The organism is Streptomyces sp. col6, assembly GCF_008042035.1.
Taxonomy (GTDB): domain Bacteria; phylum Actinomycetota; class Actinomycetes; order Streptomycetales; family Streptomycetaceae; genus Streptomyces.
Window position 1 is genome coordinate 56,091 of the sequence record NZ_RDBL01000027.1, and the last position, 57,357, is coordinate 113,447.

Genomic DNA, 57,357 nt, shown 5'->3' on the forward strand with positions numbered 1-57,357 from the left:
AGCTTGGCCATGTCCGGCTTCGAGGGCGGGGTAGACGTTGAGGGAGGTGTCGGCGCCGACGACCTGCAGGAGGCGCTGGACGGTGTAGGGGTGGTTGGCGAATTTGAGTTCGCCCTGATCGTGCGGGGTGAGGACCAGGCGCAGGAACTACGAGTCGGTGACCTCGATGCCGCTCGCGTCGAGTATCGGCGCGCCGTGCCGGGCGAGCGCGGTGTCGGCCTGAGCCTGAAGCGGGGGCAGCACGTCGATGTCGACGTCTCCGCGCGGGGCCAGTACTGGCACGCCCTTGTCAGCTCATGGGTTTCGTGGTTCGTCGTGTGAAGGATCCTCGCATCCTCGGCCTATGCGGTACGCCCGTCCAGCGCCAGACCTCTTCAGGGCAGTGATGGTGCGTCAGAAGGGTTGTCCCGCCCGGGTGGGCCACCGCGCAGCACCCCGAAAGGGTACTTTGCGTGACAAAGACACTGATTGCCATAACTCTGTGTATATGGTTCGTGGTGGAATTGTCACCCCCACCTTGGAGTTGTCGTGGCACGGATCCGTACCCGTCTCGCCCTGCTCGGCTCTGCCGCTGCCCTCACCGCTGGCGCCGCTCTTCCCTCCCAGTCCGCGTTCGCGGTCGGCGAGTACCAGTGGGTCGCCCTCGGCGATTCCTACACCGCCGGCGTCATCCGGGCCGCGGGTGACACCTTCGAAGTTCCGCGCGACGGCTGTGAGCGCACCGACCGGTCCTACCCGCAGGTCATCGACCGCGACCTCGGCGGCCTGTTCGACCTCAGCAACGTCAGCTGCGGCGCCGCCACCATCGACAACGTCACCGACACAGCCCAGGAACCGATCGGCCGTCACTTCCCGCCGCTCTCCGAGGACCCCGACTACCCCTTCCCGGCCGTGCCCCCGCAGTCCCAGGCCGTGGATGCTGGGGCCGACGTCATCACTGTCGGCGTGGGCGGCAACACCCTCGGTTTCGCCGACCTCCTCACCCAGTGCATGCAGCTGGGCGGCGAGAGCGGCAGCGAAGGCACCCCCTGCAAGGACGCCCTCGCCGTCGGCATCCCGACCCGGCTGACGAAGGTCCGCCAGGACTACGACCGGATGCTCACCGTGCTCCACGAGCGCGCCCCCAAGGCGAAGATCCTCGCCGTCGGCTACCCCGCCGTCATCCCCGACGACGCATCCAAGTGCACCTACGGCGACCTGACGCAGTTCGCCACGATCACCCACGGCGACCTGGCCTGGCTGCGCAAGAGCGTCCTGGAACCCCTCAACCAGACCATCAACGACTCGACCGGCACCCAGGACACCGCCGGCTTCGTCGATCTCTACACCTCGTCCCGGAACCACAGCGTCTGCGACGCCACCAAGTGGGTCGAGGGCATCGTCAGCCTCCCCGACCAGATCTCCCTCGTCCACCCCAACGCCCTCGGCCACCGCAACACCGCCGACCACGTCGAAGAAGCGATGCTCAACGCCATCAGCTGAGCTGACCGGTACCTCTGAGCGCGACTCCGCGGGGGCCGGCCTGCGTCACATCCGGCGGCCGGTCCCGCGTTTGGGTCCTCACCTTCCTCGAGCACCCTCTCGCGGAAACTGGGGAGGTTGCCACGTTCGCTGCGCTGTCCGAGGGCCAGTCCTAGGACACCAACGCCATCGGCCGCCAGATACGCCCCGGCGCACGACCCGCACGCACACCCCGCGTGCACCCCGCACCTCTCGCACTCGTCTGTACGCGGACAGCCACGGTACGTAACGTGTCCCCCGTTCCTGTCAGGGCAAGTCAACTCACCACTTAACGGCCCCCGTTCGCGACGCGGCGGGCCTCCGGTGCGTCAGGGGGAAGCGATGTCCAGAGGTCAGCGACGCGAGCACGTCGGGGCAGCCGACATCAGCCGCATCAGAGCGGTCCCGTCCGTGGGGCGCTGGAAGCGTCGTACGACCGGCGCGCTGTCGTCACTGGCACTGGCCACCGTCGCGGTGGTAGCGGTGCCGTCGGGACCGGCTGCGGCCGTCCCGTCCGGACCGTACCTCTACATCGCCGGTTACAGCAGCGGCACCGTGTCGGTGGTCGACCCGGCGACCGACACGGTGGCCGCGACCATCGCCGTCGGCGGCGCTCCCCGCTCCGTGGCGCTCGCGCCGGACGGCACCCGCGCGTACGTCTCCGACTACAGCAGGAACAACAGCAAGGTGTCGGTCATCGACACCACCACCGACACCGTGACCGCCACCGTCGCCACCGGCAAGAACCAGGAACAGTTGGGCGTGACCCCGGACGGCTCCCGGGTCTACGTCGCCAACGCCGGCAGCGCGAGTGTGTCGGTGATCGACACGGCCACCGACACGGTGTCGTCCACCGTTCCGGTCAGCGGAAGTCCTCGCGGACTCGCGGTGTCGCCCGACGGCTCGCGCGTGTACGTCACCAACTCCGGCAGCACTGTGTCGGTGATCGACACCGCGACTGACACGATCTCGGCCACCATCGGACTGGGCAACAGCAGCGGACTCGCGGTCGCCTTCGCGCCGGACGGAGCGCACGCCTACGTCTCCAGCGCCGGCGACAACAGGCTGTACGTGATCGACACGGCCACCGAAGCGGTGACCGCCTCCGTCGGTGTCGGCCTGAGCCCGCACGGGGTGCTCGTAACGCCCGACGGCTCCCGCGTGTACGTCGCCAACTACTTCAGCAACGACGTCTCCGTGATCGACACCGCGACCAACGAGGTGACCGCCACGATCGCCGTCGGCCAGTATCCATGGGAGGTGGCGCTCCAGCAGGGCGGCGACCAACTCTACGTCTCCAACAGCGGCAGCAGCGACGTGTCGGTGGTCGCGCTCGCCAGCAATACGGTGACCTCCGCTTTCGGCGGCGTCGGCAGCACGCCCCTCGGCATCACGTCGGGCGTGGTACGCCCCGCGAAGGCGGACCTCGCCGTGGCGCTGAAGGCCAAGGCCAACGCTCTGCTCCCGGGCGCCATCGGCTACACGCTGACCGTGCACAACACCGGTCCGAACAAGGCGACATCGGCGAAGGTCACCGCGACACTACCCGCAGGAGCCTCCGCGACCGGACTCTCACCCGGCTGCACCGCCACGGGCAACACGGTCGTCTGCGCGTTCGCGAACATTCCCGCGAGTACGTCCGTCACAGCCGGCTTCAAGCTTCCGCTGTCGCTGCTCAACCTTGGACAGATCACGGTCCAGGCGGCACGCACGGCCTCGTCCCCGACCGATCCTGGCTCCTCCAACGACACGTCGTCGGCGTCCTGCACGGTGATTTCCATCCTGCTCGCCACCTGCTGACGTCCCTACGGATCGGATGTTCGAGCAGGTTAGAAGGCGTGGGCTCGATGACCAGCTGGCGGGCGGGGCATGCAGCCCGCTCACGAGTCGGCCGTCGTTGGGTGGCTGCCGCCCGCCCGCTGGCCCTGCCGGGGGCGGGTCCCAGCTTTCGGCGCTGCTCGGCAACCTCGCCTATCACCCGGACGACCGCGCAGGGGCCCGCACCCATCTCACGCTGGCCGGCGCCCTCGGCGAGTCCACCCGCGAACCGGCGCTCACCGCCTGGGCCAGCGGAGCACTGGCCATGGTCGCCACCGCTCGCCAGGACTGGGAGCACGCACGACGACACACCGAGTGCGGCCTCCACCACGCGCCCGAAGGCCTGCGGCGCGCCCAGCTCCTGGGGTGGGTCTGCTGCCGGTCCCCGCTGCCACGGGCCGGACCGCAGAGGCAGACGGCGTCCTCGATGAGAGCGACGCGATCATGCGCACGGCCGTCGAGCTGCCCGGACGTTGTGGATACGACCGAGCCGAACACCGTTCTCACGTCGTGGAGGTTCATCTGACCCTCGAACGCTTCGACCGGGCTGCGGCCGCCGCCCTCGAATCCATCGACGCCGCGCCTGCCGAAGCTCCGGGGTGGGTGGCCGCCACCCTCGTCCTTGCGCTCGCGGAGGCCCGTGACACTCCGGACCAGGCGGCCACCCGCGCGCTGGGCGTGCTCGACCTGATCCCGCCACCGCGGCTCCGCGCAACAGCCCGCGACCGCCTGACGCGACTGGGACGGCTGCTTGATGCCTCGGTATTCAACTCGGCGACCGAACTGACCGAGCGCCTGCGCACCATTCCAGCCTCGATCCGCACAGATGGAACTGCGGCCTAACGAGCTCGTGCATGGTTGGTGGTAGCGTGTCGAGACCTTGATCGTTGTACATGATCGGTGTGGTGGGGAATCGGACGCGTGCGGCAATCATGGGTAGCCAGCGGATGACCGGGCTGACGCCCGACGTGATCGCAGAACTCGTCACCGACGTCGGCCCGTTGTGACACGAGCGGCACCAGGCCGCGCTGCTGTCACGCCCTCGCCGCACCTCGCGCGTCCAGGTCCATCCCCAGGCCCGCTTGCCGGGTCCGCACGCTGTGTTCAGGAGCCGACGGGCGGGGCCGCTGCTCCTGTCGGTGTTGCGAGTTCCTTTTCGATGTGGGGGAGTCGTTCGATGTTGCGTCGCTGGGTGAGGAGAGCGGGTATCAGCAGCGCGGAGGCCACCAACAGCACGATCCCGAGGGCGAATTCCCCGAGCACCAAGGACACGACGCCGCCGGCGGCGAAAGCGGCCATCATGGCTGGCAACACCCAGCGCTTGCCCTTCGTCAGTGCACGCTGCTGTTTCCGCACGAGCGCGGCCATGGCCTTTCGGGCCTGCGGATCGCGGGGAATGTGCCCCTGGCGCAGCCACCGACCGACGATCGGCACCTGCCACGGGCTCAGTCCGGTCTCTTCGGCAATCTGTCGACGCACACGCCTGCCGTTCCACCACGAGGCGATCACCGCACCGAGGCCGCCACCGATTCCCCCGTTGTTCGGATGCCCGAGTGTGACGCTCAGTGCGACGTTCAGGGCGATGGCCACCCCAGAAGCGACGAGCACGATGAGCCCCACCTGCACCCAGGGCCGGTCGTTCCAGCGGCGCTCGGCCTCCCAGTCGACCGGTTCATCCGGCTTACTGTCCACCGCACTTCTCAGCTCTTCGGTCATCATCACCCCTGGGCACACTGCACGACGGACCGGTACTGGCCGATCCCTATTGCAGACGCCTGCCCGACGGGTGCCTTCACATGTATGAACGCTTTCTTCCGCATGTGAATATGAATAACCTCGGCGGCAGTTAGGCCTCTCGTTCGAAGCATGCGGGGCTCGCGGGCTCTACGCCGGACCTAGTGGCGTTGTCGTCGGTCGCCGACGCTCCGCATCGGCTCCCTCCTCCGCCATGCGAGGCACGCACCGGGGCCCGCTCCCTGATCCGGCCCGATCCAAACGAAAAGCCCTAGTCATGAAGGCCCCCGCCTGTGGTCGGCCGACTGAACCTGGGAACGTCTGCTCAAGCAGATCCAGGCGGCAGTTGGCTCCGCAGGCGAGATCGACCAGGACATCTCGGTCGACTCCACGATCATCCGCGCGCATCAGCAATCGGCCGGAGCCCGCACCTACTCGCGTGCTGCGCCGAGATCAAAAAGAGCCGCAAGGATGGAGCATCCGGACGTCAGCCCTGGAGGACGCGGTGGATCCCACGGTTTCCAGCAACGCATCGAAGACCTGCTGTACGAACGGATCGGGCACGGCGGCGAACACTTCTGCCACCCCCCTCACGACGGATTGTGGCCGGCTTCCCTGGCCTAGTTGTAGGAGGCCAGGACGTTGCTGACACCTTGGCACAGTCGCGACGCTGGCGGCCCTCCCTCTGCGGCGCTAAGAGGGCCATGGTAGTTGTAGTGGGCGTTCCAGATCGCGAGTCCTTCGCGGCGCTGGCCTTCGGACGTCCAGGTCCGGGCGTACAGGAATTCCTCGGAGAGGATCCGGCTGTACCTCTATTGCTTCCCGTTGTGCCGGGGCGTGTAGGGAGTGATCCTCTGATGCCGTGCCGCGCAGGGCGCGTGCGAAGGCTTCAGCGCGGTAGCACGCGCCGTTGTAGGTGACGATCCGTTCGATGTGAGTGATGCCGTGCGCGGCGAACCAGGCGCGGGCCCGGTGCATGAACGCGATGGCGGTAGCCGCCTTCTATAGGGCAGGGCCTCTGTGTAGGAGACCCGGGAGCATCCGTCGATGGCCGAATGCAGGCAGACGTAGCCACCGCGCTTGGTCTTTCGCTTGGAGCGTTCGGCATTCTTGGTTTGGTCGCTGCCTCGACCGTGAGCTCGCCATCCGCCGCCGTCCGGGATTCTGCCGACCTCCTTGACCTCGATGTGGACCATGTGACCTGGCCTTCGAGCAACGATCTTCCGCGGCTCCCGGTGGCTCTCCCTATTGGGGCCGATGAACCGTCGCCGGTTCAGGCCGAGTTCGGCGAGATGCCGTGTGACAGTGCGCCGCGAGATCTCGACTCCTTCGATTGCGAGTTCGTGAGTGATGCGTGTGGAGGACCACTTGTGCGAACGCCTCATGATCTCGATCCGGTTGATCACCTCGGCTGGAGTCGCGGTCGGCCAGCGATGGGGCGCTGAGGAGCGGTCTGACAGGCCGAGTTCGCCGTAGCGGTTAACCCACTTCGACCCGCAGGCCCGGAAGATTCCCATTTCTGCGGCGACGTGCACGATCGGACGGTTCTGGCAGCGTTCGATGAGGCGCCGGCGTCCTTCGAGACTCAAAGGGGCGTCTGCAAGGGTCATCTCGGCCCCGCCTCCGTCGTGCGGGGGAGCGTGCAGAGCGCGGCAATGCTGCAGACGATGCCCATGGCCACGAGCACAATCCAGCCGAACGCCGGATACAGGGCTGAGGCGAGTGCGCTGCCGGCGGCGCCGGCGACGACGTTGGCCGACATGTAGGCGGTGGTCACACGAGCGGTGTGATCGGGGCGTGCGGCCAGAAGAGTGGACTGGTTGGTGATGTGCTGGGCCTGCATGCCGGCGTCGAGCAACGCGATCCCGGCGACGACCACGGACAGGCCGAGGAGGTGGCCCTGGCCTGCGGCGAGCAGGAGGAGCCAGGCTGCGCCTGTGGCGGCCCAGCCGAGACGGGAGACGGTCGGGCCATGTCCTTGGTCGAACCAGGTTCCGGCATTCTTCGCGGTGAGCGCTCCGACGAGGCCGACGACCCCGAACAAGCCGATCGTCACGGGCGAGTAGTGATACGGCGCCGCGGACAGCAGCAAAGTCAGGCCGGTCCACAGCACGTTGAACGAGACGAACCCGAGCGCGCCGATCGCCATCCGGCGCTGCACCAACCGGTCGTGTAAGGCAATGGAGGTCACGGACACCAGGAGGTGCCGATACCGGGGAGGTCGGCCCTGGGCCCGCAAGGCCGGGAACCTACCCAGCAGCACTGCGGCCACGAGCGCGAGGCCCGCGCCGGTGAGGTAAGTCATGCGCCAGGAGGCCATGCTGCTGATGAACCCGCTGATGCTCCGCGAGAACAGGATTCCCAGCAGCACCCCGGCCATGACCGTCCCCGTGGACCGTCCGCGCTCCGCGGGATCTGAGATGGCGGCAGCGTACGGGACGATGACCATGGCGGCCGCACCGCCCAGTCCGATGAACAGACTTGAGGCTGCGGCGAAAGACAGACGATGCGCCGACGCCATCAGCACCATCGCGGCGGCTTGCACCATCAGCAGGACCTGGGTGAGGCGGCGGCGCTCGACCTTGTCCGCCAGCGGTACCAGGAGCAACTGGGCCAACCCGTTGCCGACCAGGGTGGCCACGGCCACTGATCCCGCACAACTGGCCGAAACAGACAGTGACTGGCCGAGCGAGGCCAGGATCGGCTGGCTGTAATACAGATTTGCGACGGTACTGCCGGCAACGACTGCCAGCAGCCCCGATCGCATGCGTGTTGACTGAACGGAGAGCATGCGGTCAGCCTTCGCTGCCACCCCCGCCGGTGTGGAGGCCAGGCTGTTCCTGGCCATGACATGGCCACCCACGGCCTACCGGGGCTGTGCCAAGGTGATCGCATGAGCGTCAGCAACCCACGAGCCGAACTGGGAGCGTTTCTACGACACCGTCGAGGGCTGGTGACACCCCAGACGGTCGGCCTGCCAGCCACGACCGGACGGCGGGTGCCGGGGCTCCGACGTGAAGAGCTCGCCATCGTGTCCGGCGTCAGCCCCGACCATTACCAGCGCATCGAACAGGGCCGCGTCAATCCCTCGGCCCAGGTGCTGGACGCCATCGCGACCGCCCTCGGCCTCGACGACACCGAACGTGCCCACCTGCACGCCCTCGCCGCTGACCATCGTGGACCATCCGCCCCACGTCACGAACGCAAGCACCACAACCTGCGCAAGGCCGACCTCAGTGCCCTCATCGCCAACTTCAACGGCCCGGCCTTCGCTCTCAACCACTGCCGTGACGTCCTCGCCTGGAACGCTCTCGGCGCCGAGCTGATCACGGACTTCGGCGCACTTGCAGTCCAGGACAGGAACATGGTCTGGCTGATGCTCACCGACCCCGCCTTGCAAGACCTGTACCCCGACTGGGAGACCGGTGCTCGGGCCCAGGTCGCCATGCTGCGGCGCGCAAGTGCCCTCAACCCCGGCGACTCCCGCATTCAGCAACTCGTCGGACGCCTCAGTACGCACTCTGACCGGTTCGTTCAGTGGTGGGCGCTACGCGAGGTGCGTGAGAAGACAGCTGGGACCAAGACGCTCAATCACCCCCGCCTCGGCCGACTGAGCCTGGCATTCCAGGTCCTCCATCCGAGCGCGGCCCTTGATGTCGAGCTCTTCACCTACTACCCCACTGACGACACGACGGCCGACGCCCTTCGAGCGCTCTCCGCGACGTGAACAACGCTGAGGGTCAATACACCTAGTCCTCGCTGCCGTCGACCCCTATGTGGATCGCGACGTCCTCGCCCGGCAGGTCGCCCGTGAGAAAGCCCAGCGCCGCACCTTGGGCCGCCTTCCCGGACGGCTGGGGACCGCCGGGCTCGGTAGGCCTCCGTCCCGTGGTCGGGACGAGCACAGACCCGACCACGGGGTAGCGGGCCAGGTGCGGATCCAGTGTGCCGGTGATCATCCGGGTGAGCCGGCCGAGGAAGGAGGTGCGGGTCGCCCTGACGCCCCCCGCCGCAGCTCTGTGCTCGGCCGAGCCTTCGGTGCAGGAGGGCGGGTAGGGCGTGGGCGTCGCGCATGTGACACTCCCGAGTGGGCGTCGTGCCCCTCGGCTGTTCGATGGCAGCCGTCGCTTTGACGAGTTTTGCGGAAGAAGAGCGGATTCGATGGAAATGCATAGACCCAGTGCCGTCGAGCGCGCTTTGCGTGAGGCCGCGCCCCATGAAGTTTTCGACGTGTTCCGTTCCGCGGTCATGCGCCGCCATGCTGCGCTCGCGGTCGATCTTCTGTTGGTCGACTACGCCATGACGCGACTGCAGCCTGTCGGGGTGCTGCCCCACACCCGGCCGCCGGTTTCGGTGTACGACAGCGCTCCGGGTCGTGCGTTCGGTGCTCAGGAAGCGCAGCGTGCGTATGACCGCTCGGCGTCCGAGGTGACGGTATACCTGCCGGTCAGCGTCCGGGGGGACCGGCTGGGCGTTCTCGCCGTTACCTTGCCGGAGGGCGAGAGGGCCGAGCCCTCCGTGGTGGAGGACCTGCAGGCCTGCGCCGACGCGCTGGCGCACGAAGTGGTGGTCGCCGGGCGTGACACGGACCTCTTCCTGCAGGCGCGCAGGGCGGAGCGGCTGACGCTTGCTGCCGAGATGCAGTGGCAGTTGCTGCCAGGGCGCTCTTGTTCGCGGCCGGAGTACAGTCTGGGCGCCCAGCTGGAGCCCGCTTACGCCATTTTCGGTGACTGCTTCGACTGGTCGGCCTCGGCCGATGACCTTTATGTAACCGTCAGTAACGGCATGGGTCAGGGCATCGACGCCGCACTGCTGACGAACCTTGCCGTCAACGCCCTGCGCAATGCCCGCCGCGCCGGGCTGAGCCTGAGTGATCAGGCGTGTCTGGCCGATCAGGCGGTGTACGCGCAGTACCGGGGGAGCCGGTACCTCTCGACGCTGCTGTTCCGTTTCCACGTCCCTACGGGACGTGTGGAGATGATCGATGCCGGCTCCCCGAAGGTCTGGCGCGTGCGCCGGGGGGTCATCGAGACGGTCGAGATGGAGGCGCAGATGCCCCTGGGTATGTTCGAGGACACCGAGTACGCGTCCCAGTACTTCGAGGTCGAGCCGGGAGACCGTCTGCTCTTCATCAGTGACGGTGTTTATGATGCTTTGTCCCCGAATGGTGAGAAGTACCGCCTGCGTGCGTTGGCCACCTCGATCAACAGCACTCGTCTGCTTCCCGCTTCGCAGGTGCCGAGGGTGATGCTGCAGGAGTTGCTGGGGCATCGCGGTGCGGGTCCGGCAGAGGACGATTCCCTGGTGCTGTGTCTGGACTGGCTGGGCCGTGCGGACAGAGGCGACCGCTGAATCTGGACACAACGGACATGTGGTCCGAATGTGAAGGAGCGGCGCTGCCGGTGTGAGAGGTGTCTCCCCAGGGGGTGGGCGGGTTGCGGTGCGGAGGCATCGGGAGGGATGGTTGCCTCCAGGCAATCGTCTAGTTGATGAGGTGAGGGATTCGCTCAGCGAGTCCTAGGTTTTTGGTTTCCACTCAAGCACAGCCCGCGTTGCACGCGAATGGGAATAGTGATCCCCAGTGGGGCCAGGCTCCGTATCCGGTGCTCGTGGCTGACAGCCACGGCGCCGTGGTGCGGTGCAATGACGCCGCACGTCTACTCCTGCCCGCCGCCTTGCCCGGGACACCACTGACGGACGTGGTCCCGGCCTGGCTCAGGGCCGCACACGCCACGCTGAGCTCTCCCGGTCGGCGCCCGGCCCAGGACGCCGCGGAGCCGCTGCGCGGACACATCGCCGGGCGGCAGTTCGAGGCCCACCCCAGTACGCAGAGCGAGGGCCGGGTGGCGTGGTGGCTGGTGGACGACACCGATCACCAATTGGTCCGGGATGCTCTGCGCATGGAACGGCAACGGACCGCGTTCCTCGCGAAGGCCTCCAGCACTCTGCTCGCCTCCCTCAACCTGGGACGGTGCATGGATGTGACGGCGCTCCTGGCCGCTGAGAATCTCGCGGACGCGGCGCTGGTTGTCGCACCGGATCACGGGCACCGCCTGCCGCTGGTGACCTGCCTGCGCGGCAGTGACCCGGTCCAGTCCACCGTGAAGGTGAATCCCGACGACGTGCCGGGTCTGGGCGAGGCGATGCGCGGGTTCCCGCCGGTTCCCTCGCGATGGATCGACCCGTCCACAGCCCCCGGCTGGATGCTGCCCCAGGAACTTGGGGCGGTCGGCTCGATAGTGATCACCCCGCTGCCCGGACAGGGAGTTCCCGCCGGGGCGCTCATTCTGCTGCGGAAGACGGGAACCGCGGCCTTCAGCGACGAGGAGGAAATCCTCGCCAGGGTGTTCGCCGCCCGAGCCGGGGCCGCGATGTCCGCCGCCCGGCTGTACGCGGAGCAGACCGCGATCACCGATGTGCTGATGCGTGAGCTCATGCCACCGGTCCTGCACCAGATCTCCGGGGTGGACTTCGCCGGCCGCTACCGGCCTTCCGGAGATCATGAGCGCATCGGGGGCGACTTCTACGACGTGCATCCGGCGGCCGTCGAGGGCGAAGCCTCGCTGGTCTCTCTCGGAGACGTGTGCGGCAAGGGCCTGGAAGCCGCTGTGCTGACAGGCAAGATCCGTAACACTCTGCACGCTCTGCTGCCCCTGGCCGACGACCACCAGCGCATGCTCGGCCTGTTGAACACCGCATTGCTCAGCTCCCATCACACCCGTTTCGCCACCCTGATCCTGGCCTCCGCCGTACGACGCGGAAACAGGGTGGACCTCGATCTCACCAGCAGCGGTCACCCCTGCCCACTGATCATCCGTGCGGACGGCACCGTGGAGGAGGCCGACACCCACGGAACCCTGATCGGCGCCATTCCGGACGTCTCCGCCACCACAGCCGCCGTCTCGCTCGCGCCCGGCGAGTCGTGTGTCCTCTACACCGACGGCATCACCGAAGCCAAGGGCGGGCCGATGGGCGGCGACATGTTCGGTGAGAAGCGCCTCAAGCGCGCCCTGTCCGAGTGCGCGGGCATGCCCGCCGAGGGGATCGCCGAGCACGTACAGATGCTTGCCGCCCAGTGGCTCGGCGCCCGCCCGCACGACGACATGGCCGTCGTCGTGATCGCCGCCCCCCACACGCATCACCTGAGCGCGGTGGATGGCCACACCCGGGGCAGGTTCACCGCATGAATACCAGTTCCCTGCCCCGCCCGGCCGGCGCCGGACACCTCAAGGAGCTTGCGGAGCGGCTGTGGGAAGCCGTCGCAGCCCTGGACGAGCACGCGGCCACCGAACTCGTCGTGCGGACGCTGGATGAGGGGATCTCCGCCGAGAGCGTCCTGCTCGACGTGATCGCCGTGGTGCAAGGCCGCGTCGGCGAGGAATGGGCGGGCAACCGGCTCAGCGTCGCCCAGGAGCACGCGGCGACCGCCATCAACGACCGTGCGGTCACCGCGGTCGGCCTGCATCCCAGCGCGCGCACGGCCGTCACCAGGGGGCGCATCACCGTGGCCTGCGTCGACGGAGAATGGCACGCTCTCCCCGCACGCCTGCTCGCCGAGGTCCTGAAACTCCGCGGATGGCGGGTGGACTACCTCGGCGCCCAGGTCCCCACACCGCACCTCATCTCCCATCTCCACAACACCCGGGCAGACGCGGTCGCCCTGTCCAGTTCCATCGCCACCAGGCTGCCGACCGCGCACGCGGTGATCACCGCCTGCCAGGCCGTCGGCGTCCCGGTCATCGTCGGCGGTGCCGCCTTCGGTCCGGAAGGCCGGTACGCAAGGCTGCTGGGCGCCGACGCCTGGGCGCCGGACGCCCGCGCCGCCGCCGAGCGCCTCATCAGCAGCCCGCTGCCGCTGCCGCTGCCCGATCACCAGCAGTTCGACGACCTGCCGCACCTGGCCGACCAGGAATACACCATGGTCACCCGCACCGGCGCCACGCTCGTCCAGACCGTCTTCGCCGCGCTGCAGGACTCCTTCCCCGCCATGCGTGACTACGACGATGCCCAGCGTGAACGAACCGCGGAAGACCTCGCGCACATCGTGGAGTTCCTCTCCACCGCCCTCTATCTCGACGACGACGAACTCTTCACCTGGTTCACCACCTGGACCGCACGGATCCTCCAGGCGCGCGGCGTACCCGCCCACAGTCTGCTCCCGGCTCTGGACCTCCTGGCCCGCGAACTCAAGGACTTCCCACGAGCTGTCCGTATGCTTGCCGCCGCCAACCACATCCTGACCGCCCACATACCCACCGCCGCCGGAAACGCCGTATGACCACACACCCCGATCACCTGCAGTTGACCACTACCGACTCCCGGGACAGCATCCTCGTGGAGATCCACGGAGACCTCGACTACGCCAGCGCCGATCGCCTGGTCGCCGAGATCACCAGCCGCCTGTCGAAGCGAACCGCCCCGTCCGAGCTGCGCCTGCGCTGTGCGCACCTCGGCACGGTCGACTCCATGGGCCTTTCGGCCCTGCTGATGATCCGCCGCCTCACCACCGCGGCAGGGGTGCGTCTCCACCTGGATGACAGACCTGCCAAGCTGGAGCGGCTCCTGAACCTCACCGGAATCCGCGACCACCTCACAGGACCATGTGGCGAGGGTGCCGCGAATCCCTCGGCGACACAGGACAACGCCGTATCGTCCGGCCCCATCGCACCAGACTCGAACACCTGAACCGCTCTCGACCGTTCACTGGACACCAGCACCCACCGACGGGGAACCCGTGACCGCACCAGACGCCACCCCCAGCAACACCTGGCACGAGGCAACTCGGTCCGCCAGCGCCGTGACCGAACTCCTCGACGTGATGTGGGAGCACGCCAGACACTCCGCCAACGGCACCACAGCCCCCAGCTCCACCTCACAGCTGCGCCTGATGTACGTCCTCGACCGCGAGAGCGGCATACGAATGCGCACCGTCTGCGAACGCCTGGCCTCAGCCCCTCCGACGGTGACCCGCATGTGCGACCGGCTTCAGGCCATCGGCTTCCTTGAACGACGGCCCTGCCCGGACAGTGGCCGCGAGATCACCCTGCAGCTCACCCATACGGGAAAAGAGCACCTTCAACGTATCCGTGAACGGCGCGACACCATGCTCCACCAGGCCATCAACAGGATTCCCCCCGCCGAACGCGCCGCCCTCGCCATTGGACTCGCGGCGCTACAGGCGCAACTGGACACCGCATCGGGCGAAAGACCACCTGTACCAGTAAGCCACTCTGCGGCCTGAACGCCGGCATCACACCTCCACCGCGAAGGTCCCCGGAGTGTGGCATCCGCCCACCACCGGGGCAGGTGAGGTCGTCCGGGACCGTTCGGCTCCCTGACCGGCCGGCAGGACTTCGTCCCCGACACGCACTCGTCCTCGCCGGACAGCGCGAAGCCCTCGTTGTTGTAATTCGGCATGCCGGACGGGCGGTTGTACACGTCCGTCGGCGCGAACGTGCCCGCCGCGTTGACCGTTAACGTCTGGTGCCGGCCGTCGCAGACCGCCCAGAGGCGGGGGGCCTGGGGCTCGATCACACCGGACATGCAAATGGTTGGGGTTCCCGCCTGGCCTCTACAACTGCTAGTGACCTGAGTCGTAGGTTCGTCGGTGGTTGTTCATGAGTCGTTCGGGTCCGAAGATTCCGCCGTTGTCGGTGACTGATGCCCAGCGGGCCGTGCTGGAGGGTTGGGTGCGTCGTCGCGCAACGGCCCAGGCTCTGGCTCAGCGATCGAGGATCGTGCTGGAGTGCGCCGAGGGGCGCTCGATCCTGGAGGTGTCCCGTCGGCTGAGTGTGCCGCGGACACGGTCCGCACCTGGCGGAGGCGGCCGCTGTCGGCGAGGCATGTTTCCGTAGTACCGATGGCCGCCGTCCCGCTACAGGGCGCAAACAGGCGTGAGCAAGGGCGTGTTGGGATCAGACAGGAGCGAACAGACCGAAGCGGACCCTCGAAAGCCGTCATCCGCATCACCTGTCACAAGAGACGTCTGCTGGCTCAGTCAGCCTCAAGCGGCCCGTCGCCCGAACCGCAATGAAGCACCAAAGTCGGAACAAAACGCTCTTTAACTGATTGTTTCAGAATGAGTTGAGCTCCGGGCTTTGCGCTCGACGATCCTGGTCGGCAGAGCGGAGGGGCTCTCCTTTCAGGTGACAACCAGCCGCTGCCTACCGTCGATGAGTTCGCGCACGGCGTCCAGGTGGCCGGCGTGGGTGGCGGTCTCAGTGATCACGTGCAGGATGACCTCGCGGAGGTTGTCGTACCGCCAGCTGCCGAAGAAGTCTGGCCACCAGCCCGGGGCCGCGTCCAGGTCGGCGCCGGCCAGGAAGGCGTCCGCGAGCTCGCCTTCCTGGCGGTAGAGGGCGAAGACCTCCTCGGCTGTCATCTCCGAGGTGGGCTGCCACGCGTTCTCGCCGGATCCGAGGATCTCCTCGATCGCCGCTCGTTCTCCCGCCGCAACCGCGCGGAACCAGAACTTCTCGTCGTCCAGGGCAAGGTGGTGCACCAGCCCCAGGCACGTCCAGCCGGACGGTAGCACCGGGCGCCGCAGCGCTTCCTCGTCCAGGCCCTCCAGGATATCCAGGACGTGCTTGCGCTTGCTGTTCAGGACGCCGAGCAACGTGGTCAGTTCAGTGTCAGTCATGGGCCGAACCGTATCGGGCCCCACTGACACCCGACTCGCTGGTCGTTTCAGGATGCCGTTCTGAGTCGTCGCAGGCAGATGATGACGCAGGCCGGTCCGAGGAGGCTCTGGTGGAGGTCGGCGCGCCGTTCGTAGCGGGTGCGGAGCCGCTTGAACTGGTGCAGCCAGGCGAATGCGCGCTCTACCACCCAGCGCACCCCGCCCAGCCCGGAGCCGTGTGCGACGCCGCGGCGGGCAATCATCGGTTTCACCGAGTGGGCCGGGCGGCTCGGCGGGCCGTCGGACCGAAGCGTGACAGCAGATCCCGAAGAAGTTCATCAGGTTGCGATGAACAACATCTTCAGCAACGACGGCAAACCGGCGGCCCGAGAAGCTGACCGTGAGCTCGCCGACGGTCGGTGGTGGACACCGAACTTGCGAAGGAGCGCGGTGGCGGGCGGCGTGCGCTTGGAGGTTCGAGAGCGTCGGCTACAGATACCCGAGTGAACGCGCAGCCTTGCCGAGCGCGCGGGCGGTCTTATCCCTTCGGCGCGGGCAGCATCGATCTCGTGTGATGAGACGGGGCCTGATCTCCTCGTACTGACCTGGCTCCGGCACTGGTTGCTTCCATCCCGGAGCGTCGCTCCGGCTGACCATTGCCGATCTGATGGTTGGAAAAGGATCACCGATATGGAATCGAGAGATTGCACTCGAGGGTCGGCTTCCCAGGAACACGAGTGGCCCTGCCCCGAGCCGATAAGAGGGCCGGGGCTGCCAGACCAGGTTTCAGGAGGAGGGGGCGGGTGGGGTGAGAAGGGCCTGAGAGGTTTCGGTCCGGGCGTACAGGACGGTGCGGCCGGTGCGGTGGGCGGTAACGAGGCCGGCGTCGCGCAGGGCAGCGAGGTTCTGGGAGACGCCGGCCATGGAGGCGCCGGTGCGAGCAGCCAGTTCGGTGGTGGTAGCCGGTGCGTCCAGAGCGGCCAGGAGGAGGGTGCGGGTGCGGCCCAGTACGGCCGCCAGGGCTGCGGTGCCGGTGACGGGCCGGGGTTCCCACAAGGTGCCGGTGCCGCGGGCACGGTAAGCGAGCTGGGGTGGTTCCGAAGGTGCGAGGAGGGTCGACAGGCCAGGCCCCTTGAAGGCGCACGGAATCAGCAGCAGTCCGCTGCCTGCGGCCGTCCTTGTGAAGGTGCGCGGTCGGCGGTCGAGTAGGCGCAGCGCATTGTCGTGCCATTTGGCCAAAGGATGGAGGTCGTTAAAGAGGTGTTCGGCTCCGTGCTCGGCGGCCTGCCAGGCCCGGTGGCGGACATCGGCGTCGAGCAGCGCCCGGATGCGAGCCCAGTACGGTGCGAGAGCCAGCTCCCAGTACGCCTCGATCTCCTCCACCAGCCGCTCCAGCCCGTGGCGCGGATCGGTGTGGAACGCACGGAGGTGGCCGGTGAGGCCACCCTCGTGGTGACGCAGAGGCTCCAGGTCCTTTCGCACCCGCTCGGGCGTGGTCGCCGCGACGGCCGCGAGTTCCTCGGTGAGCGTCGGAGCCGGACCGGGCGGCGTGGGGTTCAGGAAGTCTGGGACGTACCGGGCGGCGGTCGGGAACAGATCCGACAGCCATCCGCGGTCGAGTCCGGCGGCGGCGACCCGAGGGCGTACCTGATCCAGCCAGGGACGGTGCAGCGGGTCGGCGACGCCGGAGCGTAGGAGGCGAAAGCTCGTCCCGACCTGCCACATCGGCGAGACGCAGAACCGCATCCGTGCCAGGTCGTCGGTTGAGAACGACAGTTCCGCCACGTGTCCGTCCGTCCGTCGGTCGTCCGGTTCGAGGATTCAGGTATACCCGAATCAGTGGCATCGAGCCTACCGCCCGAAGATCCTTCCCCCATGAATGACTGGGAGAGCGACACCGCCGCCGCGGCGGGTACGCGGATACTGGGCGACGTCGCTGTCCCCCGGGTCGGCTTCGGCGCGATGCGGCTGCCGCAGGCCGACAAGGTTCTCATACCCGACGCCGGCGGCGTGCCCCACATCGGCACCGCCGTCTTCTTTTTCTCCCCGCTGCGCTCCGCGAACGAACTGATCAAGCGGGCCTTGAGCCCTTACCCGAGCGACCACGTCATCGCGACCAAGGTCGGGCAGCCCCGCGACCTGTCCGGAGCTTGGCTCCCGCACGCCGGGCGTCGAGAACTACGGGGGGCTGGTCGAGGAGAACCTGCGCCAGCTGGGCCGCGGCCACCTGGACCCGGTGAACCGACCGGAACCGAACGCGAGGAGGTGCGAAAAGTGGCCCGATCGCACGGCGTGACTCCCGCACAGGTCCGCACTGCCTGGACACTCCACCAAGGACCACACGTCCTGGCCATCCCGGGCACCGGCGATCCCGCCCATCTGCAGGTCGCCGCCGGCCCCCTGCGCCTCACCAGCACCGAACTCGCCCGCCTCGACGCAGCCCATCACAGCTCAGCCTCAGCGGCGGCCTGGCGGATCCGTCCGAACCCCGGTGGGACCCGCGAGACCGGTTCCGACGACGGCCGCCGCGTCATGAGGAGCAGATGAAATTTCCCGGTAGGTGCCTACATGCATCGAGAACCGATCTGGTGACAGCCGGTCAGTTCGATTTCTAACGGTGCAAGTTCACGTAGCAGACGAAAGTGCGTCATGAGTGGGGGCGGAACAAACATGCAAGGAAGACGTCACAGACGGCAGCGTTGGCTGAGGGCGGTGCTTGTAGGGGCGCTCGCGGTAGGGGTGCTTCCGGGCCTCTCGATGACGGCAGCCGCTCCGGCGGCCGCCGCGTCCAGTGCGACATCAACCGATGCCGGTGCTACATCGGCCGCAGTGGCCTCGGAGACCGAGGCGCTGGCGCAGGCGAAGGACTCGGGTAAGCCGGTCGAGGTGCTTGCCCAGCGGGGGGAGGCGCGGGAGGTCTTCGCGACGGCGGACGGGAATCTGGAGGCGCGGGAGTACCTGCGTCCGGTCTGGACCCGGGCGGGCAAGGACTGGAAGCACATCGACACCACGCTGACGCGACGGGAAGACGGCACGGTCGCCCCTGCCGCCACTACGGTGAAGCTGGCGTTCTCCGGCGGCGGTGCCAAGGAGCCGCTGGTGCGTATGGAGCGAGCGGGCCGTGCGGCGAGCCTGACGTGGCCGGCGTCGCTGCCGGCTCCGGTCCTGGACGGCGCGGTGGCGACGTACCCTTCGGTGCTGCCGGGCGTGGATCTGCGGATGACGGCGCAGGAGGACGGCTTCTCGCAGCTTTTGATAGTCAAGACGGCCGAGGCGGCGCAGAGCGAGGGACTGGCTGAACTGCGGCTCAAGCTCGGTACCGAGGGCCTGGATGTGAAGGAGACCAGTCAGGGCGGCCTGCAGGCGGTCGACCAGGGCACCGGCGGCACGGTCTTCGAGGCGCCGCGGCCGATGATGTGGGACTCGAGCGCAGGCGGGACCCGGGCGGCGAAGACGCTGAGCGCCGCGGTCGATGGTGGCAGCACCGGGGAGCGGGGCGAGCCGGGGTCCGGCGAGTCTGGCCGGCTGGCGCCGATCGGGGTGGATGTGACCAGCGACGATGAGCTGGTCTTGACCCCGGATGCCGATGTGCTCAAGGGGGCGGACACCACTTATCCGGTGTTCATTGACCCGCAGTGGTCCTCGCCGCGCGCGTCGGCGTGGACGATGGCGTCGAAGTACTGGGCGTCGTCGCCGCAGTGGAAGTTCAACGGCGACTCGGACGCAGGCATGGGTTACTGCAACTGGTCGTACTGTCAGCCCAACGACACCAAGCGGCTCTTCTACCGCATCCCGGTGTCAACGTTCGCGGGCAAGTCGATCCTGTCGGCCGAGTTCGTGGTGCACAACACCTGGTCGGCGTCGTGCTCGGCGCGTTCGGTGGAGCTGTGGGAGACGAAGGGCATCTCGTCCTCGACGACGTGGAACTCGCAGAACGCGTCCGGGTTCTGGGTCAAGCAGCTGGCCTCGGACTCCTTCGCGTACGGCTACAGCGGCTGCTCGGCCAAGGACGCCGAGTTCAGCGTGAAGTCGGCCGTCCAGTCGGCGGCGAACGCACACGACTCCACGATGACGTTCGGCCTGCGGGCGGGCAGCGAGAGCGACGGCTATGCATGGAAGCGGTTCTCGGACAAGGCCTTTCTGCGGGTCAAGTACAACCGCCCGCCCTCGCAGCTGAAGTCCTCGCAACTGACGATGGAGTACGGAGGCACCTGCAAGCCCGCCTCGAAGCCCGCACGGGTGCGTACCCTTGGCAAGATCACCGCGAACAGTGTGACGGACCCGGACGGCGACAGCGTCGCGGTGCAGTTCAAGGCGGGCTGGGACGGCGGCTCGTGGAGCCCGGCCAGGACCACTGCCAAGAAGTCAGGCTCCGACTTCACGATCAGCCTGCCCTCGACAATCCCGACCAACAGAACAGTCAACTGGTACGCCCGCGTCTACGACGGCGCGCAGTACTCACCCTGGTCGAATGCCGGCGATCCGCAGGCCTGCTACTTCGTCTATGACACCTCGGTGCCCAAGGCGCCTGCCGTGGCCTCGAGCCAGTACCCGGCCCCCGACCCGAACGACCCCGACGACCCCTGGTACGACGGGATCGGCAAGTACGGCTCGTTCACGATCGACTCGGCCAGTACGGACGTGACGTCGTACTGGTACGGCATCAACACAGACCCGTCCTCCAAGAACAAGATCACGACCTCGGGCGGGGCCGCCGAGATCGTGAAAATGCTTCCCTCCAAGCCGGGTGTGAACTTCGTGACGGCCCAGGCCTTCGACTCGGCCGGCAATGGCAGCGAGATCCGCACCTATCAGTTCCGGGTGAAAGCAGGCCAGCCCGAGCGGGCGACCTGGCAGCTGGACGAAGCCGCAGGAGCGAGCGAGGCCACCGGCTCCACCCCAGCGCGCACCCTCGCGGTCCACGGTGGGGTGACGCCCGGGGCAGCCGGGGTCAAGGGCACAGCGGTGCACTTCGACGGTACCAGCGGCTACGCCTCCACCGATCTCTCGCCAGTCAACACCGCCAGCGCCTTCGCCGTCTCCGCCTGGGTCAGGCTCGACAAGATCCCGGACACCGGCGTCGACGTTGCCGTGGTGCCGGGCAACCACGCCCCGGGTATGGAGCTGTACTACTCCAAGACCTACGGCTGGGCATTCAACCAGTACAAGTCGGACGATGAGAGCGGCGGTCTGGTGCGCGCCTCTCAGGGTGGCACCAGCCAGGTCAAGGCCGGAGTCTGGACCCACCTGGTGGGCTCCTACGACCACCCCAGCAACCTGCTGCAACTCTTCGTCAACGGCCAGTTGGTCGACTCCGTGCCCTACAGCACCCCGTGGGAAGCGCGGCGCGGCCTGCAGGTCGGCGCCAAGAACTTCACCGGGACGCCGATGTTCGGCTTCCCCGGCACGATCGATGAGCTGCAGTTCTTCGACAGAATGCTGTCACCCACCGAAGTCAACGTGCTGTACAACAAGCAGAACGTCGGCGACCCGGGCCGCACGGCCACCGCCATCTTCCCCCTCGACGAAGCGCCCGACGCGACCGAGCTGACCGGGCACGGCGGGGTGCTGCCCGCCAAGTACCACGGCGCGGTCACCACTGGCGTTGAGGGCATTGCGGGCAAGGCCGCCCACTTCGACGGTTCCACCGGCTACGGGCGGATCGGCGAGGTACGAAGCCCGCCCATCAACACCGAGGCCAGCTTCACCGTCTCGGCCTGGGCCAAACTCGACAAGAAGAGAACGGACGGGAAGGCCGCGATGATCGTGGCGCAGGCAGGCCAGGTCGCTCCCGGCTTTGAGCTGTACTACTCGTCCTACTACGACCGGTGGGCGTTCAACCAGTACTCGGCCGACAGCGCGGACGCCAAGCCCATCCGTGCGATGCAGCCCGACGGCACCACCGCCCGGGTGGGGGAGTGGGTGCACCTGGTCGGTGTGCACGACACCGTGGCCAACACGCTCACGCTCTACGTGAATGGAGTGAAGGCCGGTTCCACCACACTGGTCGACGCCTTCTACGCCAACCAGTCCATGTACATCGGGGCCGGCAACTACAGCGGAGCGATGGATGCCCACTTCGCCGGCACCATCGACGACGTCCGGGTGATGGACCGGCCGGTCTCCGCCGAGGAGGTGGCGCAGATGTTCCGCCAGCGTCCCCTGGTCAAGGCCCGCTGGAACTTCGAGACCGTCACCACCGGATCGCCGGCCACCAGCCCGGACTCCTCCGACAACGCCAACACGATGACCCTGGGCGGCCAGGCCCGGCAGGGCATGGGCTGGATCGACTTCAACGGCCTGCAGCTGGACGGCGTCGACGACTACGCCACCGCCACTACCCAGCCGCTGGACACCTCCTCCAGCTTCACCGTCACCGCATGGGCTCAGGCCGCCGCGCTGCCCACCCAGAACGCCAGCGTGGTCTCCGCCGCAGGCACCCACACCAGCGCCTTCGACCTGCACTTCACCCCGGATGCCGCGAACGCGGACGGGATGGGCAGCTACAGCGCGGACATCCGCACCGACGACACGGCAGGCGCCAGCACCGACAGCGTCGCGAACACCGAGTTCTACGACGCACGGGACTGGAACTATTTGGCCCTGGTCTACGACGGCTTTGCCAAGGAAGCCCGGCTGTACGTCAACGGTGTACTGCAGGAGACCGCCTGCACCGACGCCGACGGCAACGGCGAAGCAGACGAAACCTCCTGCCAGGACCTGATCGCCTGGGCCGACAACGTCCTGACGTTCAAGGCCGGCGGCACCCTGCAGGTCGGCCGCGCCAAGACGGCGGACGCCTTTGGACAGTATTTCCCCGGCGTCATCGACGACGTCTGGGCCTTCCAAGGCGCGCTGGACGACAGCCAGGTCCAGCAGCTGGCCGGTTCATTCTGGGACATCCCCACCGACGTCCCCAGCGGCAACCAAGGCTGATTTCCCAATGTCGGGTGGGCGGACCTGTCAGTGGTCCGCCCACCCGACACACGCAGGCGCCTCTGCGAGATTTCCACCCAATCCTCCGCGCCGGCCCTCCTGAGTGGTCAGGTGCCTGAAAGTGATGGACACGTCACGTATGAAAGCCAGCCCCGGAGCAAGACTGCTCCGCAGAACCTCACTCGTCCTGTCCACGGTCCTCATAGGCAGTCTGCTGCAGGGTGTGGCAACCCCCGTCGCCGCTGCGGCCCCGGGCCTGCCCGGTCTGCCCGCCTCGGAGAAGCCCGTAGCAGGCACCAAGGACACGAAGGTGAAACCGCGGGCGCAGCACAACGGGTCCCGCGTCCCGGCCGTCACCCCGCACAGCACGCTGCCGAAGGCGACTGAGGTCACCACGTCGCTTCCGGCCCAGGGCGCGAAGGGGGCGAAGCGGTTCGCCTCACCGAAGGGGCAACCCATCGGGGTCGCGCGCGCCACGCGAGGCGCGGCCGGCAAGAACACGGCGAAAGGCAGCGCGGCGAGCGAATCCCCGGCATTGGACGGCGTCACCTCCCGCGTATTTGACGCCAAGCGCGCCAAGCGCGCGGGAGTGAAGGGACTGCTCTTCACCCTCGCCCCCAAGGCGGTGGACTCGTCTGCAACAGGCAAGGCTCCGGTCGACGTCTCAGTCGACTACTCGTCCTTCGCGCAGTCTTTCGGGGGCTCCTACGCGTCCCGCATGCAGCTGGTACAACTGCCGGCCTGCGCGCTGACGACTCCCGACCAGGACAAGTGCCGCAAGGCGCAGCCGATCACGGCCGTCAACAACACGGACCAGCAGACGCTGACCGCCGGCGCCGTGTCACTGCAGGCCGGCGCACCGACGGTTCTGGCGGCCACAGCGGCGCCGGAGGGGGACAAGGGCGACTACAAGGCCACCTCCCTCTCGCCCTCCTCCACGTGGACCACGAACCTCAACTCCGGCGACTTCACCTGGTCCTACGACTTCCAGACCCCCGAGGTGCCCGGCGGTCTGAAGCCGAGCGTCGGCCTCTCCTACTCGTCGGGTGCCATCGACGGGCGCACCGGAGGGACGAACAACCAGGGCTCGTGGGTCGGCGACGGCTTCGACCTGTGGCCCGGTTCCATCGAGCGCCGCTATAAGCCGTGCGCGGACGACGGCGTGAAGAACGCCGACGGCAACAAGCCCGGCGACCTGTGCTGGGCCTATGACAACGCCTACATCTCGTTCAACGGTGCAAGCGGCGAACTCGTCCAGACCGGCATCGACACCTTCAAGCTCAAGAACGACGACGGCACGAAGATCGCCCGCGGCTACAACACCGAACTCGCCAACGGTGACAACGACGGCGAGTACTGGCGCGTAACCACCCCGGACGGTACGCGCTACTACTTCGGCTACAACCGGCCCAGCGGCTGGAAAGAAGGCAACGAGTCCACGGACTCGGTCTGGACAGCACCGGTCTACGGGAACGACAGCGGTGAAAAGTGCCACGGCGCAACATTCGCTGAATCCTGGTGTCAGCAAGGTTGGCGATGGAACCTCGATGTCGTCGTCGACACACACGGCAACGCCATCACTTTCCACTATGGCAAGGAGAACAACTCCTACGGCCGCAACCTCAAGGCCGACGACGACACGTCGTATGTCCGTGGCGGGTACCTCGACAAGATCAACTACGGCTTGAGGACCAGCGACTACTACGCCAAACCGCTGGCCCAGGTCGCCTTCAGCAACAAGGAACGCTGCCTGCCGCAGACCGGTGTGACCTGCGCCCCGGACACAATCGACTCCAAGTCCGCCTACTGGTACGACACGCCCTGGGACCTCAACTGCAAGGCCGGCACCAGCTGCGACAACGGCCGGCTCTCCCCGTCCTTCTGGACCCGCAAGCGGCTCACCGGCATCACCACCCAGGTCCTCAACACTGCCGGCACCTACGACAAGGTCGACTCCTGGAAGCTCGACCACCGCTGGGGCACCGCGGACACCGACTACCAGCTCCTGCTGGACAGCATCCAGCACACCGGGGAATCGACAAGCCCGTCCATCACGCTCCCCAAAACCACCTTGGACTACACACAGCTGCAGAACCGGCTCGACAAGACCGGCGACGGCTACGCTCCGTTCATCAAGGCCCGGCTCTCGAGCGTGGCCGACGAGTCGGGCGGGCAGGTCGAAGCCAATTTCTCCGCCCCCGTATGCAACTGGAGCGAGCTGCCGACTCCGGAGACGAACACCACGCGGTGCTTCCCTCAGTACATCGGCGGTGACAGCACTGCTGACGCGGACCTTCAGTGGTTCAACAAGTACGTCGCCCAGTCAGTGACCAAGACGGACCGCACAGGGAAGTCGCCGGACCAGGTCACCCTGTACGACTACATCGGTGATGCCGCCTGGCATTACGACGATGACGACGGCCTGACCAAGGAGAAGGACAAGACCTGGTCCCAGTGGCGTGGCTACCAGCACGTCAGGGTCAGGACCGGGGGCCAGGGCGGCGCCACTGAGATGAAGACACAGCAGGACAGCTACTTCCTGCGTGGCATGAACGGCGACCGCCTGAACGCAGCCGGAGGCACCAAACCCGTCTCCGTGACGTTGGACGAGGACGAGGGGGAACCCATCACCGATGCCGACGCCGTCCCCGGCTTCGGCTACAAGACGGTGACCTTCGACAAGCCCGGGTCCGAAGGCAAGGCTCTCAGTAAAACCATCAGCCGACCCTGGTACTCCCAGACCGGAAAGAAGGTCCGGGACTGGGGCACCGTCACCTCCAACTTCACCGGAACCTCCAGCAGCAAGACCTGGACCTCGCTGGACGGCGGTGCAGGCACCAAGTGGCGCACCACCGCCACGGCCACCAAGCACGACACCATCGCCGGCCGAATCATCGAAGCCAACGACTACGGCGACGACACCACCTCCACGGACAACACATGCACGCGCACCACCTACGCCGGGGATGCGAACACGGCAATCCTCAGCATGCCGGCGCGCGTGGAGACAGTCGCAAAGGCCTGTGACGCGGCCGTCGACAAGACGAAGGACGTCATCAGCGACGTCCGCTCCGTCTATGACGGCGGTGCCTACGGCGCCGCGGCCACGAAGGGCGATGTCACCGCCACGGCCACACTGAAGAGCCACGACGGCACGAAGGCCACCTACCTCGAAGCCGGAGCCACCTTCGACAGTTACGGCAGGCAGCTGACCGCCACCGACCTGACCGCCAACGTCACGGTCACAAATGACGGCACCCCTGTCCGCAGCACACGCACCGACGGCCGAACCACCACGACCGCGTACATGCCGTCCACCGGGTTCGCCACCCAGACGAAGGTGACCACCCCGCCTGCCAAGGCGTCCGACGCCACGACGTCACAGGTCACCACCACGGACCTCGACCCGGCACGAGGGATCGTCGCCAAGCAGACCGACACGAACAACAACGTCACCGAGTACGCGCACGACGCGCTGGGACGCACCACCAAGATCTGGGCCCCCGACCGCCACAACACACAGACGCCTACCCAGGAATACGTCTACACGATCGATGAGAACAAGCCGGTCGTGATCGCGACGAAGTCGCTCAACAACACCGGCGGACAGATCACGTCCTACCAGCTGCTCGACGGATTCCTGCGAGAGCGCCAGACCCAGGCCCCCGGGCCCGACGACGGCAGCATCATCAGCGACACCTTCTACGACGAACGCGGCCTCGCCGCCAAAACCTTCGCCCCCTACTACGTCACGGACGCACCGAGCACCCAGCTCTTCAAGCCGGAAAACGCACTGTCCGTCGAGACCCAGACGCGCGTCACCTTCGACGGCATGAACCGCGCCGTACAAACACAGCAGATGGCCGGCAACGGCGACGGCGGCCAGATCCTCAGCACCACCAAGACCATCTACGGCGGCGACCGCACCACGACCATCCCCCCGGTCGGCGGCACAGCCACCACGGTGCTGAGCGACGCCCGCGGCAACACCACGGAACTGCGCCAGCTGCACAGCCGATCCGCTGACGCCGCCTACGACACCACCACCTATCACTACACACCGCGCAACGAACTCGACAAGGTCACCGACCCCGCCGGAAACCACTGGACGTACACCTACGACCAGCTCGGCCGGAAGATCTCGACAACCGACCCCGACCAGGGCACCACGGACACCACCTACGACGACCGCGGCCAGAGGACCTTCGTCAAGGGCTCGCGCACCGACGTTCCCGGACTGGCATACCTCTACGACGACCTCGGCCGCCAGACCGAGGTACGCGAGAAGTCCGCCACCGGAACCCTGCGCACCAAGCAGGTCTACGACACGATCACAGGTGCCAAGGGGCAGCTCGCCGAATCCACCCGGTACGTGAACGGACAGGCGTACACCTCCAAGGTCACCGCCTACGACAGGCTCTACCGCCCCATCCGGACCGCCGTCGTCATCCCCGCCGCCGAAGGCGCCCTCCAGGGCACCTACCAGACCGGAACCACTTTCCACACCTCCGGCCTCACCGAAACCGAGAGCTACTCCGCAGCCGGCTCCCTGCCAGGCGGCTCCGCCAACTACACCTACGACAACGCAACGCTCCGCCCCGCCACGGTCTACGGCGAAGGCATGACCTCCAGCGTCAGCTACAGCCTCACCGGCAAGCCGCTCCAGTACCAGATGAGCCTGACCGACGGCGGCAAGACCACGCAGGTCACCAACACCTACGAGTGGGGCACCCAGCGCCTGGCCACCACTCGCGTCGACCGCCAGGACCAGCCCGGAGTCGACCGCTACGCCACCTACCACTACGACGAGGCCAGCAACGTCCGCTCGATCTCGGACACGTCCCGGACCGGCACGGACAACCAGTGCTTCACCTACGACTACCTCGGCAGACTCACCGAAGCCTGGGCCCAGCCGACGACAACCTGCGCAGCGGCAGCGGCGGCGTCCCAGGTCGGAGGCCCGGCCCCGTACTGGCGGTCCTTCACCTACGACAAGTCCGGCAACCGCGCCACGCAGACCCGGCACGACGTCACGGGTGACACGGCCAAGGACCTCAAGGACACCTACTCCTACCCGACGCCAGGCACGGCCCAGGCGCACAGCCTGAGTTCCCGGACGACCACCGGGTCCGCCGTCTCCACCACCGACACCTACACCTACGACTCCAGCGGAAACACGATCACCCGCCCTGGCCAGTCGCTCACCTGGGACGCCGAGGGACACCTGGCAAGCGTCACCAAGAGCGGCAAGACCACCAGCTACCTCTACGACGCCTCGGGTAACCGGCTCATAGGCCGAACCCCGACCGAGACCACCCTGTACCTGGGGAACACCGAGGTCACCCTTCCCGCCGGCGCAACCAAGGCAAAGGCCACCCGTTACTTCGACCTCGGCGGCGGCCAGATGGCCATCCGCAGCGACGACGGCACCTTCGCCTTCACCATCGCCGACCAGCACGGCACCGGCGAACTCTCCATCCAGGCCGCCAACCTCGCCACCACACAGCGCCGAACCCTCCCCTTCGGCGGAGAACGCGGCGAATCCCCGACAACCTGGTCCGGCACCAAGGGATTCGTCGGCGGCACCGACGACACCAAGACCACCGGCCTCACCCACCTCGGCGCCCGCGAATACGACGCCGACCTCGGCCGCTTCATCTCCGTCGACCCGGTCCTCGACCTCACCGACTCCCAGCAGATGAACGGCTACACATACAGCAACAACAGCCCCACCACGTACTCCGACCCCAGCGGCCTGATGCGAATCCTTCCCTACGAAGGCAGTATGAACAGCGGGGGCGGGACCTCCCCTAAGGGAGAAACCTCTGGGGGTAGCGGTGGGTCAGACGGTGGTAGTTCCCTGGATGTGAGTGGTACCACTAGCAGTGAATCCGGGGGCTGTGATAAGGCGTGCCAAGATGCACTTTCGGGTCTAGCGAAACTAATGAAAAAAGAACAAGGGTCTCTCTATAGGAGTCTCGCGAAAGAGCTGCGAAGTTATGTCTTGACAGTGGCTGGTAACTCAAAGTGCGTCGAGGGTGCGAGGGTGTCCTCTGGAGTCGCTGCTGGCTGTGCAGACGTTGCGAAAATCGGTTCGACCGAGACCTGGAACGACTTGCTCAACGAGTGGCTTAACGGGAAGGGGGGAGTTCGTACTTTTGGTGCGGGGAGTCTCCTTACCCAGCGTTTGGCCGTAAATAAGTACTCAACGGAATTGCTCGCCGAGCTTCAGAAGGAGATTTCCGGTGCCGGTTATGACGTCAACCTTTCTGATCCGAACACCAAGCTGGGCAATGTATCGAAGCGCACGGATCCAAAGTTGAATTTTTTCCGAGATGTGGCAGGAATGCTCACAGATGGGAAACGTGGCTCCGGGACACCAGAGGCTTTCTTTGGGTCTTATGACCAGCTTCACCAGGTAATCAATGTAGATAAGCGAAATAAGAGCTTCACGGTTGCCTTCGCTGCGTACAATGGAACAGGCATGGGTTCTTTGACACACTTCTGGCCTGATGTTGCGCAGGGTCGTCAGATGGGTACGCTGCATCAAACATATTACTGGACTGTTACGGTGACCCAGTAAGATGATGGTGAAGCGTATCGCGTTTCTTCGAGCCTTCCGCATGAGCGCCATGCTGGTGCTCCTGTTGGGATTCCTGGCTTCCATCTCTTCTGTCTTCCCTCAAGAAGTCGGAATGTCTGAGCTGTCTCGTGACTTTCGCGACGGGCGAGCGACGTCGATGCATGTGATCTATGTGTCCCCCAAAGAAGTGACGGCACGATGGTCCACAGGACTGCTGGGCGAAAAGGAACTCAGTCACCGGTTCGACGGGCTGGGTGATGAGCAGGATTTCGTGGACTTGGTACGGTCGTCCCTCGACAGCACTGGGAAACGTATCTCCTTCGACTCGTCCGATCCACTGTCCCACCTCGGCGGTCTCTCCATGTTCATTCCCGTGCTCTACTGGCGGTTGATCGAACCGATGTGGCTCAAGTGGGCGGTCCTGGCAACGTTTCTTGCTGTGATCACGGACATTTGCGTGCGGCGTTCCCTACGAGCTGTAAGCGCTGGCCACTGGCTTGGTGTGGGTGTGCTTCTCGGCGTGGGGGTACTGGCCTACCTGTGGTCTGAGCCGTCCTCGCTGTTGCGGAGGGATGGGGTGTATGTGGGCCGCATCTCCGGCGGGGGCGTCATTGGGCGAACACTCGGCTGGTCCGGGGGCTTCGCACTCCTGGCGCTCGCCGCGCTGGCGCTGCGTTGACCTCGATTCGGCAGTGGTGATCGCTGCCAGTTGAGTCGGCGAACTGGTGACGGTACCCGCGCTTCCCTCCAACCAGATTGAAGGGAGGCGCGGACCGTGAGCCCGCGGGATTCCCCGGCCACGGGGCCGGGGAATCCCGCATGGCACCTTCCTACTGGTGAGTCGCAGTGTCGATGAACGCCACGACCAGCCTCAGAGTGCGGAGCCCATATGTGCTTGGTCAAGGTCCGCGGCCAGTAGGTTCGTACGGCCAAGGGCGGACCGAGCCACAGGGGTGTGCAATGAGTGGCAGTCAGGTGATGATCAAGATCGCGAATGACGAGGCATTGGAGCTGTTGCACTGGCTGGAGAAGCTGCAGATGACGACGGATCATCAAACGAGTCGTATCAACCGGCGTGGGTGCCAGCGACACTGCATTAAGGAACGAAGCGGAGGGCGGATTCCCGTAGCCGGCCCTGCCAAGCCTAAGAGCTGTCCCGTAACTGGCGGTGTCCCGTTCTCAGTGAGATCCAGTCGATGCCGTGGAGAACGAGCAGCGCTGAGCGACGAAACCAGTTCGACGTAGGTCAGTGCGGTGCATGATCATGCGTGCATGCCCCTGACAGAGACACTCGCCCGAGTCGATGCAGACCTGGTCGCCGGCCGGGTTCCCGTCGCGCGCCAGCGCCTGCGTGGTCTCATCTCGTCCTTCCCGCATGACCTGACGCTTCGCCGTCGACTGGCCGAGGTGTACCGGCTCTACGGAGACGCCGCCGAGGCCGGACGCTGGATGTACCTCGAAGAGGACCGGAATATCGACGAGACCGCCGCCTTCGAGACTCGATACGGCTCTCCCGGGTGGCGGATGAAGTACCTCGCTTGGCACGGCCCTGAGGTGAGGGCCGGCACCACCTTCGCAGAGGGACAGTTGGTCGCAGTGCGGACCGCCTGCGCTGAAAAGCTGGGGCACCCCGTCGACTGGGATGACCCCGCCTCCTACCGGGGCGACCTGAAAGGGGAGAGTGAGGCGCCCTCCGAGGCATGGACGGTCGGCGGTGCGCTGGCAGGCGTCGGCTGCCTGGTGGCGGCCCTTGTGTTCCTCGCGATCTGGGTGAATGGACTCGTTGCCCTCTTCGGCTGACTCAGGTTTCCGCGTCCTGCGAGGGGCGCCGCTCAGGGTTCGGCGGGGCCGTCCAGAACTACGGCGCAAGGGAGGCCCGGTGCCGAGTGACATGATCTTTAGGTGTCTGGTGTGATCACGGCTTCGGAGTCGTCCTGGATAGCCCCGTTTGCTGGGCTGAGCCCTCGCCTGTTCGGGAAGCTGGTGACGGTGCTGCGGCGTCAGGGTGCGGATGCGGTCCGCAAGGGCTGGCCATGGGGCTTGCCGCTGGAGGACCGGGCACTGCCGGTTGCGGCTTACTGGCAAACGAACCTGACCCTGCGTCAACTCGCACCGCGGTTCGGGGTGTCCAAGTCAGCGGCGGACCGGATCATCGACCACCTCGGGCCGATGCTCGCCCTCCAGCCCCGGAAGCGGTTTGCGAAGGACACCGTGCTCATCGTGGACGGCACCCTAATTCCCACCCGTGACCACACCATCTCAGAACATTCGAAGAACTACCGGTACTCCACCAACCACCAGGTCGTCATCGACGCCGACACCCGCCTCGTCGTGGCGGTCGTCAGGTCCCTGCCCGGCAACCGCAACGACTGCAAGGCGTGGGAGGAATCCGGCGCGAAGGCAGCCGTCGGCAAGACGATGACCATCGCCGACGGTGGCTATCCGGGCACCGGACTCGTGATGCCCCACCGGCGCCGCAAGGGCGAGGAGCTGCCCGGCTGAAAGCAGGCCCACAACAAGTCTCACAAGCAGGTCCGCGCCCGCGTCGAGCACGTCTTCGCCCGCATGAAGGCCTGGAAGATCCTCCGCGACTGCCGCCTCAAAGGCAACGGCGTCCACGCCATGCTCGGCATCGCCCGGATGCACAACCTCGCCCTCGCCGGATAGCCCACCCGCTGAACAGCAGCCCACCATGCCCGAAGCCACTCAGGGATGATTTACGGGACAACGCTTAATCGTCATAGGATCCGCCGCGCGTCCCAGTCGTACTTTTCCCAGTACCCGGCCAAGGACGTGGTCGCGACGGTCTTGCCGGGCCTAGGTGCGTGGATCATGGTGTTGTTGCCGACATAGAGGCCGACGTGTCCCCAGTTCCCGTCGTTGTTGATCACGATGAGGTCGCCGGGCTTCATGCCGCCTCGTTCGACGTGGGTTCCGGAGTGCCGCATCTGCTGGGAAGTGCGGGGGAGGTGATGCCGGCGCCCTTGTGGAAGGCGTAGAGCATGAGGCCGGGTCAACGGCACGTGGGAGCGGGTCTTCACTACGCGGTGGACGGCGGCTACGCGGAGGCGATGGCGGAAGCCGCGCTTCACGGGGACGGCGAACCGGTACCAGGCCACCAGCGCGGCCACACCGAGATAAAGGCCGTACCAGGCGATTTGGGCCGGAGGATTCCCGACGAAGTCCGCTCCGTCCGAGAGCTGGTGGCCGAAGGCGAGGAAGACCGCCAAGTAGGTCGCGAAGTGCAGGTAATGCCACGTCTCGTAACTCATGCGCCGCCGGGCGGCACGGGCCGAGAAGACCGCGGTCGCCAGGAAGACCAGAAAGCCCAGTGAGCCCTTGAGCAGGTCGGGGTAGTGGAGGACGAGCGTGGAGGTCTGACTGACCACATCGGTGTGCGCGGCCAACGCGTATCCCCAGATGATGAGCAGGGTGTGCGCGAGGATCAGTGAGATCGTCCAGCGTCCTCCCAGGGCGTGCCAGCGGGCGAGCCGGTCGGTCCCGATGCGGTGATCGAGGAGCGGCACCCGGGCCATCAGGAGCAGCAGGACCGCGCAGGCATAACCGGCCAGCAGTCCCGTGATGCGTCCGGCGCCGGTGAGCCAGCCCGCGGTGCCTGCCACCGAGGCCGTGTTGGTCCACCACAGGGCCAGGACCCCGGCGGCGCCGGACCAGATGCCCAGCTGGACGAGAAAGGGGACGGCGGGCCGACCCGCAAGGCGATGGCGTTCGGGCCGTCGGGCCGGTGCGACGGTCTGCGTGGTGGACATGGACTCCTCCGAAGGGGCCGGCCAACTACGGCCGTCTGGGTGGCCCAGCCTCACAAGCGATCCTCTGAGGGGCCTCTGAATCGGCTGCCGAGGCCCATGTGCGAGGACGATTCAGAGGAAACTCAGAGGCTGGCCTCACGCCGCCTCCGCCGATACCCAGGGACGCTGGAGACATGAGGGAAGCGACAGGTGCGACACCCCGGCTCCATCGGCCCGGCGGGGGACCGCTGCGCATTCTGGTCGTGGATGACGAACCCGACGTGACCGAAGTCCTCTCAAGAGCCCTGGCAGCCGAGGGATGGGAGGTGCAGACAGCTGCCGACGGCGCCACCGCCCTGGCGACCGCCGCCGCCTTCCGTCCTGATGCGGTGGTCCTGGACAGGATGCTGCCCGACATCGAAGGGCTGCAGGTCCTGCGCTCCCTGAGACAGACGGATCCCGGCCTGTGCGTGCTGATTCTGACCGCCCGCGACGAAGTCGACGATCGGATCGCCGGGATCACCGCCGGGGGCGACGACTACGTCACCAAGCCGTACAGCCTGGAGGAGGTACTGGCCCGCCTCCGCGGCCTGCTGCGCCGGGCAGGCATGTCGGCGGAGCCCGGAACGCACCGGCTTGCGGTGGGGGACTTGTCCATGGACGAGGAAGCCAGAGAGGTCAGACGCGGCGGCGTCACCCTCGACCTGACCCGGACCGAATTCGAGCTGCTGCGCTTCCTCATGCGCAATCCTAGGCGAGTGCTCTCCAAGGAACAGATCCTCGACCGCGTCTGGTCCTACGATTTCGGCGGGCGGGCCCACATCGTGGAGTTGTACATCAGCTACCTGCGCAAGAAGATCGACGCGGGCCGGTCCCCGATGATCCACACGGTGCGCGGTGTCGGCTACGTCCTCAAGCCGGAAGCGTCTTGAGGCAGATCCTGCCGCGAACGCTGCGCGGCCAGCTGACCCTGGGAATGGTCTCGCTGCTCACCTTCGCCTGTCTCGCGGTCGGGATCACCACGGTGCTCGCCCTGCGCGGCTTCCTGATGGGACGTCTTGACGAGCAGTTGTACGCGTCCGGCGGCCGGTTCGCCGCCAGCCTTGAGTACGAGAGCGAGCCCGACGCCGACAACCGGTCGGACACCCGGGGCCAGGCGGAAGGAACCCTCGGGGCCCGGGTCATGGACGGCAGGGTCACCGAGGCGGCAGTCGTCGACGACGACACAGACCGGCCACTGCCGCTGACGAGCGAGGACCGCGGTGCGCTCCTCGGTGTCCCCCCGGACCGCCACGGACACACCCTCCGCCTCTCCGCCCTCGGGAAATACCGGGTCACCGCCGTCCGGGGGGACGACAACGACATCCTGATCACCGGACTTCCGCTGCGTCCGGTGGAAGAGACGGTGCACCGGCTCGTAGCGGTCGAAGCGGCTCTGTTCGCCGCCGCGATCGTCTCCACCGGCACCGTCGGCGGACTGTGGGTGCGGGCCTCGCTGCGCCCGCTCCGGCGCGTCGGTGCACGCGCCTCCGAGGTGGCGGATCTGCCCCTGGCTACAGGCGAGGTGTCGATGCCGGGCCCCCTGCCCGACGCCGATCCCCGGACCGAGGTCGGAGGGCTGGGCGCGGCCATCAACAGGATGCTCGGCCACGTCGAGGACGCGTTGGTCCGTCGCCAGGCCAGTGAGGAGAGGCTCCGTCACTTCGCGGCCGACGCCAGTCACGAACTGCGCACCCCTGTCGCCAACATCCGTGGCCACGCCGAACTCGCGCTGCGCCACCGCGGGCCCGTGCCCGGCGACGTACGACGCTCACTGGAACGCATCGCCGGCGAGACACAGCGCATGACACGACTGGTCGACGATCTCCTCCTGCTCGCCCGCCTGGATGCCGGACGTCCGCTCGAACACCAGCCCGTCGATCTGACCCTGCTCATCCTGAACGCCACGGAGGACGCCCGCGCGGCGAGCCCGGACCACCACTGGCGTCTCGACCTTCCCGACGCGCCGGTGGTCATCCACGGAGACGCCCACCGGCTCCAGCAGGCCATCGGGAATCTCATGGCCAACATCCGAACGCACACACCCGCTGGCACTGAGGTGTCGCTCACGCTCGCCACCTCCGCGGCCGGCGTCGAGGTCAGTGTCAGCGACAACGGACCGGGTATCCCCGAGGAGCTCCTGCCGGAGGTGTTCGGCCGCTTCGTCCGCGGCGACCAGGGCCGCTCGCGCAGCACGGGCGGCACGGGGCTCGGACTCGCCATCGTCCACGCCGTGATCACGGCCCACGGAGGAACCGTGCGCGTCGTCAGCCGGCCCGGACGCACCACCTTCCGCTTCATGCTGCCGGGCTGAGCCGCCCGGGGAAGAAAGCGGCATACAGGTCCGATCTCTTCCGCCCGGCCCCGGGGTGTTCCCGGGGCGCGACGGGCCGGCCCGGCTCTCGCGTCAGGCCGCCTCGACCGCGGCGAGCGCCGCGTCGAGACGGCGGATGGCCTCCCCGGCCACCGGAGCCATGGCATCCAGGCCGGTGAGGGTGACCCTGGTACTGGGATCGACAGCCTGCACCAGATGAGTAGCCTCTCTCCTCTCTGGAGCCCCCATGACTCGCGCCTCCTCCGGCTTCACCCTTCCCGACCTGGTCCGGCAGCCGCGCCGCCGTCACTGGCGCCAGCGACGGCATCGGGCTCGGCATCGCCACCCGTCTCGCCGCAGCCGGAGCCGAGGTCCTCCTGTCGGTGCGTAACCCCGCCAAAGGCCGGGCCGCGATCAGGAATCTGCTCCGTGCTTTTCGGCTTTTACCTCTATCGCCGCGATACTGCGGTCACACAAGAGTGCCCGCCGATTAAATCGGCGGGCACTCGGGGAAGTGTGGTTGAGGGGATCAGTGCTTGAAGGCGTCCTTGGTCTTTTCCTTGGTCTCGCGGGCGTCGCCCTTGACCTGGTCGGCCTGACCGTCGGCCCTGAGGTGCTCGTTACCCACCGCGCTGCCTGCGACTTCCTTGATCTTGCCCTTGGCCTGCTCGACCTTCGCCTGCGCCTTCTCGTCACCCGACACAACGACCACACCCTCACTGACTGGGATACAAGGACACCAGTCGTTTGTCCGCCGGGACTCCTCCTAAACTCCGCCCCGGTGCAACCCGCCTCCACGGACCGCCGATGTGGCAACCCGAAATCTGTATGTGTGACATGAGTGTGGCGGGGCAGGCGGTTGCCTGGAGGTAATAACAATGGTTCCCCTGCTGCTCGTTCTTCTGCTCGCCCTGATTCTTTTCGGTGCTGGTTTTGCGCTGAAGGCGCTCTGGATTGTCGCCGCGATCGTTCTTGTTCTGTGGCTGGTGGGCTTCGTGGCCCGTCCCAAGGGCGGTAGCGGCCGCTGGTACCGCTGGTAAATTCACCAGCCAGCCTCCGGCACGTGTCCATGATTTTGCCTCGGTGTCCATGAATCCCGCGAATCGGGGTAGGGATAAATCAGGGCCGGGGTGTTGTCCGTGGCGCATAGGGGAACTATGGGCCTCCAGCACGGACACCACCCCGGCTCCTGAGCCTTCCCAACCCCGTGTTGAGGTGTCGTGAAGGGCCTAGGCAGCCCGGAACACTGCCGAGTGCCGCATCAGACAAGCTCAAGTAGTGGCTCGGCCTGGCCACCCGCTACGACAAGACCGCCACCGTCTACCTCGCCGGACGCCGCATAGCAGCCATCCTCATCTGGTCAGCGAAATGATCCGAAGGAAAAGGTCTAACCCTTGCTCGGCGGGCGCTTGGCCGCCTCAGTCCACGTCTTCGTCATTGTCTTCCTCTTCCTCCTCCATGCTCTCGAGCGCGGAGTGGGACAGTGCCGAGAAGCTTGGGTAGTGCGTGGTGTCGCCGTACTTCGGCGTGAATTCGTAGGCGGCCCACTCGCCGTCCAGCCTGACGTCGGCCGGATCGAGCAGCCAGAAGTCCTCTCCGCGGGCGATCTGGATGGACCGGCGGAATAATTCGACGTCTTCCTCGTTGCCGGGTATCGAGGCGTAGGTCTCGATCACTCGCGCTCCGGCCTCGCTGTCCCGCATCCCCACCACGCGCTCACACGGATGGACCTCGTCCACGTGGCCGTCAAGGCGCGTCCACCCATTGCTCGACAGGAAGAATCCCTGCAAGGCGGGGGAGATCGCATTCCTAGCCGCATCTCGGAAGCCGCCAGGACTTCCTCCTGTGCGGGCGGTTGACCGAGCCACGCCTCAATGCGCTCCCCTTGGTCCAGGGCCGCCAGCTGATCTTCGTCCAGCAGATCAGCCAGTCCTTCATCGTCGGCATGGCGCTTCACATACAGCTCGCCATACCGATCCAGGAAGGCACGCCACCTCCTGGGGCGTGGGTTCCTCAGCTGTGGGAGGATGCGTGTAGCGGCCACATCGGATCGTCCTCGGTGCGTGCCTGCTGGTCGGGCCGGTCGCGGGGGAGAGGCATCTCGGTGCTGGGGGCGGGCTCGGGCGGGGTCTCGGCCATGAGAAATCGCACTCTCTGTGGGGCAGCGGGCACCTGAGGGGGCCTCGCCGGACGCCCCTCCGGGTGCCCCGTTGGCTGGATTCGACACGGAAATCCGCAGCAGCTGGTGCCGCGTCAGGCAACGTTCGCCCTACTGCGCACCGGGGCGCGTGGTGCCGTTCAGGCGAGGGCCGTCAGGAACTATGCATCGTCCAACGCCGTGTGAGGCGGGTGGACGCGGTCGTAGACGAGGGAGAGCGTTCCGTACTCGCCTGCCTTCTGGGTGGTGAGGTTCCACTGCGCGGCGGGCAGGCCGTCGTCGAAGAGGCGGGGGCCGCTGCCGAGGAAGACCGGGAAGACCGTGAGGGCCAGCCGGTCGACCTGGTCAGCCGCCAGCAGGGCCTTGATGACGCTCGCGCTGGAGAGCACGAGAATGTCGCCGCCCTCGGCGGCCCTCAGGTCCGTCACCGCCTCGGCCACGGGCTTGTCGACGATCGTCGTCCGCTCCCACGGGGCTTCGTCCAGTGTGGAGGAGAGCACCACCTTGTCGGTGTCGACGAGCCATTTGGCGAAGCCCTCGTCGCGCGGGTCGGCGCCATCCATGCCGATGACGGTCGGCCAGAAGCCGAGGAAACCCTCCGCGTTGACCCGGCCGAGCAGGGCCGTCGTGGCCGGCTCCCAGAGGTTGGTCAGGTGGTCGCGTGCAACGTCCGTCACGGCGTATGGCATCACCCAGCTCATGTCGAGCGGGTTGTCCGGTGCCGCGTAGCGGCCGTCGAGGGAGAGGGCGATGTTGGTGACCACCCGGCGGCGGTCGGTCTGCGCTGTCATGTCGCGCTCCTGGGTTCGGTGGTGTCGAGGGTGTGGTCCGTGGGGTCGCCGGTAGCGTGCGCGACCTCGGCGAGGGCGGCGGCGAGCCTGTCGAGACTCTGGCCGTAGCCGATCTCGATGCCGGCCACGAAGTCCGGCGAGTCGATGGTGCTGTCGGTGATGCGCCAGTGGACGTCGAGGTCCGTGCCGGCGGCGGTGGGCCGCAGGTCCATGCAGATGTGCGCGGTGAAGGCGGGGCTGTCGTCGGGGAGCAGCGGGAAGAGCCGGTAGGCGAGGTGTGCACCGGGGCGTGCGTCCTCGACCAAGCCCTCGGCGCGTCCGGCGACCGCGTCGGTGCCGTCGATGTCCTCCGCGTCGCGGTACTCCTGAACGATCCGTCCTCCGGGCCGCGCCTCGAAGACGAGCGTGGAGACGCGGAGGTCGTCCGGAGTCCACCAGAGGGCGAGCAGGTCGGCCTCCGCGAGATGGCGCCAGACCAGCTCGGGGCGCCCGCTCAGTGACCGGTGGAACCGGAACGAGCGGCCGTCGGCCCACCCGTCGTCCTTCGCGGCGAGCCGTTCCGCGTCCAGTGTGAGCCCGTAGCGCTCGAACGCCGCGCGCGGGCCGCCCGGTTCGTCGGCGCCGTCCGCGAGCCGGCCGAGCGCGGACGCCAGGTCGCGCAGAGGGCCAGGCTTCAGGACGTAGATGCGGCGCTGTCCGGTGCGCTGAGAGGTCACGACACCCGCGCGCTCCAGCATCTGGAGGTGCTTGGTGGTCTGCGGCTGGCGCGCCTTCGCCAGCTGGGCAAGAACGCCGACCGAGCGGGGCTGCTCGGCCAGCAGGCCGACCAGCCGCCAGCGCGCCGGGTCGGCGAGCGCGGTAAGTGCGGCCAAGTGGGGATCGTCGTCCATGGCCAGAAGTATTCCTCTCAGGGAATATTCGTGTCAAGGAATGCGCTCCTGATGTGAAGCCGCCTTCCCCTGTCCCATGCGAGCGGCTACAGCCCTGCGTCTTACATCGAGCAGACACCCAGGGCCAAGCCACCGCGTGGGGCAGTCTCGGCATCATCCTGCGTGACTCGCGGAGGTCTTGGCTGAGCACCTGCTCCTGGTGATCTACGCCTACGGCACGAACACCGGCATCGTGGCCGTCGCTGACGGCGGCCACGGCCCCACCGAGGACGAACTGTGTTACGTGTGCCGCCGGTACCTGACCGCGGAGACGGCCCGGCAGATCGCCATCGACATCGCGGACGCCACCTTCGCCCGCCCGCAGTACCGAGTTGTATCGAGGGCGCCATGCGGCACAGCACCACCATGGACGTCAAGGCCACCTACACGGAGTCGCATGGCCGGTCGGAAACGGGTGCGGCATCACAAGGCTTCTGCACTTCGACCTCTTGCCGCGTCTCAAGCGGATCAACAAGGTTCTGGAGGGACGAGAGTTCCCTTTCGCGGACGGCGGCGCCGTCGTGGTCGCACCTGCTGCCGCGCGGTGCTAGCTGTAGCTGATCGTCTTCTTGAAAGCGTCCATGTTGGCATTCACCACGTACTGGCACCCATTGAGAAACTGCTCCTCGGTGTCCGTGGGAAAGCCGTTGACCCTCACCAGCTCGGCGAGCGAGTCGTACTCGTTCAGCGCCCGCTGGCGCATCTCCGGGGTCTCGAGCACCTCCTTGCGGTGGAACTGGGATTCCGCCGATCCGCCGGCCACGGCGAAAATCGCGTACTGCGACAGCGTCTTCTCCAAGGTGAGCCCCTGCGTGGAGACCACCTTGTTGAAGGCCGCGATGGCGACTGTCGGGTTGCCCGCGGCCCGGCGTAACTCGGGCCCCTGGATGAGGGCCACGACCTTCGCGCAGTGCTTCCGGCCCTCGGCCGGCAGGCCCTCGAAGGCGTCGCCCGGGTGGGAGAGGGCGTGGACGAAGCGGCTGGCGAGGGCCGCGTCATCCAGGCCGGTGTGGATCCGGGCCAATGAGAAGAGTTCCTCGTAGGCGTGCTTGTCCGAGTCGCCGAGCAGAAAGTTGCTGGTGTGGCCGATTGTGTACTTGCTGTCGGGCACAGGGTTGTAGGTGAAGCCCGAGACTCCCTTCTTGGTGTCCCGGAGCTCGTCGAGCTCCTTCTGCCTGCTCACGTCGGAGGCTCGGCGACGGAAGATGGCGAGCCGGCTGATCTTTTCCTGGCCCGTGATCTCCACCGCCGGTTCGACCCCCTCCGCCGGCTCGGGGCTGCCGGTCCGCACGGGGCCGGGCGCAACTGTGGGCAGGCCCGCCGCCGTGGCCTGGTTGACCAGCTGCAACGCGCTGTTGAGGAGTTCGTCGTAGCTGCGGAAGCGACGGTAAAAGGCTTCGGCCTCGGCCATCTGCCTGGCCTGGGCGACGACGGTCTTCTTCACCTCCCCGGTCCAGTGCCTCTGGCCGCCCTTCGCCTTGTCGAATGGCCTCGGTGAGTTCCTCGGCGTTCCCCGCGTCGTACGTCTTGCTGGTCATTTGAAAGGTCCGCTGCACGGGCGCCCCGCCGCCCGCCGTCGACGGTCCGCGCCCCGCGTCCACAGCCTCGCGCTGGACCGGGGAGGACCCGGACATCACCCGGTGCGCGTTCTCCTCAGCGGCCCGCTCGAACCGGTCTGACAGATTGCTGTCCTTGAGACCGTAGCCGCTGTCCGTGCCGGCGACCGGGCCCTTCCGCTGCTGGATGACGTGCGTGAGTTCGTGCGCGAGGGTGTGCTTGTCGGCGCCACCGTCGCCGGTGACGACGTGGTTGCCCGAGGTGTAGGCGTGAGCCCCCACTTCCGCCGCTGAGGCTCGCGCGGTCGTGTCCGTCTGGGCGCGGACGTCTGCGAGGTCCGCGCCCAGACGCGTTTCCATCTCGGTGCGCGTGTCGTCGTCGAGGGGGCTGCCCGGGGAGCGCAGGACGTCGGGGACGGCGGAGCACTGTACGGGGCGCTCGGCCGGCTGGTGACCGCAGCCGGCGCTGTGCTCGTGCTCTTCGTGGGCCCAGGGGTATCCGGTCCGGTTGAGTATCTGGACGACTGCCGCGTTGCCGACGCTGCCCTGGAGGGCCAAGAGCCCGGGGAGCGGTATCGCGCCGCGGCCGACAGGCGTTCGGGCCGATGATCGAAGAGATTCATGCCGAGTCGGGCGGTACCTATGGTGCCCGCGGATCACGCGAGCCCTGGGGCGCAAGGGCGTCGAGGTGGCCCGCTGCACCGTCGAGCGGCTGATGGCCGAGCTGGGTCTGGAGGGCGTCATCCGTGGTCGACAGCGCCGGACCACGGTTTCAGAGCCGTCGGCGCCGCGTCCGCCTGACCTGGTCGACCGCGACTTCACCGCCTCGCAGCCGGATCAGCTGTGGGTGGCGGACATGACCTATACCGCACCTGGTCGGGGTGGGCGTATGTGGCGTTCGTCCTGGATGTGCACTCGCGGATGATCGTCGGGTGGCAGGTCGCGAACCACATGCGGACCGAACTCCCCCTGGATGCCCTGGAGATGGCCTTGTGGAGACGGAGGATCAAGAAGGACTCCGGCTTCATTCACCACAGCGACCGAGGGTCGTAATACGTATCAATTCGGTACACCGACCGGCTCGCCGACATCGGCGCCTCCGCGTCGGCCGGCTCGGTCGCGGACTCGTATGACAACGCGATGGCCGAGGCCCTGAACGGCACCTTCAAGGCCGAGCTGATCGAGATGCAGAGCCCCTGGAAGGACGTCGCCCAGGTCGAACGCGCGATCTTCCAATGGATCGCCTGGTACAACGATGAGCGTCTGCACTCCGCGCTCGACTACGTGCCGCCTGCCGAGTACGAGGAAGCCTTCTGGTAGAGCCAGGAGCAAACCCCGCAGTCCGCCTGAAGCAAGATCACCGGACTCTACGAAACTCGGTACAGCTCACTGGCCTGGATGATGCACGCCCGCCGCCACGCGGGGGACTACGAACGCCTCATCCAGCACTCCGAAACCCTCATCACCTGGGCCGCTATTACCCTCATGGCCCGCCGCATCACGCGTACAAACCTCCGATGGAACAAGCCCCCGAAGGCGACGCCCACCCGTATGGACCGACAGAGAGTCGATGCGCTGTCCATCAGATCAGCGGCAGGCCCGTGGCGCTGACGTCACAGACGTCCTATGCCTCGGGCGCAAGAAGCACGGCGCAGCCTCCGGCCGTCAATAGCCCGCCTGCCAGGAAAGCGCCAGTCACGTCGGCGAGCGGCAGGATCAGTGCGCCGAGTGCGGCCCCCGCGGCGATGCCGGCGTTGTACGTGCCTGAGTTCGCCGCCAGTGCCATGTCTGTGCGGCCTGGGGCGCAGTGGAGCATCTCGTTTTGCGTGGCCATGAATACCGGTCCGAGCGCACCGCCCATCAGCATCAGGAACAGCACTGCGGTGATCTGGTCGGTGCCCGTCGCATAGAGGCCGAGTATGCCCACAGCTTGGGTCGCTACCGCGGATATCAGTACGGTGCGCGGACTGCGGTCCAGCAGCACTCCTGTGATGCTGACCCCGACCAGACACGCGGCGCCGAAGGCGATGAGCAGGACGCTGACCGTGTTCGGGGCGAACCTGCTCACATCTTCCAGAAACTTCACGAGGTAGGTGAATCCTGCGAAAGCTCCTGCCGCCGACATGGCCCCGGCCAGCAGCACGATCCTGAACCGGTGAGGGTCGGGGCTGGTGCCGTAGGCGGCTGGCTCTGCCTCCGGATGTGAGGTCGGCAGCAGAACTGCGATCGTGATGAAGGAGATGAGTCCCAGACCGGCCAGCGTTGCGATAGGCACTGGCCACTCGGCCCGATGGCCCAGCCAGGTTCCGACGGGCACGCCGACGACGAGAGCGAGGGAGCCTGCGACCGACAGCGCTCCTATTACACGGCCGCGGATCTCAGGGGCAAACAGGCCCGCCGCTACCGGTCCCATCACGGCCCAGAACAGCGCCTGGGCCAGAGCGGTCAGCAGCCTTGCCCCGAGGAGCAGCCAGTAATGGTTGGCCAGCGACGCAACCAGGCTCGACACGACCAGGGCTGCCAGTACCCCGCTCAGCACACGGCGTCGGGGCACGGTCCGTGTGACGTGGGCAAGCGGAATGGACGCAATGGCCACGGCGACTCCGTATCCCGTGACGAGCAGACCGACCGCCGACACGGACACCCCGAGGCTCCCCGAGATGAGCTCCAAGAGGCCAATCGGGAGATTCTCTGCTGTGTTGAAGGTGAAAGCAGCCAGCATCAGGGCAGCGAGAACGGCCGAGCGCCGCCACCGCGCGACTACCTGATTATTTCCCGACTCCGCGACACCACCCATGAACCCATCCCAACGAGCCACATAGGTCAGCCGCAACCGAATTGCACCAGGCGGACAAGCGCAGCGAGGTGCCTGCTCAGTCCCGTCTAACTCATTGTTTCAGAATGAGTTGAACTCCGGGCTTTGCGCTCGACGATCCTGGTCGGCAGAGCGGAGCGGCTCTCCTGTCAGGTGACAACCAGCCGCTGCCTGCCGTCGATGAGTTCGAGCACGGCGTCCAGGTGGCCGGCGTGGGTGGCGGTCTCAGTGATCACGTGCAGGATGACCTCGCGGACGTTGTCGTACCGCCAGCTGCCGAAGAAGTCTGGCCACCAGCCCGGGGCCGCGTCCAGGTCGGCGCCGGCCAGGAAGGCGTCCGCGAGCTCGCCTTCCTGGCGGTAGAGGGCGAAGACCTCCTCGGCTGTCATCTCCGAGGTGGGCTGCCACGCGTTTTCGCCGGATCCGAGGATCTCCTCGATCGCCGCTCGTTCTCCCGCCGCAACCGCGCGGAACCAGAACTTCTCGTCGTCCAGGGCAAGGTGGTGCACCAGCCCCAGGCACGTCCAGCCGGACGGTAGCACCGGGCGCCGCTGCGCTTCCTCCTCCAGGCCCTCCAGGATATCCAGGACGTGCTTGCGCTTGCTGTTCAGGACGCCGAGCAACGTGGTCAGTTCAGTGTCAGTCATGGGCCGAACAACTGCTGCCGAAACTCGGGTTCTGGCTCACTTTTCGTGGAGGGCTGACTGAGTGTGATGTCAGTTCTGTGTGGTTTCGTCGTAGTCCCGCCCCGCCTGCAGACGACGCGTCAGCCGCATCGCCCCGGGCACCATCGCCTGCACCACCAATCGCGCCGCGAGCAAGGCCCCGGCCCTCTCACCGGCCGCCCGCTCCAGGAGGACCCGGAGCCACCGGTCGCTGTGCGCACGCCCCTGGGTCCGGTCGCGGCGCCCGAGTTCGGCCAGCACCCCCTGCAGGCCACCCGTCGCCATGGTGTCGGTGAGCGGGACGCTGCTCGCGCGCAGCCAGCCCAGCACCGTTGCCGTATGGCCCGGCTTGGCGCAGACGACGTCCCACTCGGCGTTCAGCGACTCAAAAGCCCGTGTTCCATTCACGACAGCTCCCGTTCAGGTGATGCCGTGAATGTTTCTCAGACCCCCCGACCCAATCGCTGACCCAAACCCCCGAATGCGCAGGTCAGACGGTTGTCCAAACGCTGACCCCGGCGCCAGGGCAGGACCCGACCGCGAGCGTCAGCGCGGGGGCAGTGCCAGGTCAGCGGCCTTGGTGCAGGCGCGGCGCGCCGATGGTCGGGGTCCGCACGCTGGAAAGCGGCGTTGGCGGCAGGGCTCGCCGACCCCGACGATTGAGCCTTGTTGGACCTGACGCGAACGGAAGGCTGTCTCGTGGCCGTTCAGCTTCGGCGCTCGATGAGGCGGACAAGGGATTCTGTGGGCCGGCAGAGCCACTGCAGGAGCGGGTTGGTGACGACGAAGTAGTGAATGCTGACCCGGCCATGCTCCTTGTCCAGGATCTGCGTGGCCTCATCGCGGTAGATGTAGCGGAGATAGCGGCGGCGGATCGGCTCTCCCGCTATCAGCAGTACTGGTGAGGCGACAATGAGGGCCAGCGGGACCAGGACTCTCGCGATCGTGAGCTTGGCTCTCTCCTCATAGTGCATGCGTCCAGTGTCGGGTGCCGGGACTGGTGCGGGAAGGAATCAGCTGGMATTGGGCACACCTCTCACGAGGGTGCGCACGCTGCTCTGGAGGTGCTGCCCGCGGCTCTCCTATCCGCGCCGCTCTGTGATTCGTACGTCCAGACGTTGCCTGCGTTGCGGCCGCGGCGGCGCATCACTGTCCCGAGGGCGGCCGTGAGATCGTCCTTGACCTCGGCGAGGAGCTGGGCGCCGAAATAGGGGCGTGAAATGTGCCACTCACCAGGAGGTGATGGACCGGCTGCTCTCTGGCCACGTCGTGCGTGTCGAGAGGGTCTGAGCCACCCACAGCACAGTCATCACCTGCGCCCTCGTGCCTGTGCGCTGGGTCCGCGCGGCATGCTGGCCGGCATGGACTTCCACCGGGTCGAGCGCGTTCCTGAGGCGTATCAGTGGTCACTGACGGGGCGGGAGATCACCGCGATCTGCCGACGCGCCTTCGGTTCCGCAGTGGTTCTCGTCTCCGCGGTCGAGCTGGGTACGGGGGTGTACAACAACGTCTACGGGCTGACGTGGACCGGCCGGGCGGAACCGGTGATTCTGCGGGTCGCGCCGGAGGAGTCCCGCCAGTTCCGCAGCGAGCGCCACCTGGTGCGCGACGAGTATGCCACCCAGCCTGGCTGGCTGTGATCGCGCCGCTGATGCCCCGGGTGCTCGTCGCGGACTGGTCGGCGGTGACGCCGCTCGGGAGCAGGCGGCAGAAGCGGGACTATCCGTTCTCATAGGTCGTCCGGGACGAGCGCAGCACGCACTCCAACACCCTTCCCATCATGATCGTTGAACACAGGCCACTCGGCTGAACTCGTTGTGAAGGGATCAAGGTTGGGTGAAAAGGCTGCAGGCGTGCAGTACTGAGGTCTGGAGCCATGGGCCGTTGCCCCTCAGTGGAAGACGAGCACGAGCAGCGCGCCGAGCGCCATGACGGCCAGTCCTGTACCCCAGAACAACTTGACGCCGCCCCACTCGTCGGCGAAATCGATCTCGTCGAGCGTTCCCGTCCTGGCCCGCTTCGGCTTCCTCCGGTCGTACACCACGGGGACGACACTCCCCACAGGCCCGGCCGGGTCCCTGCCGATTTCGATGAAGCGGGGCGGACGCATGGGATCGCCCCCAGGGATGAGCACGTCGTAAAAGACGCGACGTCCCTTGCTGATCCACTCATCCAGCGTGGGGATCGCCTCTCCCTCGACTCCGTAGAGCTTCAGTGCTCGTAGCTTCAGAAAAACCACGAGTCCTCCGGAATTGAGAAAACAGATCAGCATCCCCAACGGGATCAGAAGCACTCCGATGTTGGCCAGAACTGTAGCCACGGGACCCCCTGCTTCTTCGCACACTCTCTCGGTGAGGGGTGATCTTAGCTTTATGTGTGATAGGACGTCAGTCGTGAGGCAGGACTTGCCCAGCGAGGTTCCCGAGCAGGTACCAGGCGAGATCGGTTTCTGGCTCGCGCCCGCCGCACACGGCGGCAACCTCATGATCCCCGTGTCTGAGGAAGCCCGCCCCCCATACGCGCATCTGCGCAGGCTCGGGGGTAGAAACGCCATGTCGCACAGTGGGCTTCAATTTGAAACGGTCAGTAAGCGCCGTTGGGTCACCTCGCGATACTTGCCCACGCCTTCCTCGCCGCCCACGAACGCATCCAAGGCCAAGCCCCGGACGGCCTGCTCCCGCTGACCTGCAACGAGATCCTGCACCTGTTCGCAACGCTCGCAGCTGCCCAGCCGTCCTCACGACCTTCCGGTTCCACTGGTCTGTATGGCGACGACGCCATCAAGAGCGCGCCCGGACCAGCCACTACCAGCGGCACGCTGCCCATCAGTACGGCTGCAACTCTCATCCCGTTCACAGCTGGTGAATCCAGGCGTTGACCAGAACCGCCCCGCCAAGCAGCGAGAGTACGGTGGCCAACACCGGCAGGGTTCCGACGAGGCGACCCCACATCCCGCCCGCGAGCCGGGAATGCAGCCGGTCGAGCAGCCACAGCAGTCCTAGACCGGCGGCCGCGGTGAGCAGGCCGACGCCGAAGTGCGCAAGCCATGCGCCACCCGTCGTGGGACCGCCCCACGCGGTGGTGTACGGACCGGGCTGAACGAGCGGGTAGAAAACCCCCCGCAGCACGAACAGGAGTTCCAGGCCGATCGGGATCAGCGTGAGGAGCCCGAGCGGTATGGCGAGCAGCCCGTGTACCAACAGCCGCACCGCACTGGGCCGGTGACCGTTCGCGATGTCCTCCCCGGCAAGGCGCCCCCACCAACGGCGTGCTGCCTCAGGTCGTCCGGTGGCGACCGCGGCGACCGCGGCGAGGGAGACCGGCAGGAGCGCGGCACCCACAGCCGCGCGCTGTATGAAAGCTGTGGACGGGTGAGCGTGCGCCTTGGCGGGGCCGCTGCCGTGCCGCGAAGCTACTTCCCTCATGACCTGATCCTCACGCTGTGGCCGGCGGTGTGTTCCATCGACCCCGGGAAACTAGGCGCAAGGACTCGCTCTGTGCATCACTCCACGGAGCCAGGACCAACCCCCTACGTGGGTAGGGGGTCGGTCCCCCGGGGGGCGGGTACGCCGAGGTCTGCCACCGCGTCTTCGGTCCGGCGGCGGTTCCCGTCTCCGCGATCGAGCATGGCACGGGGTTGTACAACAACGTTTACCGCCTGACTCGGACCGGCCTGGCGGAACCGGGTGCCCTGATCCGACCGCCCCGGCCACCGGGACAGGAGTGGTGTTGTGACCGATCGCGCCCCGCTGATGTTCCTGCTGGTGGGGCTCACTGGTTTGGGAAAGACGACCTACGCCCAAGTGCGGCTGGAGCCTCGGGGCGCTATACGGCTGTCGGCGGATGAGGTGGTTTTTGAACGTCATGGCCGGTACGGCGTCGACTACCGGCCGGACACGTACTTCGGGAAGGAGGCCGCGGTCGTCGCCGAACTGCGCAGGCAGCTCGTGGAACTGCTGGCCGCCGGCCGGGACGTGGTGTGGGACCACGGTCTGTGGCGCCGCGGGGACCGCGACGCGATGAAGGAACTGGTGGAGTCGGCCGGTGGCCGGTGGCGGCTGCTGTACTTCCTGGCGGAATACGACGAACTGCTCCGCCGTCTGGCGCACCGCAACGAACGGGCGGACGCCAACGCACTGGCGGTGACGCCTCAGGCCCTGGCCGACTTCGCCGCCCGCTTCGAGGTGCCCCGGGGTGAGGGGAGGAAATCATCCGGCCCGGACGGTCCTGAGAGCCGGCACACGCGCGGTCCATTGCCTTCACGCTCCCGGTGCGCTCCCGGTGATGATTGCGTCGGCAACCTTGGCCAGGACCGCGGCGCTCGCCGGGATGTCGTGGTTGAGCCGGACAGCACGGTGAGGCAGTTCGGCGAGACGCGAGGCGACCTCGGCTCGGGCGCTTTCGCGGCCGCCCCCGTCCACGCCCTGCGCCTGCCCGAAGACGTCGGGGTAGCGGTCCTCCGTCTTCCCGGACATGAAGTCCGCCTCGCCCAGCGTCCGGGTGCCGTCGGTGATGTCCGGCGCTGCGTCGGCGTCGATCTGAGGGAAGAGGAGGCCGGCCGCCCGGCCGCTGGTGGCCAGCGGGACGTCGAACAGGTCCGGGAACTGGTCCGGGAACACCTGGACCTTCCGCTCGCGCTTTGCGTTCTCCCACAGCGGCGTGTGGTCGCCGGCGAGCAGCGCCTCGGTCACTGACTCGTGCTGTGTCGGGTGGAAGCTGCCGCCGGAGCGCAGGTGCTCGCGCGCCTTGTCCTCCCAGCCGAGCGAGTGGAGGAGGCCGAGGCCGAGGGCGGCGGCGGACGGCCAGGGCACGACCTCGACGTCCCGCTCGCCGGTCGGCCGCACCAGCACCCGGTCGTTGGCCAGGAGCTGCCAGCCGTTTGAGGCGAGCAGCAGCGCCGTGCTCGTCTTCCCGGCGCCCTTGTCGCCGAAGGTGAGGAGCGTCGCGCCGTCGGCCGGTCGTACAACGGCGGAGGAGTGGAGTACGGCCCACCCGTCGCTCAGGAGCTGGCCGCGGATCGCCTCCCGGGCGATGCGCGCGGCGGCCAGGGCGAGCGGCTGCACGTCGGTGCTGGACAGGACCATGCGGCCTGAGGAGGGCGTGCTGCGGTACGCGATGCCCTCGCACGGCGATGTCGCGATGATGTCGTCCCCGTCCCGTGCCACCAGCAGCTGGTGCCTCGCGTATTCGACGGTGTCCGTGGCCCGGCCGTCGCCGACGAGACGGGTGACCGCCTCGTAGTCGTCCGGATCGACGTCCGCGACCACCAGGGCGGCGGAGAACACGCCAGCCGCCTTCACCGGCACGGCGTTCCACCAGGGTCCGAAGTAGCGCAGGGCCCAGTCGGTGACCTCCGGCCGGTTGCTGAGCACGGTGACGGCCGCTGCGGCGGCCTTGAGTCGGGTGGCGGTGATCATGTAGCGATCCTCTCGGGGAGAGCAGGGAGTTGGGCGTATGCGTCGCGAAGACTGCTGGCCGCAGAGTCCAGACACAGGCGTTCGGAACGCGTCAGGGGCGGCAGGGCCGGCACGGCCTCGCCTCCGGTGAAGCGCAACGGAATTCCGAGGTGAACGTCCCCGTACGGGACGGACAGCTCCTCGACGCCGTCGACCAGGCCGAGGGCCTTGCGGAGCGTGGAGAGCACCGCGCCCGCAGGCCCGTAGCGGGTACGGCCGATGCCGGTGCGGATCAGCGCCGGCCGCTGCTGGAGGTCTGCCACGATGGTACGCACCGGGACCGCGATCGGGCGGCCGTCGACGGTGGTCGTCGACGCGCACACCACGGCGCGGTCACCGTGCTCGCCGATGACGTGGCCGCACACCCGCGCGGGGGCGACCTGGGCGTACCGGGCGAGCAGAATGCGGTAGCGGGCCGAGTCCAGATTCGAGCCGATCCCGAAGACCCGGGAGCAGCCCGACACGTCGGCGAACCGACGGGCCATCACGTCGACCGGGTTCGTCACGACGAGGACCGTCCCGCCGTACCCGCGCAGCTGACGCGCCAGCTCGCCGACCGCGGGAGCGTTCGCCGCCGCGCCGCCGCGCCGGATGTCCCGCCGGGCCGTGTTCGTGAAGTCGCTCCGCAGAGCGATCACCACCCCGTCGCAGCCGTGGAGGTCATCGACCTCACCGGCCTCGATGAGGGAGCGTGACCGGGCGGTGTGCGCGAGGTCCTGGAGGTCGGCGCACAGGCCCTGCACCTGATCGGGTCGCCGGGACACGAGCAGCAGCCGGCCGGGCAGGCCTGCGGCAACGAGGGCGGCAGCGACGCTCTGCCCCACCGCACCCGTCCCGACGATCCCGACCACCGGGGCCATCACCGGGCGCTCCCGGCGGCCGCGTCGATCGTGGAGAGCACCCTGTCCAGGAGCCGGGCGCCGGACAGCGACCCGACCAGGAGCGCACTCACGCGTTCCACGAGACCAGCCACGATAGGGGCCTGCGTGACGAGGAACTGCTGCTGCCGGGTCAGGGGCAGCCCCGGCGGAGCGCTGAGGCAGGTGCTCAGGATGCTCACCGTGTCCATGAGCCACAGGACCAGCACCTCCCGCAGCCGCCGCGGCTGCTCGCGTTCGAGCTGCGTCGCCACGTAGTGGTCGAGCGTCGAGGCCACGCCCTGAACGATCTGCCGTCCGGCAGCCGGGTTCGGGTGGTCGAGGGCGAGGAGGATCGACCGGCCCAGGAGCTTCGCGACGTCCGGCTCGGGTCCGGCAGCCCACTGCACCGCCGGGTCGATGAATCGGAGGCGGGAGCCATCCGTGAAGGTGTGCTCCGGCTTGAGGTCCCCGAACACGGCCGTGTCCCGCCGCGCCGACAGACCGTCGGCCATCTTGAGGAGCCGCCATACCGCGCTCTGTAAAAGGGCGTTGATCTGCTCGCGCTCGAACTCCTGCAGGCCGCTGTCCGCGCCGAGCGACCGCAGATAGTCCGCACCGGCCGGGCCGCCGAACTTCCTGCGGAACACGCCGGCGACGGAGCGCTCGATGATCGACGCCGCGTCACGCAAGACTTCGGCGCCGGCCGGGCCGTGGAGACCACGCAGCTCGACAAGGACCTGGTCCAAGAGCGCGGCCGTGTCCCACGGGCGGGCGGACAGCTCGTCGGCCAACGTTGCGCCCGGCGCGACTCGCGTGAGGAGGACGCCATCGCACAGACCCGCCGTCTTGCAGACCCGGGGCCGCCCCAGGCGCCGCAGGAGGCGAAGATGCTGCGCCTCGCGGGCGGTCAGCAGGTCGGCGCTCGTCACGTAGGCCCGCTGCGCCTCCAGCACGTTCTCCCACGGCCCGGCCGCCCCTCGCAGGATCGACACGAGGGACATGCCCAACCAGCTGTATTTCGCGATCAGCACCTCGCCGTCGACCATGACCCGGCAGACGTACGACGTGACGCTCGGGCTCTGTGGGCCGAGCACGGTTTCCTTCTCCGGCCACCGCTTCGCGACCGCCCGGGTGATGATCTCCTGAGTGGCGGTGCGTAGAGCGGGCACGTCTAACTGTCCGGTCTCCGTGGTGATGGTCACCATGCCTCCTTGTGGGGTCGCGCTTCCTCTGGTGCTGATAGGCGATGTGCCGTGGGATGGGAACGGGGCGTCAGCTTGAGTTGGCAACGCGGTAGACGAGGAACTGGGCGGACTCGTCTACCGGACTCCAGGCGCGTTCGGGAGCGCGGACGACGAGACCCGCGTCGCTCAGGACCTGCCGCAGACGGCCCAGGTGCTTGCTCCAGTGGCGCTCGGCGCCCTCGGGCACCGCACCGGTGCCCGGCGTACAGGCGTACTCGGCCGCCGGCCACCAGGTCATCCAGGTGCAGCGGTCGGCTTCGGGCGGCCACACCGTCTGGGTGATGGGAAATACGACGACCCGGGCGGACGGCGACCAGCACTCACTGGAGTCGAGCCCGGCCTTCCTCAGCACGTCGCGGACCAGGTTCTCGGGCGACTGCTCATTCCACGGCCAGTTGGGGCGTGCGAGGTTCGGGGGCACAGGCTCCGACAGCGCCCAGTCGGTCTCGGCCGGCGGCTTCCTCGGCGGCACGCCACGGGGCAGCCGTTACACGAGGAATTCGGCGTTGGGGTGGAAGCGGTGCGCATTGCCGAAGCGGGCGGGTTCCACGACGTAGCCCAGTGACTCCAGAGCACGAGCGGTAGCCGGAATCCGCATCTTCCAGTGCACCGGATCGCGGCGCATCGCGGCGTCCGGCGACCACTCCACCGTGACGCACAGCTCGGCCCCCGGAGCCATGCGGCCTCGGTGAGCACATGCGCGCGGCACACGCCGATATCCGCCGGCCGCACGTGTCGGCTGTACCGCATCCCGTCCTTCCCGACCCGGAGGAACTGCTTCTCGCCGAGACCGAGTTCGCACAGGTGCCAGTCCACCAAGGCCCTCCCGCTCTGCGGGTCGGCCGGGTCGTAAACGGGCTCGACCGTGGGTCTTGCTCGGGTCCACTGTTCCGCTTCCTTCACTGTGACTCCTCAGCGAGCAGACGATGGCGGGCAGGGCGGGAGGCCAGGGGGCGGCCGCTCACCACCCGGCCGCGGCCACGATCAGGACCAGTGCGGCGAGGAAGACCGCCGCCTGGCAGAAACGCAGCCAGCGGGACTTCCGGGCGGAACGCGGCGGGTGACTCACTCGCGCTCCGACGAGGGGGAGGTTTCCGACCGTGTCGATGCGCCGGCGCGATGGGGGTGCCTCCGAAGCAGGACTCGGCAGTCCACAGCGCGCGAGTGGCCGCCGGCCGCGCGGGCCTGCTCCTCCTCCTCGCGCAGCCGAGCGCATCTGGCGCACACCATGAGCGATCCCTTGATCCGCTGCTGGCGATTCCGATGCCGAGCGCGACGGCCATCCCGGCCAGGACCACGAGGTACACGACCTGCCGGGCGCGCTCACTCATCGGGGGCTCCGCCGCTGCCGTCCAGGTCGACCCAGACGCGTTTCCCCCACCGCATCGAGTCGACGCCCCACTGCCCGTGGCTCAGTGCGTCCACGATGTCCAGACCCCTCCCGGACTCGTCGTCCGCGCTGGCGGCACGGCGCGTCGGGTGCGTGCGCGACAGGTCCACCACGGCCACCCGGACCCTGGTGTCGCTCAGCCGGGTCACGGTCAGTCGGACACTGTCGCGACGCGCGTGCTGGACGGCGTTCGCCAGCAGCTCGCTGACGACGATCTCGGCAGCGTCGCGAACTTTGTCCATGTCCCAGACGCTCAGGGCCAGGTCCACCAGGCGCCGGGCGCGGCGTGCCGACTCCGCAACTCGTGGCAGCGTTTCTGTTTACGCGGGCAACGCCCCTACCCCGGTCTCGACCATGGCGAGCGAACCAATCCTGCGCGGGGCAGGGCTTCGGCCGGCCGCCCCTGCAGGCGACGACACCGCGAGGGCGGCCGGGGACTCAGGCACCGTCATCACCGCCTCGGCGACCGGCAGCCCTGCGGCCCGCACTGATCAGCGCGGTCAGCGGCCGGGCTCTGCACAGCAGCCCTGGCCCGTCGAAGGGCACAACCCACCACGGGCGGTTCTCCTGCGGTTCGATCAGATCAGGGCCGGGGACGAGCAGCAGTGCCCGGCGGTCATGCGGCTCCGACCCAATCGAGCGCCACGCCATGGCCGTAGACGCCGAGACCATCACCGTGTACGCGCCCGCACCGGCGAACCCTTCAGGGCTGTAGAAGACCGGGCCGGCCAGGTGTTCCGCGAGCGGGAGCCGGCACGCGACCGGGTCGTCCAGACCCAGCGCAGCGTGGACCAGGGCCGCCCGGACCGCGACCGCACCGAAGAGGAAGCCGGGCCGCAACCAGGTCGAGCCCCGGTCCTGCCACTCGGCTCGGCTCCGGCCGATGTCCGGGGCGGCGGACAGCAGCCAGTGGGCGGAGGCGAGTTCCCGCTCGCGGCGCAGGTGCACGACCCCGCTCGCCCCATCCCTCGCGCCCGTCATGGCGTCAGCCCGGCGGCGGCGCGACAGTCGCTGGCCCCACCCTGCGCACGGACCGGCACCATCGGGCCGCCCCATAAGCGGGGGGCCGGTGTCACAGGTGCGGTCACAGGATCGGTTCCGTCCGCGGGGCCGCTGCATCCTCCAGAGCGGCCCGAAGCGCCGCCGTAACGGTGAGCAGCCTCTCGCCTACCGGACAGACCCGCCAGTGCGGACCAGGCCCAGAGGTGCGTCTCGGCGGCGGGAACACAACGTGAGCGCCGGGCCCGAGGATCCGGGCACCGGGCACATCGGAGGCCTTCCACGTGGCCGCCGACCCGGGGGCAATGAAGAAGTACATCCCCCCCTCGTACTGGAGGGCTGCTCCGGCACGGCTCCCGAGGATGGAGACGGCGTCGCTGCCCACGCTGCGAGGCACGCGGACTGCGTCCCAGGCGTGACCGGCACTCTCTAGCCGGCAGCTCTTGATAGTGGTCACGGACGGCATCTCGACCTCTCGGTAGCTGAGCGAGCACCCTAGGTTGGCCCGCCATCATCTCGTTTTCGAGGGCTTTGAGAGGACTCTTGTCGTCATAAAAGAGGGCTTTCATGCATCCTTCCGGGGAAGGGTGGTCAGTCAGAGGGCTTGGTGTGAGACTGGGCAGCATTGTCGTCAAGGAGGACTCCCGTGCCACCGAAGTCCAGCAACATCCGTCTGAAGTCCGCTCGCCTCGCCGCCGGTTACCACTCCCAGCAGGCCCTCGCCACAGCCCTTGGTGTCGGGGTTCGGCAGGTGCGTCGGTGGGAGTCCGAGAACCCGCCCTGGCCGCAGCCCGAACTCGGGGAAGCGCTCACGCGGGTTCTCGGACAGGACCTCGACGCACTGGGGTTCACTTCTCCCGACGGGCGCGGCCGCCCAGACGCAAGGCGCCGCGGCCTGGCAGGGGCCCCGGTTGGCCTCGCCTCCGTTCCCTCCCAGGCGACCGCCACCATGCAACCGGCCTCCGTCGCTGCGGACTTCGAGGCTGTGACACGGTCGCATCGACGCCTCTACTGGTCCGTCGCCCCGGCAACCCTCCACCCGGCCGCAATCGCACATGCCACCCTCGGCTGCGCTCTTCTCCCAGAGACGGCTGGGCAGACCCGGCAAGCTGTGGCGGCGGCGCTCGCGGAGACGTGGCTGCTGGCCGGGCGGATCGAGTTCTTCGACCTGGGCGAACCGGACCACGCCAGCAGTACGTACCTCCGTGCCCTCCAGGCCGCAGGCGAGGCCGATGCCCCGCTGCTCGGCTCCGCCATCCTCGCTCACACCGCATTCATCCCGGCGTGGGCCGGCAAGCGGGACGACGCGGCAGAGCGGATGGTCGCTGCCCGGACCTACGCACGTCGCGGTGCGCCGTCAGCGGAACTCCTGGCATGGCTGGACGCGGTCGAGGCCGAGTGCGAGACCCGGTGCGGCAACCCCCGAACAGCTCTCCACCTGATCAGCCACGCGGAGGACGTGCTCGCCGCAGGAACCGAACACCCGTCACCCGACTGGCTGGACTGGTTCAGCCCGGTGCGCCTGGCTGCCTTCAAAGGGAACGTCCAGCTGAAAGCCGGCCACCTGCCGCAGGCCCGGACAACGCTCCTCGATGCCCTCGCTGAAATACCGGCTGCCGAGGCCAAGCAACGCACCGTGATCTACGGGGACTTGGCCGCGGTCGAGGCAGCAGCGGGGAACCCCGACGAAGCGTGCAAGTACGCCCTCAGCGCCCTCGATCAGCTACAGGTCACCTGGTACGCGACGGGAATGGACCGAGTACGGACCGTGCGGCGGACGCTCGCCCCGCACCAGAACGAGCAGTGCGTGCGTGACCTCGACGACCGGCTGTACGGATGGTCGACGACGGTCAGTGCCCTGGCTCGTTGAACTCCGCGATCTTCGGGGAGAGTTCGCGAAGAGACTCCAGGCGGAATGTTGGCAAGCTGAGGGCCTCGTCGGTGTTCCACTGGATCGAGGCCCATGGCCCTCGGTGCACCAGCGCAGTGAGCATCCCGGCGGCCGCGCCGGGGCGCAGATCGTTGTCGACGCGATCTCCGACGTAGAGGGTCTCCCCGGGGTCGGCCGGGACAGCCTCGGCCACGCGGCGGAAGAAGGCCGGATCGGGCTTGCTGGCACCCCAGTCGTCGGAGGTCCCGATGAGGTCGACGTCCTTGGAGAACAGTTCCCGAAGGATCGTACCGGCGCGGACCGTCTGGTTGCCGGCAATCCCCAACCACAGACCGTCGGCCCGCAGGGTGCGCAGGGCGTCTCGTACGTCGGGGTACAGGTCTTCCTCCCCGAAGTGCTCCGGCTTGCCGGCCTCGGCGCGGCGCTCACGCTCGGCGTGCAAGTCGAACCCCGGCCGGAACGCCTGAAAGACGTCTCGATAGTCGCGCCCCTGCGCGATGACAGCCCCGAACACGGCCGCGAAAGTGTGCCTCGGAACGCCGATCCAGTCTGCCCAGGTCCCATACTCGCGGGTCTCGTCTACCAGGCACTCACCGACGTCGAATACGACTGCGCGAATCATGCGCCGATCCTACGTGGGTCAATTATCGGTTCTAATAGCAGCTAACACAATGAGGTGGCTGGGCCCTGACCTCCGTGTCCAGGGCGGTAGTTGAGCGTTCGGTTCGGTGTGGGGAAGTCGCCGTGGATCGTGTCGGATGAGCTGTGGGACCGCTTGGAGCCGCTGTTGTCGCAGCGTGAGCGACGCTTTCGGCATCCGGGCCGCAAGCCGCTGCCGGACCGGCAGGTGCTGTGCGGAATCTTGTACGTGCTGCACACCGGGATCCAGTGGGAGTACCTGCCACGAGGTCTCGGCTTCGGCTCGGGCATGACGTGCTGGCGCCGCTTACGGGACTGGAACCAGGCTGGCGTCTGGCAGCGGCTGCACGCGGTCCTGCTGGCCGAACTGAACGCGGTCTCGCGGCTGGAGTGGTCCCGGTGCGTGGTTGACTCCTCCCACGTCAGGGCGCTAAAAGGGGGAGCCAAACGGGCCCTTCGCCAGTCGACCGGGGCCGCGCCGGCTCCAAACACCACTTGATCACTGACGGGCACGGCACCCCGCTGGCTGTCCTGCTGACCGGCGGCAACCGCAACGACGTCACCCAGCTCCTGCCGCTGCTCGACGCGATCCCGCCGGTCCGCGGCCGGGTCGGCCGTCCCGGCCGCAAGCCGGATTCGCTGTTCGCCGACCGCGGCTACGACCACGACATTT

Annotated in this window: 49 protein-coding genes and 11 pseudogenes (1 of these 60 cut by a window edge); 29 read left to right on the forward strand and 31 right to left on the reverse strand. The window is 67.6% G+C overall.

The annotated features are described in order from the left end of the window. The 4 genes from EAO73_RS36145 to EAO73_RS36805 form a co-directional block, all read left to right on the forward strand. Positions 1-321 (forward strand): hypothetical protein (locus tag EAO73_RS36145; protein WP_224756476.1); only part of this gene is annotated, 321 nt, incomplete at its 5' end. 207 nt (positions 322-528) lie between these two features. Then, positions 529-1,482 (forward strand): SGNH/GDSL hydrolase family protein, encoded by a 954-nt coding sequence (locus EAO73_RS27280; RefSeq protein WP_147974221.1) that lies wholly within the window; start codon positions 529-531, stop codon positions 1,480-1,482. Between the two features lie 360 nt (positions 1,483-1,842). Beyond that, entirely contained in the window at positions 1,843-3,300 is a 1,458-nt protein-coding gene (locus tag EAO73_RS27285; RefSeq protein WP_224756477.1) for a beta-propeller fold lactonase family protein, read from the forward strand. 528 nt (positions 3,301-3,828) lie between these two features. Beyond that, complete coding sequence (locus EAO73_RS36805) at positions 3,829-4,161, forward strand: hypothetical protein (protein ID WP_224756478.1); 333 nt, start codon at positions 3,829-3,831, stop codon at positions 4,159-4,161. Positions 4,162-4,422: 261 nt separating this feature from the next. Here the strand turns inward: EAO73_RS36805 and EAO73_RS27295 are convergent, their stop codons facing one another. The 3 genes and pseudogenes from EAO73_RS27295 to EAO73_RS27305 all read right to left on the reverse strand — a co-directional run bounded on the left by EAO73_RS27295 (position 4,423) and on the right by EAO73_RS27305 (position 7,900). Continuing rightward, a complete protein-coding gene (locus EAO73_RS27295; RefSeq protein WP_147974222.1) occupies positions 4,423-5,034 on the reverse strand; it encodes a hypothetical protein in 612 nt (203 codons plus the stop codon). 638 nt (positions 5,035-5,672) lie between these two features. Beyond that, a pseudogene (locus EAO73_RS27300) lies at positions 5,673-6,662 on the reverse strand (IS481 family transposase). Further along, complete coding sequence (locus EAO73_RS27305; protein WP_147974223.1) at positions 6,659-7,900, reverse strand: MFS transporter; 1,242 nt, start codon at positions 7,898-7,900, stop codon at positions 6,659-6,661. Before EAO73_RS27305 ends, EAO73_RS27300 begins: the two are co-directional and overlap by 4 nt. 45 nt (positions 7,901-7,945) lie before the next feature. Between EAO73_RS27305 and EAO73_RS27310 the strand changes: the two genes are divergently transcribed. Beyond that, positions 7,946-8,779 (forward strand): helix-turn-helix domain-containing protein, encoded by an 834-nt coding sequence (locus tag EAO73_RS27310; protein WP_191134244.1) that lies wholly within the window; start codon positions 7,946-7,948, stop codon positions 8,777-8,779. Between the two features lie 22 nt (positions 8,780-8,801). Here the strand turns inward: EAO73_RS27310 and EAO73_RS36150 are convergent, their stop codons facing one another. Then, positions 8,802-9,011: a hypothetical protein gene (locus EAO73_RS36150; RefSeq protein WP_191134272.1), complete on the reverse strand. Its 210-nt coding sequence runs from the start codon at positions 9,009-9,011 to the stop codon at positions 8,802-8,804. A gap of 208 nt (positions 9,012-9,219) precedes the next feature. On the opposite strand from EAO73_RS36150, the gene EAO73_RS27320 reads away from it, so the two are divergent. From EAO73_RS27320 to EAO73_RS27340, 5 genes are all read left to right on the forward strand, one after another. After that, entirely contained in the window at positions 9,220-10,404 is a 1,185-nt protein-coding gene (locus tag EAO73_RS27320; RefSeq protein ID WP_147974452.1) for a PP2C family protein-serine/threonine phosphatase, read from the forward strand. Positions 10,405-10,655: 251 nt separating this feature from the next. Further along, on the forward strand, positions 10,656-12,239 hold the full coding sequence (locus EAO73_RS27325) for a PP2C family protein-serine/threonine phosphatase (protein WP_191134245.1): 1,584 nt from the start codon (positions 10,656-10,658) through the stop codon (positions 12,237-12,239). Continuing rightward, positions 12,236-13,330, forward strand: a complete 1,095-nt coding sequence (locus EAO73_RS27330) for a B12-binding domain-containing protein (protein ID WP_147974227.1) — start codon at positions 12,236-12,238, stop codon at positions 13,328-13,330. The genes EAO73_RS27325 and EAO73_RS27330 overlap by 4 nt, the downstream gene beginning before the upstream one ends. Further along, positions 13,327-13,737 carry an STAS domain-containing protein gene (locus tag EAO73_RS27335; RefSeq protein WP_147974228.1) on the forward strand — a complete coding sequence of 137 codons (411 nt, stop codon included), beginning with the start codon at positions 13,327-13,329 and terminating at the stop codon, positions 13,735-13,737. The genes EAO73_RS27330 and EAO73_RS27335 overlap by 4 nt, the downstream gene beginning before the upstream one ends. Before the next feature lie 49 nt (positions 13,738-13,786). Then, positions 13,787-14,293, forward strand: coding sequence for a MarR family winged helix-turn-helix transcriptional regulator (locus tag EAO73_RS27340; protein ID WP_147974229.1), 507 nt, complete (start codon positions 13,787-13,789; stop codon positions 14,291-14,293). Between the two features lie 110 nt (positions 14,294-14,403). On the opposite strand, the pseudogene EAO73_RS37395 reads toward EAO73_RS27340, so the two are convergent. The 4 genes and pseudogenes from EAO73_RS37395 to EAO73_RS27360 all read right to left on the reverse strand — a co-directional run. Further along, positions 14,404-14,595 (reverse strand): annotated as a pseudogene (locus tag EAO73_RS37395) (hypothetical protein); the annotation flags it as partial. A gap of 598 nt (positions 14,596-15,193) precedes the next feature. Further along, complete coding sequence (locus EAO73_RS27350; RefSeq protein WP_147974230.1) at positions 15,194-15,691, reverse strand: DinB family protein; 498 nt, start codon at positions 15,689-15,691, stop codon at positions 15,194-15,196. 47 nt (positions 15,692-15,738) lie between these two features. After that, a pseudogene (locus EAO73_RS27355) lies at positions 15,739-15,936 on the reverse strand (transposase); the annotation flags it as partial. Positions 15,937-16,456: 520 nt separating this feature from the next. After that, positions 16,457-17,455 (reverse strand): ArsR/SmtB family transcription factor, encoded by a 999-nt coding sequence (locus EAO73_RS27360; protein WP_318153291.1) that lies wholly within the window; start codon positions 17,453-17,455, stop codon positions 16,457-16,459. A gap of 90 nt (positions 17,456-17,545) precedes the next feature. Between EAO73_RS27360 and EAO73_RS27365 the strand changes: the two are divergent. The 6 genes and pseudogenes from EAO73_RS27365 to EAO73_RS27395 all read left to right on the forward strand — a co-directional run. Continuing rightward, positions 17,546-18,127 (forward strand): annotated as a pseudogene (locus EAO73_RS27365) (aldo/keto reductase); the annotation flags it as partial. Positions 18,128-18,427: 300 nt separating this feature from the next. Further along, on the forward strand, positions 18,428-22,606 hold the full coding sequence (locus EAO73_RS27370) for a LamG-like jellyroll fold domain-containing protein (protein ID WP_147974232.1): 4,179 nt from the start codon (positions 18,428-18,430) through the stop codon (positions 22,604-22,606). Between the two features lie 139 nt (positions 22,607-22,745). Further along, complete coding sequence (locus EAO73_RS27375; protein WP_224756479.1) at positions 22,746-29,189, forward strand: RHS repeat domain-containing protein; 6,444 nt, start codon at positions 22,746-22,748, stop codon at positions 29,187-29,189. A 1-nt stretch (position 29,190) separates the two neighbouring features. After that, positions 29,191-29,868 carry a hypothetical protein gene (locus tag EAO73_RS27380; protein ID WP_147974233.1) on the forward strand — a complete coding sequence of 226 codons (678 nt, stop codon included), beginning with the start codon at positions 29,191-29,193 and terminating at the stop codon, positions 29,866-29,868. Between the two features lie 593 nt (positions 29,869-30,461). After that, positions 30,462-30,989 (forward strand): DUF6584 family protein, encoded by a 528-nt coding sequence (locus EAO73_RS27390; RefSeq protein WP_147974235.1) that lies wholly within the window; start codon positions 30,462-30,464, stop codon positions 30,987-30,989. Positions 30,990-31,091: 102 nt separating this feature from the next. Continuing rightward, positions 31,092-31,856, forward strand: a pseudogene (locus tag EAO73_RS27395) (transposase). A gap of 71 nt (positions 31,857-31,927) precedes the next feature. Here the strand turns inward: EAO73_RS27395 and EAO73_RS36810 are convergent. Next, positions 31,928-32,230 carry a C40 family peptidase gene (locus EAO73_RS36810; protein ID WP_224756501.1) on the reverse strand — a complete coding sequence of 101 codons (303 nt, stop codon included), beginning with the start codon at positions 32,228-32,230 and terminating at the stop codon, positions 31,928-31,930. A gap of 6 nt (positions 32,231-32,236) precedes the next feature. Then, positions 32,237-32,959, reverse strand: a pseudogene (locus tag EAO73_RS27400) (ferric reductase-like transmembrane domain-containing protein); the annotation flags it as partial. Between the two features lie 173 nt (positions 32,960-33,132). Here EAO73_RS27400 and EAO73_RS27405 point away from each other — a divergent pair. Then, positions 33,133-33,870, forward strand: coding sequence for a response regulator transcription factor (locus EAO73_RS27405; protein ID WP_147974237.1), 738 nt, complete (start codon positions 33,133-33,135; stop codon positions 33,868-33,870). Beyond that, complete coding sequence (locus EAO73_RS27410; protein WP_147974238.1) at positions 33,867-35,291, forward strand: sensor histidine kinase; 1,425 nt, start codon at positions 33,867-33,869, stop codon at positions 35,289-35,291. Before EAO73_RS27405 ends, EAO73_RS27410 begins: the two co-directional genes overlap by 4 nt. Before the next feature lie 93 nt (positions 35,292-35,384). Here EAO73_RS27410 and EAO73_RS27415 read toward each other — a convergent pair. Continuing rightward, positions 35,385-35,507 (reverse strand): annotated as a pseudogene (locus EAO73_RS27415) (DUF302 domain-containing protein); the annotation flags it as partial. 122 nt (positions 35,508-35,629) lie between these two features. On the opposite strand from EAO73_RS27415, the gene EAO73_RS37400 reads away from it, so the two are divergent. Beyond that, positions 35,630-35,785, forward strand: coding sequence for a hypothetical protein (locus EAO73_RS37400; RefSeq protein WP_412075456.1), 156 nt, complete (start codon positions 35,630-35,632; stop codon positions 35,783-35,785). Between the two features lie 35 nt (positions 35,786-35,820). Here EAO73_RS37400 and EAO73_RS27425 read toward each other — a convergent pair whose 3' ends face one another. Continuing rightward, positions 35,821-35,994, reverse strand: a complete 174-nt coding sequence (locus EAO73_RS27425) for a CsbD family protein (RefSeq protein WP_147974454.1) — start codon at positions 35,992-35,994, stop codon at positions 35,821-35,823. A gap of 175 nt (positions 35,995-36,169) precedes the next feature. Between EAO73_RS27425 and EAO73_RS27430 the strand changes: the two genes are divergently transcribed. Continuing rightward, positions 36,170-36,331, forward strand: a complete 162-nt coding sequence (locus EAO73_RS27430) for a hydrophobic protein (protein ID WP_147974239.1) — start codon at positions 36,170-36,172, stop codon at positions 36,329-36,331. 378 nt (positions 36,332-36,709) lie between these two features. On the opposite strand, the gene EAO73_RS27435 is transcribed toward EAO73_RS27430, so the two are convergent. From EAO73_RS27435 to EAO73_RS27445, 3 genes are all read right to left on the reverse strand, one after another. Next, positions 36,710-36,967 carry a hypothetical protein gene (locus EAO73_RS27435; protein ID WP_224756480.1) on the reverse strand — a complete coding sequence of 86 codons (258 nt, stop codon included), beginning with the start codon at positions 36,965-36,967 and terminating at the stop codon, positions 36,710-36,712. Positions 36,968-37,610: 643 nt separating this feature from the next. Beyond that, the gene (locus EAO73_RS27440) at positions 37,611-38,240 is read right to left on the reverse strand and encodes a dihydrofolate reductase family protein (protein ID WP_147974241.1); all 630 of its coding nucleotides are present in this window, start codon (positions 38,238-38,240) and stop codon (positions 37,611-37,613) included. Further along, positions 38,237-39,130 carry a metalloregulator ArsR/SmtB family transcription factor gene (locus EAO73_RS27445; protein WP_147974242.1) on the reverse strand — a complete coding sequence of 298 codons (894 nt, stop codon included), beginning with the start codon at positions 39,128-39,130 and terminating at the stop codon, positions 38,237-38,239. Before EAO73_RS27445 ends, EAO73_RS27440 begins: the two co-directional genes overlap by 4 nt. Before the next feature lie 178 nt (positions 39,131-39,308). Between EAO73_RS27445 and EAO73_RS37405 the strand changes: the two are divergent. After that, positions 39,309-39,482 (forward strand): annotated as a pseudogene (locus tag EAO73_RS37405) (Tn3 family transposase); the annotation flags it as partial. Between the two features lie 234 nt (positions 39,483-39,716). On the opposite strand, the gene EAO73_RS36825 reads toward EAO73_RS37405, so the two are convergent. Further along, a complete protein-coding gene (locus tag EAO73_RS36825; protein WP_224756508.1) occupies positions 39,717-40,613 on the reverse strand; it encodes a hypothetical protein in 897 nt (298 codons plus the stop codon). Between the two features lie 343 nt (positions 40,614-40,956). Beyond that, positions 40,957-41,469, reverse strand: a pseudogene (locus tag EAO73_RS36830) (DUF4157 domain-containing protein); the annotation flags it as partial. On the opposite strand from EAO73_RS36830, the gene EAO73_RS37410 reads away from it, so the two are divergent. From EAO73_RS37410 to EAO73_RS27475, 4 genes and pseudogenes are all read left to right on the forward strand, one after another. Beyond that, complete coding sequence (locus EAO73_RS37410; protein ID WP_191134246.1) at positions 41,414-41,650, forward strand: hypothetical protein; 237 nt, start codon at positions 41,414-41,416, stop codon at positions 41,648-41,650. The pseudogene EAO73_RS36830 and the gene EAO73_RS37410 overlap by 56 nt on opposite strands. After that, positions 41,647-41,778, forward strand: coding sequence for a hypothetical protein (locus tag EAO73_RS37415; RefSeq protein WP_412075368.1), 132 nt, complete (start codon positions 41,647-41,649; stop codon positions 41,776-41,778). The genes EAO73_RS37410 and EAO73_RS37415 overlap by 4 nt, the downstream gene beginning before the upstream one ends. 87 nt (positions 41,779-41,865) lie before the next feature. Continuing rightward, the gene (locus EAO73_RS27470; protein WP_147974246.1) at positions 41,866-42,045 is read left to right on the forward strand and encodes an integrase core domain-containing protein; all 180 of its coding nucleotides are present in this window, start codon (positions 41,866-41,868) and stop codon (positions 42,043-42,045) included. Between the two features lie 66 nt (positions 42,046-42,111). Next, positions 42,112-42,267 (forward strand): annotated as a pseudogene (locus EAO73_RS27475) (IS5/IS1182 family transposase); the annotation flags it as partial. An 82-nt stretch (positions 42,268-42,349) separates the two neighbouring features. Here EAO73_RS27475 and EAO73_RS27480 read toward each other — a convergent pair. From EAO73_RS27480 to EAO73_RS27495, 4 genes are all read right to left on the reverse strand, one after another. After that, positions 42,350-43,522 carry an MFS transporter gene (locus EAO73_RS27480; protein ID WP_224756482.1) on the reverse strand — a complete coding sequence of 391 codons (1,173 nt, stop codon included), beginning with the start codon at positions 43,520-43,522 and terminating at the stop codon, positions 42,350-42,352. 167 nt (positions 43,523-43,689) lie between these two features. Continuing rightward, the gene (locus tag EAO73_RS27485) at positions 43,690-44,187 is read right to left on the reverse strand and encodes a DinB family protein (protein ID WP_147974247.1); all 498 of its coding nucleotides are present in this window, start codon (positions 44,185-44,187) and stop codon (positions 43,690-43,692) included. 69 nt (positions 44,188-44,256) lie between these two features. Next, positions 44,257-44,613 carry a hypothetical protein gene (locus EAO73_RS27490; protein WP_147974248.1) on the reverse strand — a complete coding sequence of 119 codons (357 nt, stop codon included), beginning with the start codon at positions 44,611-44,613 and terminating at the stop codon, positions 44,257-44,259. Between the two features lie 299 nt (positions 44,614-44,912). Further along, complete coding sequence (locus EAO73_RS27495; protein ID WP_147974249.1) at positions 44,913-45,179, reverse strand: hypothetical protein; 267 nt, start codon at positions 45,177-45,179, stop codon at positions 44,913-44,915. Positions 45,180-45,566: 387 nt separating this feature from the next. Between EAO73_RS27495 and EAO73_RS36160 the strand changes: the two genes are divergently transcribed. Next, positions 45,567-45,845, forward strand: coding sequence for a hypothetical protein (locus tag EAO73_RS36160; protein ID WP_191134273.1), 279 nt, complete (start codon positions 45,567-45,569; stop codon positions 45,843-45,845). A 251-nt stretch (positions 45,846-46,096) separates the two neighbouring features. On the opposite strand, the gene EAO73_RS27505 is transcribed toward EAO73_RS36160, so the two are convergent. Both EAO73_RS27505 and EAO73_RS27510 read right to left on the reverse strand, forming a co-directional pair. Continuing rightward, positions 46,097-46,525, reverse strand: coding sequence for a hypothetical protein (locus EAO73_RS27505; RefSeq protein ID WP_147974250.1), 429 nt, complete (start codon positions 46,523-46,525; stop codon positions 46,097-46,099). Positions 46,526-47,057: 532 nt separating this feature from the next. Further along, a complete protein-coding gene (locus tag EAO73_RS27510; RefSeq protein ID WP_147974251.1) occupies positions 47,058-47,546 on the reverse strand; it encodes a hypothetical protein in 489 nt (162 codons plus the stop codon). Positions 47,547-47,957: 411 nt separating this feature from the next. Here EAO73_RS27510 and EAO73_RS27515 point away from each other — a divergent pair. After that, positions 47,958-48,335, forward strand: a pseudogene (locus tag EAO73_RS27515) (AAA family ATPase); the annotation flags it as partial. Positions 48,336-48,464: 129 nt separating this feature from the next. Here the strand turns inward: EAO73_RS27515 and EAO73_RS27520 are convergent. The 7 genes from EAO73_RS27520 to EAO73_RS27550 all read right to left on the reverse strand — a co-directional run bounded on the left by EAO73_RS27520 (position 48,465) and on the right by EAO73_RS27550 (position 54,136). Beyond that, positions 48,465-49,622: a hypothetical protein gene (locus EAO73_RS27520; RefSeq protein WP_147974252.1), complete on the reverse strand. Its 1,158-nt coding sequence runs from the start codon at positions 49,620-49,622 to the stop codon at positions 48,465-48,467. After that, positions 49,619-50,521 (reverse strand): lactate/malate family dehydrogenase, encoded by a 903-nt coding sequence (locus tag EAO73_RS27525; protein WP_147974457.1) that lies wholly within the window; start codon positions 50,519-50,521, stop codon positions 49,619-49,621. The genes EAO73_RS27520 and EAO73_RS27525 overlap by 4 nt, the downstream gene beginning before the upstream one ends. Beyond that, positions 50,521-51,726, reverse strand: a complete 1,206-nt coding sequence (locus tag EAO73_RS27530) for a hypothetical protein (protein ID WP_147974253.1) — start codon at positions 51,724-51,726, stop codon at positions 50,521-50,523. The genes EAO73_RS27525 and EAO73_RS27530 overlap by 1 nt, the downstream gene beginning before the upstream one ends. A gap of 67 nt (positions 51,727-51,793) precedes the next feature. Then, positions 51,794-52,186 carry a hypothetical protein gene (locus EAO73_RS27535; protein WP_147974254.1) on the reverse strand — a complete coding sequence of 131 codons (393 nt, stop codon included), beginning with the start codon at positions 52,184-52,186 and terminating at the stop codon, positions 51,794-51,796. A 66-nt stretch (positions 52,187-52,252) separates the two neighbouring features. Next, positions 52,253-52,444: a hypothetical protein gene (locus EAO73_RS27540; protein WP_147974255.1), complete on the reverse strand. Its 192-nt coding sequence runs from the start codon at positions 52,442-52,444 to the stop codon at positions 52,253-52,255. A gap of 644 nt (positions 52,445-53,088) precedes the next feature. Next, positions 53,089-53,466 (reverse strand): ATP-binding protein, encoded by a 378-nt coding sequence (locus EAO73_RS27545; protein WP_224756503.1) that lies wholly within the window; start codon positions 53,464-53,466, stop codon positions 53,089-53,091. A 127-nt stretch (positions 53,467-53,593) separates the two neighbouring features. Further along, positions 53,594-54,136: a hypothetical protein gene (locus EAO73_RS27550; protein WP_147974256.1), complete on the reverse strand. Its 543-nt coding sequence runs from the start codon at positions 54,134-54,136 to the stop codon at positions 53,594-53,596. A gap of 664 nt (positions 54,137-54,800) precedes the next feature. Between EAO73_RS27550 and EAO73_RS27560 the strand changes: the two genes are divergently transcribed. Continuing rightward, complete coding sequence (locus tag EAO73_RS27560) at positions 54,801-56,024, forward strand: helix-turn-helix domain-containing protein (protein ID WP_147974258.1); 1,224 nt, start codon at positions 54,801-54,803, stop codon at positions 56,022-56,024. On the opposite strand, the gene EAO73_RS27565 is transcribed toward EAO73_RS27560, so the two are convergent. Further along, positions 56,005-56,667 carry an HAD family hydrolase gene (locus EAO73_RS27565; protein ID WP_147974259.1) on the reverse strand — a complete coding sequence of 221 codons (663 nt, stop codon included), beginning with the start codon at positions 56,665-56,667 and terminating at the stop codon, positions 56,005-56,007. The genes EAO73_RS27560 and EAO73_RS27565 overlap by 20 nt on opposite strands. A gap of 108 nt (positions 56,668-56,775) precedes the next feature. Between EAO73_RS27565 and EAO73_RS27570 the strand changes: the two genes are divergently transcribed. Further along, a protein-coding gene (locus EAO73_RS27570) for an IS5 family transposase (protein WP_224756504.1) occupies positions 56,776-57,357 on the forward strand; the annotation gives its coding sequence in 2 pieces (ribosomal slippage) (positions 56,776-57,099 and positions 57,102-57,357; 810 coding nt in all) (it continues 230 nt past the right edge of the window).

Coding starts and splice junctions, on each gene's coding strand:
- EAO73_RS27285 (WP_224756477.1), top strand. CDS start 1,843: ATGTCCAGAGGTCAGCGACGCGAGCACGTCGGGGCAGCCGACATCAGC.
- EAO73_RS27295 (WP_147974222.1), bottom strand. CDS start 5,034: ATGACCGAAGAGCTGAGAAGTGCGGTGGACAGTAAGCCGGATGAACCG.
- EAO73_RS27305 (WP_147974223.1), bottom strand. CDS start 7,900: ATGGCCAGGAACAGCCTGGCCTCCACACCGGCGGGGGTGGCAGCGAAG.
- EAO73_RS27310 (WP_191134244.1), top strand. CDS start 7,946: ATGAGCGTCAGCAACCCACGAGCCGAACTGGGAGCGTTTCTACGACAC.
- EAO73_RS36150 (WP_191134272.1), bottom strand. CDS start 9,011: ATGATCACCGGCACACTGGATCCGCACCTGGCCCGCTACCCCGTGGTC.
- EAO73_RS27320 (WP_147974452.1), top strand. CDS start 9,220: ATGCATAGACCCAGTGCCGTCGAGCGCGCTTTGCGTGAGGCCGCGCCC.
- EAO73_RS27330 (WP_147974227.1), top strand. CDS start 12,236: ATGAATACCAGTTCCCTGCCCCGCCCGGCCGGCGCCGGACACCTCAAG.
- EAO73_RS27335 (WP_147974228.1), top strand. CDS start 13,327: ATGACCACACACCCCGATCACCTGCAGTTGACCACTACCGACTCCCGG.
- EAO73_RS27350 (WP_147974230.1), bottom strand. CDS start 15,691: ATGACTGACACTGAACTGACCACGTTGCTCGGCGTCCTGAACAGCAAG.
- EAO73_RS27370 (WP_147974232.1), top strand. CDS start 18,428: ATGACGGCAGCCGCTCCGGCGGCCGCCGCGTCCAGTGCGACATCAACC.
- EAO73_RS27375 (WP_224756479.1), top strand. CDS start 22,746: ATGAAAGCCAGCCCCGGAGCAAGACTGCTCCGCAGAACCTCACTCGTC.
- EAO73_RS27380 (WP_147974233.1), top strand. CDS start 29,191: ATGATGGTGAAGCGTATCGCGTTTCTTCGAGCCTTCCGCATGAGCGCC.
- EAO73_RS27390 (WP_147974235.1), top strand. CDS start 30,462: ATGCCCCTGACAGAGACACTCGCCCGAGTCGATGCAGACCTGGTCGCC.
- EAO73_RS27405 (WP_147974237.1), top strand. CDS start 33,133: ATGAGGGAAGCGACAGGTGCGACACCCCGGCTCCATCGGCCCGGCGGG.
- EAO73_RS27430 (WP_147974239.1), top strand. CDS start 36,170: ATGGTTCCCCTGCTGCTCGTTCTTCTGCTCGCCCTGATTCTTTTCGGT.
- EAO73_RS27440 (WP_147974241.1), bottom strand. CDS start 38,240: ATGACAGCGCAGACCGACCGCCGCCGGGTGGTCACCAACATCGCCCTC.
- EAO73_RS27445 (WP_147974242.1), bottom strand. CDS start 39,130: ATGGACGACGATCCCCACTTGGCCGCACTTACCGCGCTCGCCGACCCG.
- EAO73_RS37415 (WP_412075368.1), top strand. CDS start 41,647: ATGATCGTCGGGTGGCAGGTCGCGAACCACATGCGGACCGAACTCCCC.
- EAO73_RS27470 (WP_147974246.1), top strand. CDS start 41,866: ATGGCCGAGGCCCTGAACGGCACCTTCAAGGCCGAGCTGATCGAGATG.
- EAO73_RS27480 (WP_224756482.1), bottom strand. CDS start 43,522: ATGGGTGGTGTCGCGGAGTCGGGAAATAATCAGGTAGTCGCGCGGTGG.
- EAO73_RS27485 (WP_147974247.1), bottom strand. CDS start 44,187: ATGACTGACACTGAACTGACCACGTTGCTCGGCGTCCTGAACAGCAAG.
- EAO73_RS27495 (WP_147974249.1), bottom strand. CDS start 45,179: ATGCACTATGAGGAGAGAGCCAAGCTCACGATCGCGAGAGTCCTGGTC.
- EAO73_RS36160 (WP_191134273.1), top strand. CDS start 45,567: ATGGACTTCCACCGGGTCGAGCGCGTTCCTGAGGCGTATCAGTGGTCA.
- EAO73_RS27520 (WP_147974252.1), bottom strand. CDS start 49,622: ATGATCACCGCCACCCGACTCAAGGCCGCCGCAGCGGCCGTCACCGTG.
- EAO73_RS27525 (WP_147974457.1), bottom strand. CDS start 50,521: ATGGCCCCGGTGGTCGGGATCGTCGGGACGGGTGCGGTGGGGCAGAGC.
- EAO73_RS27530 (WP_147974253.1), bottom strand. CDS start 51,726: ATGGTGACCATCACCACGGAGACCGGACAGTTAGACGTGCCCGCTCTA.
- EAO73_RS27540 (WP_147974255.1), bottom strand. CDS start 52,444: ATGGCTCCGGGGGCCGAGCTGTGCGTCACGGTGGAGTGGTCGCCGGAC.
- EAO73_RS27550 (WP_147974256.1), bottom strand. CDS start 54,136: ATGACGGGCGCGAGGGATGGGGCGAGCGGGGTCGTGCACCTGCGCCGC.
- EAO73_RS27565 (WP_147974259.1), bottom strand. CDS start 56,667: ATGATTCGCGCAGTCGTATTCGACGTCGGTGAGTGCCTGGTAGACGAG.